The 57,671-nt window shown below is 64.7% G+C and carries 39 protein-coding genes (1 of these 39 running past the window's edge); 26 read left to right on the forward strand and 13 right to left on the reverse strand.

Going from position 1 to position 57,671, the window contains the following annotated elements:
* The 8 genes from GPL20_RS08380 to gspM all read left to right on the forward strand — a co-directional run.
* Window positions 1-793 (forward strand): type II secretion system F family protein (locus GPL20_RS08380; protein ID WP_157329143.1); only part of this gene is annotated, 793 nt, incomplete at its 5' end.
* A gap of 17 nt (window positions 794-810) precedes the next feature.
* Window positions 811-1,281, forward strand: a complete 471-nt coding sequence (gene gspG / locus GPL20_RS08385; protein WP_157329144.1) for a type II secretion system major pseudopilin GspG — start codon at window positions 811-813, stop codon at window positions 1,279-1,281.
* Window positions 1,226-1,732, forward strand: coding sequence for a prepilin-type N-terminal cleavage/methylation domain-containing protein (locus GPL20_RS08390; protein ID WP_157329145.1), 507 nt, complete (start codon window positions 1,226-1,228; stop codon window positions 1,730-1,732). Before gspG ends, GPL20_RS08390 begins: the two co-directional genes overlap by 56 nt.
* Window positions 1,710-2,114 carry a prepilin-type N-terminal cleavage/methylation domain-containing protein gene (locus GPL20_RS08395; protein ID WP_157329146.1) on the forward strand — a complete coding sequence of 135 codons (405 nt, stop codon included), beginning with the start codon at window positions 1,710-1,712 and terminating at the stop codon, window positions 2,112-2,114. The genes GPL20_RS08390 and GPL20_RS08395 overlap by 23 nt, the downstream gene beginning before the upstream one ends.
* On the forward strand, window positions 2,114-2,791 hold the full coding sequence (locus tag GPL20_RS08400; protein ID WP_157329147.1) for a PulJ/GspJ family protein: 678 nt from the start codon (window positions 2,114-2,116) through the stop codon (window positions 2,789-2,791). Before GPL20_RS08395 ends, GPL20_RS08400 begins: the two co-directional genes overlap by 1 nt.
* Complete coding sequence (locus GPL20_RS08405; protein WP_246250168.1) at window positions 2,788-3,738, forward strand: type II secretion system minor pseudopilin; 951 nt, start codon at window positions 2,788-2,790, stop codon at window positions 3,736-3,738. The genes GPL20_RS08400 and GPL20_RS08405 overlap by 4 nt, the downstream gene beginning before the upstream one ends.
* Window positions 3,735-4,805 (forward strand): PilN domain-containing protein, encoded by a 1,071-nt coding sequence (locus GPL20_RS08410; RefSeq protein ID WP_157329148.1) that lies wholly within the window; start codon window positions 3,735-3,737, stop codon window positions 4,803-4,805. The genes GPL20_RS08405 and GPL20_RS08410 overlap by 4 nt, the downstream gene beginning before the upstream one ends.
* Entirely contained in the window at window positions 4,802-5,353 is a 552-nt protein-coding gene (gene gspM / locus GPL20_RS08415) for a type II secretion system protein GspM (protein ID WP_246250170.1), read from the forward strand. Before GPL20_RS08410 ends, gspM begins: the two co-directional genes overlap by 4 nt.
* A gap of 4 nt (window positions 5,354-5,357) precedes the next feature.
* Here the strand turns inward: gspM and GPL20_RS08420 are convergent, their stop codons facing one another.
* Entirely contained in the window at window positions 5,358-6,602 is a 1,245-nt protein-coding gene (locus GPL20_RS08420; RefSeq protein WP_157329149.1) for an O-antigen ligase family protein, read from the reverse strand.
* A 4-nt stretch (window positions 6,603-6,606) separates the two neighbouring features.
* Entirely contained in the window at window positions 6,607-9,099 is a 2,493-nt protein-coding gene (locus tag GPL20_RS08425) for a tetratricopeptide repeat protein (RefSeq protein WP_157329150.1), read from the reverse strand.
* A gap of 235 nt (window positions 9,100-9,334) precedes the next feature.
* Here GPL20_RS08425 and GPL20_RS08430 point away from each other — a divergent pair, with 235 nt between their 5' ends.
* Together GPL20_RS08430 and GPL20_RS08435 are read left to right on the forward strand one after the other, a co-directional pair.
* The gene (locus tag GPL20_RS08430; RefSeq protein ID WP_246250204.1) at window positions 9,335-10,024 is read left to right on the forward strand and encodes an FkbM family methyltransferase; all 690 of its coding nucleotides are present in this window, start codon (window positions 9,335-9,337) and stop codon (window positions 10,022-10,024) included.
* Window positions 10,021-10,992: a class I SAM-dependent methyltransferase gene (locus GPL20_RS08435; RefSeq protein WP_157329152.1), complete on the forward strand. Its 972-nt coding sequence runs from the start codon at window positions 10,021-10,023 to the stop codon at window positions 10,990-10,992. Before GPL20_RS08430 ends, GPL20_RS08435 begins: the two co-directional genes overlap by 4 nt.
* Before the next feature lie 6 nt (window positions 10,993-10,998).
* Here GPL20_RS08435 and GPL20_RS08440 read toward each other — a convergent pair whose 3' ends face one another.
* Window positions 10,999-11,907, reverse strand: a complete 909-nt coding sequence (locus GPL20_RS08440) for a glycosyltransferase family 2 protein (protein ID WP_157329153.1) — start codon at window positions 11,905-11,907, stop codon at window positions 10,999-11,001.
* 276 nt (window positions 11,908-12,183) lie between these two features.
* Between GPL20_RS08440 and GPL20_RS08445 the strand changes: the two genes are divergently transcribed.
* The gene (locus GPL20_RS08445; protein WP_157329154.1) at window positions 12,184-13,515 is read left to right on the forward strand and encodes a hypothetical protein; all 1,332 of its coding nucleotides are present in this window, start codon (window positions 12,184-12,186) and stop codon (window positions 13,513-13,515) included.
* 8 nt (window positions 13,516-13,523) lie between these two features.
* Here the strand turns inward: GPL20_RS08445 and GPL20_RS08450 are convergent, their stop codons facing one another.
* From GPL20_RS08450 to GPL20_RS08470, 5 genes are all read right to left on the reverse strand, one after another.
* Window positions 13,524-14,912 (reverse strand): WcaI family glycosyltransferase, encoded by a 1,389-nt coding sequence (locus GPL20_RS08450; protein WP_157329155.1) that lies wholly within the window; start codon window positions 14,910-14,912, stop codon window positions 13,524-13,526.
* A 348-nt stretch (window positions 14,913-15,260) separates the two neighbouring features.
* The gene (locus GPL20_RS08455; RefSeq protein WP_157329156.1) at window positions 15,261-16,430 is read right to left on the reverse strand and encodes a glycosyltransferase; all 1,170 of its coding nucleotides are present in this window, start codon (window positions 16,428-16,430) and stop codon (window positions 15,261-15,263) included.
* A gap of 11 nt (window positions 16,431-16,441) precedes the next feature.
* Window positions 16,442-18,226: an asparagine synthase (glutamine-hydrolyzing) gene (asnB, locus tag GPL20_RS08460; protein WP_157329157.1), complete on the reverse strand. Its 1,785-nt coding sequence runs from the start codon at window positions 18,224-18,226 to the stop codon at window positions 16,442-16,444.
* A gap of 49 nt (window positions 18,227-18,275) precedes the next feature.
* Window positions 18,276-19,241: an aldo/keto reductase gene (locus GPL20_RS08465; RefSeq protein ID WP_246250207.1), complete on the reverse strand. Its 966-nt coding sequence runs from the start codon at window positions 19,239-19,241 to the stop codon at window positions 18,276-18,278.
* A gap of 2 nt (window positions 19,242-19,243) precedes the next feature.
* Window positions 19,244-20,899, reverse strand: coding sequence for a GMC oxidoreductase (locus GPL20_RS08470; protein ID WP_157329159.1), 1,656 nt, complete (start codon window positions 20,897-20,899; stop codon window positions 19,244-19,246).
* A 375-nt stretch (window positions 20,900-21,274) separates the two neighbouring features.
* Between GPL20_RS08470 and GPL20_RS08475 the strand changes: the two genes are divergently transcribed.
* The 4 genes from GPL20_RS08475 (at window position 21,275) to fcl (ending at window position 25,950) form a co-directional block, all read left to right on the forward strand.
* Window positions 21,275-22,363 (forward strand): hypothetical protein, encoded by a 1,089-nt coding sequence (locus GPL20_RS08475; RefSeq protein ID WP_157329160.1) that lies wholly within the window; start codon window positions 21,275-21,277, stop codon window positions 22,361-22,363.
* Entirely contained in the window at window positions 22,363-23,796 is a 1,434-nt protein-coding gene (locus GPL20_RS08480) for an MBOAT family O-acyltransferase (RefSeq protein ID WP_157329161.1), read from the forward strand. The genes GPL20_RS08475 and GPL20_RS08480 overlap by 1 nt, the downstream gene beginning before the upstream one ends.
* Window positions 23,797-23,945: 149 nt before the next feature.
* The gene (gene gmd, locus GPL20_RS08485) at window positions 23,946-25,016 is read left to right on the forward strand and encodes a GDP-mannose 4,6-dehydratase (protein WP_157329162.1); all 1,071 of its coding nucleotides are present in this window, start codon (window positions 23,946-23,948) and stop codon (window positions 25,014-25,016) included.
* Complete coding sequence (fcl, locus tag GPL20_RS08490; protein ID WP_309143207.1) at window positions 24,997-25,950, forward strand: GDP-L-fucose synthase; 954 nt, start codon at window positions 24,997-24,999, stop codon at window positions 25,948-25,950. The genes gmd and fcl overlap by 20 nt, the downstream gene beginning before the upstream one ends.
* Before the next feature lie 72 nt (window positions 25,951-26,022).
* Here fcl and GPL20_RS08495 read toward each other — a convergent pair whose 3' ends face one another.
* The 3 genes from GPL20_RS08495 to GPL20_RS08505 all read right to left on the reverse strand — a co-directional run bounded on the left by GPL20_RS08495 (window position 26,023) and on the right by GPL20_RS08505 (window position 31,169).
* Window positions 26,023-27,792, reverse strand: coding sequence for a carbamoyltransferase family protein (locus tag GPL20_RS08495; protein ID WP_157329163.1), 1,770 nt, complete (start codon window positions 27,790-27,792; stop codon window positions 26,023-26,025).
* Between the two features lie 137 nt (window positions 27,793-27,929).
* Window positions 27,930-30,125 (reverse strand): glycosyl hydrolase family 28-related protein, encoded by a 2,196-nt coding sequence (locus GPL20_RS08500; RefSeq protein ID WP_157329164.1) that lies wholly within the window; start codon window positions 30,123-30,125, stop codon window positions 27,930-27,932.
* Between the two features lie 114 nt (window positions 30,126-30,239).
* Window positions 30,240-31,169 (reverse strand): peptidylprolyl isomerase, encoded by a 930-nt coding sequence (locus GPL20_RS08505; protein ID WP_157329165.1) that lies wholly within the window; start codon window positions 31,167-31,169, stop codon window positions 30,240-30,242.
* Window positions 31,170-31,770: 601 nt separating this feature from the next.
* Between GPL20_RS08505 and GPL20_RS08510 the strand changes: the two genes are divergently transcribed.
* The 7 genes from GPL20_RS08510 (at window position 31,771) to GPL20_RS08540 (ending at window position 51,634) form a co-directional block, all read left to right on the forward strand.
* On the forward strand, window positions 31,771-33,279 hold the full coding sequence (locus GPL20_RS08510) for a substrate-binding domain-containing protein (protein WP_157329166.1): 1,509 nt from the start codon (window positions 31,771-31,773) through the stop codon (window positions 33,277-33,279).
* Window positions 33,280-33,499: 220 nt separating this feature from the next.
* Window positions 33,500-34,318 carry a hypothetical protein gene (locus tag GPL20_RS08515; protein WP_157329167.1) on the forward strand — a complete coding sequence of 273 codons (819 nt, stop codon included), beginning with the start codon at window positions 33,500-33,502 and terminating at the stop codon, window positions 34,316-34,318.
* 260 nt (window positions 34,319-34,578) lie between these two features.
* Window positions 34,579-48,048: a filamentous hemagglutinin family protein gene (locus GPL20_RS08520; protein ID WP_157329168.1), complete on the forward strand. Its 13,470-nt coding sequence runs from the start codon at window positions 34,579-34,581 to the stop codon at window positions 48,046-48,048.
* Window positions 48,049-48,417: 369 nt separating this feature from the next.
* Window positions 48,418-48,642 (forward strand): hypothetical protein, encoded by a 225-nt coding sequence (locus GPL20_RS08525; protein WP_157329169.1) that lies wholly within the window; start codon window positions 48,418-48,420, stop codon window positions 48,640-48,642.
* A gap of 339 nt (window positions 48,643-48,981) precedes the next feature.
* Window positions 48,982-50,190, forward strand: coding sequence for a polysaccharide biosynthesis/export family protein (locus tag GPL20_RS08530; protein WP_246250172.1), 1,209 nt, complete (start codon window positions 48,982-48,984; stop codon window positions 50,188-50,190).
* Between the two features lie 239 nt (window positions 50,191-50,429).
* Entirely contained in the window at window positions 50,430-50,780 is a 351-nt protein-coding gene (locus GPL20_RS08535; protein ID WP_246250174.1) for a hypothetical protein, read from the forward strand.
* Window positions 50,781-50,788: 8 nt separating this feature from the next.
* A complete protein-coding gene (locus GPL20_RS08540) occupies window positions 50,789-51,634 on the forward strand; it encodes a lytic transglycosylase domain-containing protein (protein ID WP_246250183.1) in 846 nt (281 codons plus the stop codon).
* 53 nt (window positions 51,635-51,687) lie between these two features.
* On the opposite strand, the gene GPL20_RS40225 is transcribed toward GPL20_RS08540, so the two are convergent.
* Together GPL20_RS40225 and GPL20_RS08550 are read right to left on the reverse strand one after the other, a co-directional pair.
* A complete protein-coding gene (locus GPL20_RS40225; protein ID WP_157329170.1) occupies window positions 51,688-51,951 on the reverse strand; it encodes a FecR/PupR family sigma factor regulator in 264 nt (87 codons plus the stop codon).
* Window positions 51,902-52,561, reverse strand: coding sequence for an RNA polymerase sigma factor (locus GPL20_RS08550; RefSeq protein WP_157329171.1), 660 nt, complete (start codon window positions 52,559-52,561; stop codon window positions 51,902-51,904). The genes GPL20_RS40225 and GPL20_RS08550 overlap by 50 nt, the downstream gene beginning before the upstream one ends.
* 112 nt (window positions 52,562-52,673) lie before the next feature.
* Between GPL20_RS08550 and GPL20_RS08555 the strand changes: the two genes are divergently transcribed.
* The 4 genes in view from GPL20_RS08555 to GPL20_RS08570 are tightly spaced (at most 9 nt apart) and all read left to right on the forward strand, a layout consistent with a single transcriptional unit that may run on beyond the window.
* A complete protein-coding gene (locus GPL20_RS08555; protein WP_157329172.1) occupies window positions 52,674-54,653 on the forward strand; it encodes a ShlB/FhaC/HecB family hemolysin secretion/activation protein in 1,980 nt (659 codons plus the stop codon).
* The gene (locus tag GPL20_RS08560; protein WP_157329173.1) at window positions 54,654-56,585 is read left to right on the forward strand and encodes a DUF2341 domain-containing protein; all 1,932 of its coding nucleotides are present in this window, start codon (window positions 54,654-54,656) and stop codon (window positions 56,583-56,585) included.
* Window positions 56,586-56,589: 4 nt separating this feature from the next.
* Window positions 56,590-56,994 carry an ExbD/TolR family protein gene (locus GPL20_RS08565; protein ID WP_129274617.1) on the forward strand — a complete coding sequence of 135 codons (405 nt, stop codon included), beginning with the start codon at window positions 56,590-56,592 and terminating at the stop codon, window positions 56,992-56,994.
* A 9-nt stretch (window positions 56,995-57,003) separates the two neighbouring features.
* Window positions 57,004-57,671, forward strand: the 5' portion of a protein-coding gene (locus GPL20_RS08570; RefSeq protein WP_157329174.1) for an energy transducer TonB family protein. It continues 52 nt past the right edge of the window; the window shows 668 of its 720 coding nt (coding positions 1-668); the start codon lies at window positions 57,004-57,006; the stop codon falls past the right edge of the window.

Here is a 57,671-nt window from a genome sequence, read left to right on the forward strand (position 1 = left end):
GGCGGGCGGGCTCGACCACATCCTGGAGACGATCGGGATCGAGCGTACGCGCGCCGAGGCATTGCGCCGCAAGGTCACCGGCGCGCTGCAGTATCCTGCTTTCGTGCTGCTCGCGGCCGGCGGCGTGCTGATCTTCTTCGTGACGTTCGTGCTGCCGCAGTTTTCCGCGGTGCTGCGTGACTTCAACGCGAAGACCGATCCGGTCATCGAGGTCTTCCTCACGCTGTCCGACATCCTGCGCGGCCATGGGTTCGAGGTCGTCGCCGTGGTCGCCATCGCCGTCATCGGCGGCTGGCTGGCCTGGCGCAGGCCGTCCGTTCGCGCCGGCATCGTGACGCAGATCGCGCGACTACCCGTCATCTCGACCGTGGTCGAATTCCATCGTGCGGCGCTGTTCTCGCGCAACCTCGGCATCCTGCTCGGCAGCGGCGTGACGCTGACGGCGACGCTGCGCATCCTGATCGACATCATGACCGCGACCGGCAACGTGTCGGCCTGGGCGGCGATGGCCGATCGCGTGCGGCACGGCGGCAGGCTCGCCGAGGCACTCGCGGCCTCAGCCGTGCTGCCGCCGGTCGCGGTGCGGATGCTGCGGCTCGGCGAGGAGACCGGGCAGTTGCCGACGCTGTCGGGCCGGGTCGCGGAGTTTTACGAGGAAAAGCTGCAGCGGCAGCTCGATCGCGTCGTCGCGATCATCGGACCTGCCGCGATCATCCTGATCAGCGTCGTGGTCGGCGGGCTGATCGTGTCGGTCATGACGGCGCTATTGTCAGTGACGCAAGTTGTCGGTTGAAGAGGGGGAGAGGTGAGATGATCGGCTTTTCGAGGAAGGGCCCGTTCGCTCCGCCGAGGCGTCGCCGGCGGCGTCGGGGCGAAGAAGGTTTTACGCTGGTGGAGATGCTGGTCGTGATCACCATCATCGGCATGATCATGGCGCTGGTCGGTCCGCGGGTGCTCAACTATCTCAGCGAGTCCCGCGTGAAGGCGGCCAAGATCCAGATCCAGAGCTTCAGCAGCGCGCTCGATCTCTTCTATCTCGATGCCGGCCGCTTCCCGACGAGCTCGGAGGGGCTGGGCGCGCTCGCGCATCCCGTGAGCGGTGTGGCGTCCTGGAACGGCCCGTATCTGAAGGGCGGCAACGTTCCCAACGATCCATGGGGCAACCCTTATGTCTACAAGCAGCCCGCAGAACGCGCACCTTACGAAATCCGCTCGCTCGGCTCCGATGGACAGGAAGGCGGAACGGGAACGTCGGCCGATCTCGTCTCCGGTCAGAACTGACACGGGCGAGGCTGGCTTCACGCTGCTGGAAATGGTCTGCGTGCTAGCCATCGTCGCGATGCTCGCGGCCGTGCTGTTGCCGCGCTTTCCGTCGGAGACGTCGCGGCCGCGGCTGGAGGCCTATGCGATCGAGGTCGCGGCGTTGCTCAAGGCTGATCGCAACGCAGCGCTGTCGCACTATGGTGCGGTCAGTGCCGTGGTCGACGCACAGGCACGTATCGTGAGGTCAGGATCCAGCCCGTGGGTCGTCCGGGTACCGCAGGACGTGGTGTTCGATGCGCTGCTGCCGCAACGCTGCAATGGCCGGCCGGCGCTGTCGACCATCAGTTTCTTCGCCAGCGGCATGTCATGCGGCGGCACGATCCGCCTGACGCGGCTCGGCAACGCGATCGAGGTGCGCGTGAACTGGTTGACGGGAGGGGTCGAGATTGTCGCGCAACAGGTTCTCTAGACGTCACGGCGAGGCCGGCTTCACCATGATCGAGGCCGTGGTCGCGCTGGCGCTGGTGACGATCGTGCTGGCCGCGATCGGCACCCTGGTCGCGACCAATTCGCGCGGCGCCTGGAAGCTCGAGCAGCATGCCGCGCTCGTCAATGCCGCGCGCGTCGTCGTCTCGACGCTGCCGCGCGCCGGCGCGCCGATGCCAGACGATCTACGCGGACGGGTCGCCGGCCATCGCTGGCAGATGCGCATGACGCCGTATCTCGATGATGTGCCGGTGGTTCCGGAGTCGCGGTTCATCCCGCAGCGCGTCGAGTTGCGCGTGCAGGCCCCGGGCGGCGCCATGGTATCGTTCGAAACGATCCGTTTGCAGAGCAGGGGCGGGAGCTGATGGCCCACGTCCGGCAATGGCGCGCCGAAGACGGCTTCACGCTGTTCGAGGCCTTGATCGCCCTGGCGCTGATGGGGCTGATCATGGGCGCGCTGGCCTCGGTGACCGGCCAATGGCTGCCGAGCTGGAATCGCGGCATCATTCGCGCCCAGCGCAACGAGCAGGTCGCGGTCGCACTGGACCGGCTCGCGACCGACCTGTCGGCGGCCGATTATGTGACGCGGTCGGACAATCTGCCGCTGTTTCGTGGTGCGGAGCAGAGCGTGATGTTCGTCCGATCCGTGCTTGGCCCGAACGGGCGGCCGGGACTGGAGTTCGTGCGCATCTCCGAGATCAACGACAGAAACGGCCCGGCGCTGGTGCGCATGCGCGCGCCCTTCGTGCTGCTGCCCGCCGGCGATCCCCGGGCAGACCAGGTCCACTTCGCCGATCCCGTCGTGCTGCTGCGCATGCCCTATCGCCTGAGCTTCGCCTATGCCGGCCTCGACGGCAAATGGGGCGGCCGCTGGCTCAATTCGGGCGAACTGCCGGCATCGGTTCGCTTCGACATCAGGGATGTCGAACGCGGCACCGTGATCTCGAGCGCGGCACGAATCCATGTCGAGAAGGGCGCGCCGCGGCCGGATCAGTCGACGCCGGAGACGACGCAACCGAAACCCAACAACGGGCCGACATGATGGACAGTCCGGCCTCTCGACTGAAACGCAAGCTGGCGGCGCAGGACGGCTTCATCGTCGTCGCGACCCTGTGGCTGCTCGCGGGACTGGCGGCGCTTGCGACCGTCGCGTCGGTCTATATCGCGCAATCGGCCAATGCGCTCTCGGCGCTCGACGCGGCGACGCAATGGGAGATGCTGAGCTCGGCCGGGGTCGAGCTTGCCGCCTATCAATTGTCGGCGCCGGCGACGGTGCGGCGTCCGACCCATGGCGGTTTCGGCTTCCGCCTGGCGGGTGCCTCCGTGCGCGTCGAGTACATGTCGGAGTCGGCGCGGATCAATCTCAACATGGCGCCGAGCGCGATGATATCAGGCCTGTTCGCGGCGCTCGGCGCGCCGACTGAAGCGGCGGATGAATATGCCCGGCGCGTCGTCGCCTGGCGGCGTACAGGGAAATCGGACGGACAGGATACGGAGCTGGCGGCTTACAACGCGGCGGGCCTCGCCTACGTGCCGCGACAGGCACCGTTCAGCAGCGCCGATGAGCTGTGGCTGGTGCTCGGCCTCCCGGCCGCGCTGGTCGAGCGTGCCATGCCCTTTGTCACGGTCTTTAGCGGAATGGCGGAGATCAATGTGCTGGATGCTGCCCCGGAGGCGATCGCTGCGCTGCCCGGCATGACGCCGGCCAAGCTCGACGCGTTCCTCAATCAGCGCGCGGACCTGCCGCCCGACAATCCGGAGTTCGTCATCGGTGCGCTCGGCGGACGGCAGCCTGGTGCGACGATATCGGCGAGCGATGCCTATCGCGTGCGCATGCAGATCACGCTGCCGGACGGCCGGCAACGGATGCCGGAGGCGGTGATCCAGATTCCGGGGCCCGGCGAGAAGGAGGCCTTCCGCGTGCTGGCGTGGACGGATGAGGTCGATCCGGAACGGGGAGGGCGGCCCAAGCCGCGGGAGAGCAAATGAGTATTCCCAGTCAGATCGCAGCCGCGTTGTCGCTGTGGATCGACAGCGTTGCGCGCACGGTGAGCACGCGGCTCGAACGCGCGCGCGGGACGCGGCAGATTGCGATCAGCGAGGACGAAGAGGGGGCCCTCACGCTGCGCCTTGCTGCGAAGGCAAGCAAGGATGCCGATCTACCGCCCTGCCGCATCACGCTCGTCGATGGCACGATCAGCGAGCCGCTGCCCGGCGAATGGTCCGCGGCGATGAAAGGGGCGATACTCGATCTGACGCTCCAGCCGTCGCGCTTCGTGTTTCGTCCGCTGGAACTGCCCGGCCGCGCGGTCGAATTCCTCGACGGCATCATTCGCGCCCAGATCGATCGGTTGACGCCGTGGAGCGCAGCGGAAGCCGTGTTTCACTGGACGCCGCCGCAATCGATCGCCGACGACCATGTCGGGCTGACGGTGGTGGCGACGGCGCGCGCCGCGGTGACGTCATTGTCGCAAACCCTCCTCGACTTGGGGGCAGCAGTGGTGGAGATTTCGACTGCCGCCCCCGGGGGGGAGCGGATCGCCGTTCATAGCCAGCGCGTCGGCGGACAGCTCGGCTCGAGGCGCCTTCGCTTCGCGCTGATCGCGGTGCTCGCGACCACTGGCGTGCTGGCGATGCTGTCGGTTGGGCTCGGCGGGATCGTCACCGATTCATACGATGCCGAGCAGCAGCAGATCCAGCGTCGGATCGCCGAGCGGCGTGCGATCGCGCGCGGCGGCCAGGGCGGGGCGGGCAGCTCCGCCCTCGAGCTTCTGGCGCGCCGCAAGCAGACGATGCCGTCGGCCGTGATGGTGCTGGAGGAACTGTCCGGCATCCTGCCTGACCACACCTATGCGACGGAGTTGCGGATCGAAGGCGGCAAGCTTCAGATCACCGGTCTGACCCACGACGCCCCATCGCTGATCCAGCTCCTGGAGCAGTCGCCGCACTTTGCCAGTGCCGGCTTCTTCGCGCCGACGACGCGTGCCGCCAACGAGCCCGGCGAGCGTTTCCACATCGAGACCAGGATCAAGCCGCAGTTCGGGTCAGGCACATGATCAGCATGCAGAAGTTCGAGGGATATCTCACCCGTTTTCCGATCGCCGCGGTCGTCGCCTATGTGGCGCTTGTAGTGTTGTTTGCGTTCACCACGGTGCAGACCGTGATCGAGATCCTGGGCAGCCGCGATGCGGCGGCCGCAAGCGCGGAAATCCTCCAGACGCTGGAAACCCGGCACCCCGCGCAGCGTTCCGCGGCGAGGAGCGACGTCAGCGTTCCCACGGGGTCCCCATTTCTCGAAGGGCAGACGGCCTCGGTCGCGAGCGCCATGCTGCTCCAGCGCGTGCTTGCGGCAACCAGGCGGGTGAACGGCAACACGTTGTCGTCGCAGGTCGACGTCCAGGGACCGCTGGCCAAGTCCGGCTTCGTCTCGGCGACCTTCAACATCGAACTCGCCTCCGCCTCGCTTCAGCCGCTGCTCTATGATCTGGAGGCCGGCATGCCCTTCCTGTTCATCGACGAACTGGTGGTCCAGCCTGCCACGGGCAGCACCGACAAGATGCGTCTTGTCCTCGGCATCTCGGCGCAACGGCAGGCGACGAAGTGAGCGATCAGCCCGGGATTGCAGGAGCGTGCAGGGTCGCTGCCGGCACGCGGCGTGCGACCGGGCTCGTACGAGGTCGGAACAGCAGGAACAGGAGCGACACGCCGAAAGCGTCGCCAAGGCTCAGGAGCTGCGGCTGAAAGAAGGCGCCGAACGCGAGCGCGACCAATCCGGCAAGCCGTGCGCACGCGAAGCGGTGCTCCTGCAGGATCTTGTCCGCCGACCTCAAGGCCTCGGCGGCGGCGCTGGCGAGGGCGGTGGCGAACAGGAAGACGATCATCCCGCCTCCAACAACTCCGAATTCCACGACGGTCTTCAGATAGCCGTTGTGGCCGCCTTCGGCAGGGGTCGCGCGCTTGAATCCAAGGCCGAACGGATGGTCGGTGATCGCCGCGAGCGCGGTGTACCAATATTCGTCGCGTCCTGAAAAACCTGAAGACACGTCCCGGTTCGGATCGTCGAGCGCGAGAATGCTCGCGATGTTCGGCCACAGCAGAATGACCGTGAACAACCCGAGCACCAGCGCCGCGGCCTTCCAGGGCGTAAGCGGTCTGAACGTGAGTTCGTGGACGACCAGGGCAGTGGTGCAGCCGATCACGGCGAAGCGCGAGCTGACCAGCGCCACCATCGCGAAACACAGGATCCTGATGGCGAGGCTGACGAGGCCGGGGCGAAACTGGGAGAAGATGAAGGCAATCATCAGAGGTGCCGCGAACAGGTTCGGCTGAATGCCGCCGACGTTGCGGTTCTCCGGCAGGCCCAGGATCGTAAGAGCCACGACACCGAACAGGCAGAAGACGACGGACGCGATGGTGAGGCCGTGCGCCAGATCGTCCGGCTCCAGCGTCCACAGCACAGACAGCGCCAGGGCCGCGACGAGCAGGAGAGTGGTATAGCAAATACCGACGAACGCTGTGCCCTCGTCTCCCTGCAATTGCAGGCAGAGCGAGACGAAGATGATGACGATAATCGCGGCCTGCGCGAGGCTCAGCCGCCCGAGGCTGTAGACCAGGCCGAACGGGCGTGTCAGGGCCACGCTCGTCAGGAACAGCGCCAGGCCCGCGATTTGGCCGAGTAGCACGTTGCCGCCCGATCCGAACGCGGTCGGCGCGTCCACATAATCCTCGTTCAGCCCAATCATGGGGAAGCACAGCAGGCCGCACCACGCCCAAAGCGATAGCAGGACGACGACTGTCCGAGCGCGGTCGGCGCGCAGGCCAGGGCGAGGGCCTGTAAAGGCATCGGCGGTCATCGGGTTACGCTCCCGAGACACGGATGTGGTCTGGCGGCAAGCCAGCCCGATGCCGTTCCATCATCGAGACGTAGGCCGCCTCGAGATCGCGCGCGTGCTGGGCGGTATCGAAGAGCGGTGTCCGCAACCGGTTGAGGGCGAGCTTGGCCCTGAGCGCTGCGAGCTTCTGCGGATCGCGTGCCAGCGCGATCGCGAGGTCCTCGTAATCCGCCGAAGACGTCGTGACGAGCTCCGGCAGTCGGATGGCATTCAGCAGGCTCGCGCCGACGCGGCCTGCGAAGGCCTCGCCTAGCAAGGTCAGCACCGGCAGGCAGGTCCAGAGCGCATCGCTTGCCGTGGTGTGGGCGCCGTAAGGAAGTGTATCGAGAAAGAGATCGGCGCAGCGATGCCGGGCCAGATGCTCCGGCGTCGGGAGCCGGCCGGCAAAGACAAGACGCTGCGGTGCGACGCCGCGTGCTGCGGCCTCGCGGCGCAGATTTTCCGCCGCCTTCGAATTGTCCTCGAACAGCCACAGCACGCTGTTCTCCACGGCGGTCAGGATCCGCATCCAGCAGGAGAAGACGTCAGGCGTGATCTTGTAATTGTCGTTGAAGCAGCAAAAGACGAATGCGTCCTCGGGAAGCCCATGCGCCGCGCGATCGGCCGGGACATCGGCGATGGCGCGGGTGCGGTCGTTCGCCTGGTAGCTCTCGGGAAGCCAGACGAGTTTCTCGGCGTAGGCCTTGGCATCGTGCTCGGGGACGACATGCCGGTCGGCGATGATGTAGTCGATGAAGTCGGTGCCGATGGTGCCGGGGAAGCCGAGATAGTTGACCTGGATCGGAGCGGGGCGCATCGCAAGGATGCCAGTGCGCGCATCCTGAGTAAATCCCTTCAGGTCGACCAGAATATCGATCTCCAAACTCTTAGCGAGTTCGGCAATTTCGGCGTCACCGATCGGTCTTGCGTCGATGAACCGATCGAAGCCGGCCTCGATCCGCCGCCGCATGTCCGAGCCGTCGTCGGGGCCAATCGAGATCGCGGTAACTTCGAAACGCCCCCTATCGTGATGCTCGAACACGCCCGCCATGAGTTGCGCGGTCGCGTGCTGGTGAAAATCGGCGGAAAGATAGGCCAGCCGAATGCGGTCGTGATCGTAGCGTTCGCCACGCCAGACTGGGACGCTCGGGCGACGGAAGTTGTGTGCGATCCATGACCGAGCGCATGCGAGCTGTTCGGCCGGCGTGGACGGCACGGCGACGAGCATGAAGGGCGAGATGATCTTGCCGTCTCGGACCGACGCGCGCAGCGAGGTGCAGGCTGCGTCAAAGCCGCTCCAGTCGCACAGGTGCATCTTCACCCGCAGGCATGCGGCCGCCACCGACGGCTGATCCGGATTGAGTGCGAGAGTCCTGGTCCAGGCGGCAAGCGCCTCGTCGTAACGCTTTTCGAGATAAGCGACCTGGCCCTTGGCCAGCCACGCTCCCGCAAGGTTCGGGGTGAGCGCGATGGCGCGGTCGATCGCTGCCAGTGCATCGTTGTGTCGACCCAGCGAAAGCGCCAAGGTTCCGCGGCCGAGCCAGGCCTCGGCGAAATCTGCATCGGTGGCGATGGCGCGGTCGAATGCGGCTTCCGCGTCCTGCTGGCGTCCAGAGCGAAGGAGAACATTGCCCTGGCCGCACCAGGTCGATGCGAGCTGCGGCCGGGCTGCGAGCGCACGGCCGTAGGCGGCTTCGGCGTCCTCGAGGCGGTGGAGTTCGAGCAGCGCATTGCCGCGACCGACCCAGGCCTCCGCGAGGTCAGGGCGGAGCTTCAGGGCTTGATCCGCCGCGACCAGCGCCTCTTCCCGACGGCCGAGCTGGATCAGGGTATAGCAGCGGCCGAGCGAAGCCTCGGCGTAATCGGGCCGGTGCGTGAGCGCGTTGTCGTAGGAGAGCAGCGCATCGCTATGGCGGCCGTTTGTGAAGTGGATCGTGCCGATGTCGAGATGGGCCTCCGCGAGTTGCGGCTGCAGCCGCAGCGCGCGGTCATAGGCGGCAAGCGCCGGCTCGTATTGCCGCGTCTTTGCCAGCGCCGAGCCGAGCATGAAGTGTGCCGGTAAATGATGAGGATGGTGCGCTGCCAGCCGGGTCAACTGCTCAATCGCCTCGGCATGGCGGCCAAGCGCCAGGTAGGCGGCCGCACTTGCATGCAGGAGCCCCAGGCTATTGGGCGAGAATTGCAGACCGTGTTGGCATAACCGGACAAGCTCGTCATGCTCGCCTGCCCGATGCAGGACGGCCGCATAGTTCTCGATGAACTGCACTTCGACCGGCTTGGCCTCCAGCGACCGCTTCATCAAGAGCTTGGCGCGCTCAATGTTTCCGGAAGCAGCCTCTGCCACGCCGAGGAAATGGACGGCATGAAGATTGTTCGGGTTGGTCTTGATGATACGCTGATACAGCTTGGCGGCGCCGGCGATATCCCCCTTGTTATGCAAGGAGAGCGCCCGATCCAGTATCTGTGCCTCGTCACGCATCGGTCAAACAACGCCCGTCGGATGTGCGGCCACCCGGCCGACCCCGTCCTCTACTTCGGCAATTGCACAGGACTGTGACATGCGATGGTTCCGCGCGATGCAAGCGACAGAATGATGACGCCGATGCGCAGGGAAGCGGCAATAACACAACAGATGCAAACGTTACGTTGCATCTACCGCACGTTCTGTTAAGAGCCTGCGCGGCGCATGTGGTTGGGAGGCGGCCGTGTCGTTGATGTCGAATAGATATGTCCTTCAGCTCCGGCGCGTGGCGCGTGCCGCCGGCGTGCCGCGGATGATCGGCCGCTTCACGAAGGATTACGAGAGCCCATTCTCGAAGCAGCTCATGCTGGCATGCCGCCAGGGTGACGTGGTGTGGGACGTCGGCGCCAATGTCGGGCTCTACACGACCAGCTTTTCAGACTGGGTCGGCCCCTCCGGCAAGGTCTTTGCGTTCGAGCCCGACGCCATGAACCTGCCCAAGCTGCGGTCTGCCTGCGGCGAACGGCAGAATGTCGAGATCTGTGCGTTCGGCCTGTCGGAGAAGACCGAGCGAAGGAGCTTTCTCGGCGACGGCGGCGACGGCACCACCTCGCGCGTGCTCCAGCCAGGCGAGCCAGTTCCTCAAGGGGCTGTCGAGGTGGAATTGCAAACCGGCGACGACGCGGTTCGAGCCGGCAAGGCGCAATTTCCGAACGTCATCAAGATTGATGTCGAGGGGCACGAATTGTCGGTGCTGAAGGGATTGCAGGGGTCGCTTCCGGACAAGCGCCTGCGCAGCGTCTTCGTCGAGGTGCATTTCGGCATTCTCGACCGCAGCGGCCGCGCCGACGACCCGAAGCGGATCGAGGAGATTCTGAAGCGCAGTGGATTCAAATTGAGCTGGACCGACGCCTCGCACATCTTCGCCGCCAGACCGGCGTGATTGGCGGTTCGCAGCTGGGGATTCAACGCATGCTTCCAAAGCAATCACGGCACAGCGAGACGGAGCGCTCGGACCTCCCTGGCGCGTGCCTGTTCTGCGAGCATCCGCAACCGACCTACTGGTTCTCGAAACGATCCAAGCACAACGGTCGGCCATATCCGCTTTTCAGATGCTCGAATTGCGGCGGCGCTTTCGTATTTCCTGTTCCAAGCGAACAGGAGCTGCACGACTTCTACACGAGCCCGCAGAGTGCATTGGAGGTCAGTCTCCGCGCCGACGACCCGCTGGATCAGTACAACCAGGCAATCCAGGAAGAGGTCGAATTTCCGAACTCCACCCTCGACGCCAAGCGGATCGCCGATAACCTGAAGCGCTTGGCTCCCGGGACGCGAGCGCTCGATGTCGGCAGCGGCTACGGTTTCTTCTCCCGGGCGCTGGCGGAGGCGGGCTTCTCTGTCGATGCGATCGAGCTGGGAGAGGCATCGCGAAAGATTCATGCGCGAATGAACGGCTTCGAGCCGAAGGCTGAACCCTTCAATTCGGATTTCGCCGGGAGAAATGCAGCGAGCTACGATGCGATCCTCCTGTCGCAGGTTCTCGAGCACCTGCCGATGGACGCCGACCCGATCAAGAGCTTGCATGTCCTGCTCAGGACGAACGGGGTCTGCGCGATCGCGATCCCGCATTTCCGCTCCTATCTGTCGATCCTTCAGGGCAAGGGCGACATGTTCATTTCGCCGCCGGAGCACCTGAACTATTTCACCGTGAAGGGGTTGAGCGATGCGTTCGCGAGCCGCGGCTTTCAGACGATCAAATGCGAAACGGTGAGCAGGTTTGACTATCGGAAGTTCAAGAAGAGGTTCGGATCGCTCTCGCCGATGCCTTCGCTGGCCCTGAAAGGCTTCTTGGGGTTTTCAGCGCTCATGGACAAGGGCATGTTCATCAACGGCTACTTCAGAAAGCTGTAGGCGCACTCAGACGTCGAAGCCGGTGAGGCGGCGGACCTCTGCGCGCATCTCCGCCCGGTCCTTGATATGCGCGACCGCAGCCTCCAGCTCTGCGACCTTGGCGCCGACCAGGAAGCGGTACCAGAGACCCTGTAGTCCGTGATAGATGAGGCCTTCCTTGCCATCGAGAAATCCGAGCTGGAAGATCAGGCGATACAGGAAATAGGACGGCGCGCTGATCTGATAGGGGAGCCGGTTGTACAGCCGCTCCTTGATCCAGCGCTTGATGGCGGCCTGGCGTGAACCTTCCTTCGCCGTCAGCTCCACATCGCTTTTGAACAATTTGTGACGCCCGTTGAGGACCTCGATCGCCTCGCGCGTGGCGTATTTGTTGTGCTTGTCGGTGAAGGACGTCAGGTCGCTGAGGTTGTGGTCGGCGAAGCCGCCGTCGAACGTTACGGTGCGGCCGCCCCACACGATCACGTGCTCGTCCATCCAGCGGTCTTCGACACGGCCGTGGCCGCGGCGCCAGATCCGCAGCAGCACCAGCGGATAGCGGCCGCCGTGACGGATCCAGCGGCCGAGAAAGATGTGCTTGCGCTTGAGGCTGATCCCGACGACGTCGTCGCCAAGGCGCGGCAGCTCGCCGCGGATCCTGGCCGCGAGATCAGCCTCGATCACCTCGTCGGCGTCGAGCCGCATGATCCACGCGGCGGTGATTGGGGCATTGTCGAGCGCCCACTGGAATTGCCTGGCCTGGTTGACAAACCTGTTCTGCAAGACGGTCGCGCCATGCGCCCGTGCCAGCTCGATCGTTCGATCGGTCGAGAAGCTGTCGACAACGATGGTCTCGGTTGCGATGCCGGCAACGGAGGCGAGGGCTCGTGCGATGTGGCGCTCTTCGTTGTACGTCAGGATGACGACGGCAAGGCTCATGGACCCACTCGCTTTCATCGCGCTCGCCGATGATCTTCAATCTGTCATACAGGATCGTGCCCGATCCAGACATGTTTCGCATCGTCTACGGGCCTAACTGCACAAGACTGTGACAAACGCCTTGCCGCGACCGCCGGCTTCGCCAAGAGCGGTGCTGTTCGAGTGATATCTATCACACGAGCCGTTATGCCTGCTGTGAGGGGTATCAATCCACAGGACGTTGGGCTACATCAGCGCTGCCAACGGGCGAATGGGACGCGGTCCTCTGAAGATGCCATGGTCGAAACGAGTGCAGCGAGCTCCAGCCCCGCCGAAAGAGGCGATCCATCTCCGCCCGCAACGGGCCGGTTTGGCGCTCGGCTGAGACCTGTCGCGGGCCGGTGGTCGCAGATCGTCAATATCTGCCTGCTGGTCGCCGGGCTCGCACTTGGCCAGGGGACGATCTTCATCGTCCAGACCGTGCTCCTGGCAGCAGGTGAATACGAACTGCTTGCCGCATTCGCCACGCATTATTCCTTTGCCATCCTGGGCATCATCGTCGTGGATGCCGGTGCGAACATCACGCTTGCGCGGGCGGTCGTTCGACTGTCGGCCGAGGACAGGCCGCACGCCGAGGCGTGGCAGATGTTTTGCGATACCAGCGTCATCAGGCTCCTCACAGCTCTGGTGATCGGTGCGGCTGCCACGCTCTACGTCCTGGTATTCTCATCTGACGGGTTTTCGCGATGGTATGTGATGTCGGCATTGCCGGGATTGCTGCTGTGGTCCGTCAACGGCGTCGGTTTGCTTGACGGACAGAAGTTGAGCGGCATCAGCGGGATGACGGGGGCGATCGCCTACGTCACCAGCGCGGTCGGCTTGATGCTGGCAATGCGCGGGTCACACGAGGCTGCCGGCGCGATCCTGGGTGGTGCCTTCTCGATCGGATATCTCGTGACGCTGATCGCGCAATGGGCGGTGCTGGCCGGCAGAGGCTGGCACCCGCAGCTGCACAAGCCGACGTGGGCGGGATTGACGCAAGCGCTCAAGGACGGCTGCGCTCTTTCATTCCAGATCGTGCCGGGCCAGATCAACATGCGCGTCCAGCTCGTCCTGAGCGCCGCCTATCTTGGTGCGGAGACGACCGCGCTGTTCGTCTACGCCAAGCAGATCGTGACGGCGGCGACCCAGGTCCTGCAGTTTGTCCTGCGGGTCGAATTTCCGGGCCTGGTCGAAAAATTGTCGGGTGCCGGCAGGCAGGGCCTCGCCGGCATCATTGGGGCGCAGAAGCTAACGCTCTTTTGCGCGGTGATGTTTTCGGTCGGCGCGACCGCGGTTGCCGGCATCGTGGCGGTGGTGTCGGAAGGCGGCCTGCATCGGGCGGCGGTCGTCATTGCGGGCTTCGCGCCGACGATCCTGACGGTGGCCCTGTTGCAGATGACCTGGCAAGGCCTGGCTGCGCTGGGAGCCTACGCCGCATCGGCCTGGGCCCTCGCCATCGGCGCGGCGGCAGGTATCGCGGCGAGCTACCTGCTGGTCTCGCAGCTTCACGTCTTTGCTTTCGCGGCGGCGGAGGTGGTGTTGAACCTGACGACGCTCTATGTCGGGTTTCGATATCTGCGCCGTTAGCGCCGATCTCATTCTTTTCCCGAGCCGACGCCCCGCGCCTGGGGACGCATCGACGGCCTCGAAAACAGCCGGCCCGGGGTATCCGACCGCCGACGGCTGCCGGTCGCGACATGCTCGATCGTTCGAACCGGTATCGCCGGCTGCGGGACGCGGTGACCGGCCGCGGCGGCACGCTGCGGAAGCGCCATGAATTCGCGTTCGAGCGAACGGATGATCGAGATGCGATCCCATTTCTGCTCGGCGCGCGCGCGGGCGACCGCGCCGAGGCTTGCGCGCAAGGGAGCGTCCTTGGCGAGCGCAACGACGGCGGCGGCAAGCGCGCCGGCATCGCCCGGCGCAACGACGAGGCCAGCGCCATCGACCTCGGTCGCGACACCCGTACCCGGTTCGGCCATCGCGATCAGCGGACGGCCCGAGGCCAGCATGCCCGCCAGCTTCGACGGCAGCACCAGATCGGTGATCTCGACCTTCTGCGGCAGGAGCTGAATGTCGGCGGTGTTGAGCAGCTCGGAGACGCGGTCGAGCGGCTGAAGGTCGAGGAATTTGACGTTGGGCAAGTCCCCGGCCATCTGCACCAGGGTCGGCTTGACCGGGCCGTTACCGCAGAGAACGAATTTCACCGCGGGATGACTGTCTTTCAGCGCCGTTGCGGCTTCGACGATCAGCTCCAGTCCCTGCTTGTTCGACATGGCCCCCGAATAAAGTGCAACGATGTCGCTCGGCGCGAGCCCAAGCTCTGTGCGGAACCGAGTTTGATTGTCGCCGGGCACGACGAGGCTGGTATCGATCCAGTTGCGGAATTCGCGCAGCCGGGCCGGCGCGATGCCCTTGTGCTCGAGGCGCCCCATCATTTGTGGTGAGATGGTCGAAACCCGGTGGAAAGCCCGCAGAATCCAGCGTTCCACCACAGCCATCAGCCTGCGTGTCGCGCCGCTGCGGAGCAGGCCGACTTCGAAAGCGGCGTCGACCTCGAGATCCTGGACGTGAACCCAGGACGATGCGCCGGATATTCTGGCGGCGAGGGCCGCCATTGGGGCGGACAGCAGCGACGGTGCCACCACGAACACGATATCCGGCCGCCACCGCAGCGCGCTCGACAGCATCGGAAACGCGGCCGAAATCAGGAACGAGGCATGGTGGAGCATGCGCTTCGCGCCCGACGGCACCCGGGGCACGTAGATCGGCGCCCTGATAACATCGACATCGTTGACTCGTTCGCGATGATACCATGCCGAACGATACGCAGCGGGAACGCTCCAGTCGGGATAATAGGGCGGGGCGGTGACCACACGCACCTCATGCCCCCAATCGGCGAGGCTCTCGCAGAACTCGGTGGTGTATTTCGCAACGCCGATCAGATCAGGGGCATAGTTGATGCCCACCACCAGGACCCGCATGACCGCCCTCATTTCCGCGATCGAAGCGCGAAGCTTCGACCGGCCCGATAAATCCCGGCCCGCCGAGCCGGATAGGGGTTCGGTCATGGCGCCTGCAGGCGGAAACGGGACTGGAGGTGAAACCGGGTCCGGGAGGACCCAGGGTCGACCTCAGCGTGTTCCCTTCTGCATGTTGGCGTGCCTGATATCATTTAGCATGTGACAGTATCACTATAACGATACGACAAGTAACAATTGGCGGGACGGTATCATTACGAGGCGAATGTGCGTGCAGGAGAGAAGCCAGATTGCGCGGCCGGGGGCCCCAGAATCCTCGGGAGTGACGGGTAACGTGATGGAGAGCAGGGGTCAGCTGCGCGGCACGACTTGCAATGTGCTGACGACGTCGATCAGCGCAGTCGCCATCCGGTCGACGCTGAAGCGATCCGTGAACAGCTGGCGGGTCCGTGCGCTCATGGCGGCGCGATCCTCCGCGGAGAGCGCCAGCCATGCCGTCAGGTTCTTGAGCGTGCCGGCTTCCGAGTCGTCGGCGACGAGGCCCGCCTGTGCATCCAGAACCTCGCGCCAGATGTTGACCTTGTCGGAGATCAGCACCGGCACGCCGCAGCCCAGGGCCTCGGCGACCGAGATGCCGAAATTTTCCTGATGTGACGGCAGCATGAAGGCCTCACTGGCGTAGAACGCCCCCCATTTTGCATCGCCCTCCAGCATCCCCGGCCAGGTGATCCGGTCAGCCAGTCCCAGGGTTCTAGTCCGCGCCTTGAGGTCGCCGACCCAGCCGGTCTGGTCGGGGCCGGCCATGAGCAGATGCAGGCGCGGCTCGTCGGCAGCGACGCGGGCAAAGGCCTCGACCATCAGATCGCAGCCCTTCTTGGCATGCAGCCGCCCGAGAAAGAGCAGCACGCGCTTGCCGCGCAATTCGGGGTGGGCGGCGAGAAACGCCTCCCGCAGCGCGGCTGTATCCTGCGGGGGCAGGCGCGTGCCGTAGGAGACGACGCGCTCGCGCGCCCGGTAGGGCCAGAACGATTGGCGGGCCAGCAGCCGCTCGTCCTCGCTGGTGAACAGCACGGCGGCGGCGTCGCGCAGCACGCGGTATTCGGCCCAGGGCCAGTAGAGCAGCTTCTTGAGACGTTTGAGCGGATAGGCCCGGTTGAACCAGGGGTCGAGCATGCCGTGCGTGAATATCACGTAGGGCCGCTTGAGCTCGCGCATCACCTGCCAGGTGGCGAGGCTGTGATGCTGCCAGAGGCCGTTGACGATGACGGCATCGTAACCGCCGGCATGGGCGCGCAGCCACGGCCTGAGCGACGCCGCATAATAGTAGCCGCCGCGCTGCGGCGGGCCGAGCGCGTGCACCGGAAGCGGAAAGGCGTCCACGTGCGGCGCGCCGGGATCGTCGGAGGAGGCAACCTCGATCTGATGACCCATCTCCTGCAGCCGCAGTCCGCGCTGAAGCACGCCTTCGATGGGACCGCCAAAGCGGCGATCGACGGAGGAGACGACATGCAGCAGTTTCATGGACCGTCGCCTCATGCCGCGGCGAAATGCCGATAGAGCTGCTTCGCCCAGTCGCGGTGTCGCATCACGCCGCCACGCGCGCCCGGATTGAGCCATTGATGGATCGGCACGGAAAACCCGGTCTTCGGCCGGTTCAGCACGGTCTCGGGCAGGTCCGGTGCCACGCGCCTGACGATGGTGCGCTTCTCGCTGGCGGCGTCGAAATCGGGCAGCTCCACGAAGTCCTGGAGCAGTTGCAGATCGACCAGCGGCACGCGGATCTCGAGCGAATGCGCCATCCCGGCCCAATCGGCATCGCGCAGCAACTGGTTGCGCATGTACCATTGCATTTCGAGTGCGGAGACCGCGAGCCGGTCGCTGTCCAGCCCGTCGATGCTGGCATCGAGCCGGTTCATGGTCGCAAGCTCCTCGAGGCCGTCTCTTGCCATCCCGGGTTCCATGAGCTCGGCGAGTTCCCACGGCATGTGCAGCGCCCGTCGCAGGAGATAGGCGCCCGACAGGCTGTGGCCGTATTCGGCGATGCCGGCATATTTCGGCGACGGCAGGTGCGAGGCGAAGGGCGCTGCGAGATGACGCAGCAGCATGCCGGCGCGCTCGCCGACCGGCGCGCGGCGCATCAGCTTCACCAGCCGTGGCACCTGGTGGAAGCTCGGATAGGAGCCGAACAACTCGTCGCCACCGAGCCCAGAGATTGCGACCTTCAGCCCCTGCGCAGCGGCAGCCTTGGAGACGAACCAGACGTTGATGCCGTCGATCGAGGGCTGATCCATCGCATCGATCAGATGCTGCCGGTCGCTTTCGAAATCGTGCGCTGAAATCCGGTGCAGCGCGTGCTTGGCATGCAGCAGGCCTGCGACCTCGTCGGCAAGTCCCGCCTCGTCATGGGGGCTGCCGGCATATTCGTTGAAGCCGAGCGTGAGCGTGCGCAATTCGCCGGCGTTTGCCGCGCAGGCCGCGAGCATGGTGGAGTCCAGCCCGGCCGAGAGGAAGACGCCGACGGGCACGTCGGCGACCATGTGCGCGGCGACGCTGTCCCTGACCGCCGCGGCGATCTGGTCGAGCGCGTCATCGGCCTTGCTGCCCGCGGCCGAGGGCAGGCGGCCAAGCGCATCGACGATATTGGCAAAGCGGACCGGTCGCCCTGCGCGATCGGTGCCAAAACGCTGCCAATGTCCGGGCGGCAGCGCGCGGATGCCGCGATAGAGCGTGTAAGGCTCGGGCACCGATCCCCACAGCAGGAACCCGGCATGGCCGGCCGGTTCAGGGCGGCGATCGACAGGTGTCGCGAGCAACGGCTTGACCTGCGAGGCAAAGCGCACGGTGGCTCCGTCATCGGCGACATAGAGCGGCTTGATGCCGAAGGGGTCGCGGGCCAGCAACAGTTCACGCCGTTGCGCATCCCAGAGCGCGAAGGCGTACATGCCGCGCAGATCCGCGAACATGCCTTCGCCGCGCTGGGCATAGAGCTTGAGCAGGACCTCGGTGTCGGACTGGGTGCGCGTTGCGACGCCGTCGCGGTTCAGCCGGTCGCGAAGCTGCTGGTGGTTGTAGATCTCGCCGTTGAAGCAGATCCAGTTGCCGGTGTCGGGATCGTGCATCGGCTGTGCACCACCCTCGCTGAGATCGATGATGGCGAGACGCCGATGCCCGAAGCCGACGCGGCTATCCCCGGAGAGCCACAGGCCGGCCGCATCCGGTCCGCGCGCGGCCATGGCGTCACGCACGCGCAGGAGTTCGGCCCGGTCGAGGGGGTGAGCATCCGCACGGTAAGCGAAGGCACCGTTGATTCCGCACATGGTTCAGCCGTCCACGGTCAAGAGAGGCTTGGATGTGTGTAAGGGGGCATCACGGCACCGCGGCGTGAGCCGGCGTCGAGGCCAGGGCCCTGCGCACGGCGAGGGCAAAGCCCGGCGTCGGTTCGGCGGTGGAAGCCGCGATGTTGCGTTCCATGTGGCTGATGTCGAACATCGAGATGATCACCACGCCGTCCGGGTTGTTGGAGAATGCGAAGCGGAGCGGCAGATCCTGCGCCGCGTTCGAAGCGTCGATCCCGTATTGTTCGGCAATCGCAGCGATCCGAAGCTGACGGCTTCCATCGATGCGAGCGATGGCCCCGGCCGCGCCGAACACGCTGTGGGTCACGAACATCGGCTGCGGTGCCGGAAGCCGCGACCGCAACAGCGGCGCCGCATTGGTGAGCGGCATATCGGGAAACTGCGCGATGTCGATCGGCTGGGCGCTGCGAGCGGCCGCGATGATGCTGTCGGGAGCGCCGGCGACGGACACGGCCCGGATGTATCCCTTGTCGACGAGCCGGCGCAGGACGTCGAAGATGGCGTCGTTCGCCGCATCGTCCTGCGACGGGTCGTGGAGCGCCAGTACGTCGATGTAGTCGGTACCGAGCGATTGCAGGCTCCGGGCAACGGACGTTTCGATCGTTGCGGGATCGATCGCAGCGCGCGCGCCCGTCGCGCGCGCTCTGGATGCGACGCGGCGCAGGGCCGGGATCGTGGCAACCACCTGCCGTGCCGCAGGACGGATCAGCCGCGCCGCGAACGACACTTGCGGTGCGGCGATGCCGAACTTGGTGCAGACCACGACCTTGTCGCGCCGGCCCCGCAGCCCCTGGCCGAGCAGGGCTTCCGCATGCCCGTCGCCATATGGCGGTGCGACGTCGAACCAGCTCACGCCGAGGTCGATCGCGCGAGCGATCGCGCGCTGTCCGTCGGCTGCGGAGATCCGCGAGCCGAGCGAAGCGCAGCCGAAGCCGATCGCAGAGACGTTGCGGTCGAGCCGCGGAACACGGACCATTCTCACGCCGCCACTCCTATTTCTCCGGCCCTGACGTGTTGCGCGAGATGCGCGGCCAGTCGCAGCGCAAGCGCGACCGCCGCGAAGGTCGGATTGGCCTGGCTTGAGGACGCGAACACCGAACTCGAGGACACGTAAAGGTTCTCGATGCCATGCACGCGACAATTGCCGTCGACGACGCTGTCGTCCGGCGTCAGCCCCATGCGGGTGGTCCCGATCTGGTGAAAACCGTCCTTGGCCTGCTGCAGGATGCTCGCAAGCCGCGCCTCCGGCGGCACCCGGTATTCGAGGCGTCCGTATCCGGCACTGCGGAGCGCCTGGTCCAGTATTTCGTGCGCTCGCATCACCGAGCGGGCATCGGCCTCCGAGTAGCGCAGGTCGATATCGAGGAAGGGAACGCCGAGCGCATCCTTCCGATCGGAGAGTGTGACGCGGGATTCGCGGAGAGGCGTCTGCTCTGCAAGAAAATGCAGGGCATAGCGGCCTTCAAAACTGCGGATCAGGAAGCCCGGCCGACGTGGTTTCGTCAGGAGGCGCGCCTGCACGATGGACGCGATGGTCCGGAGCGTCGCGAGGGGCGACATCATCACGTTGCGCAGATGACTGAGCCAACGATATGGCCTGGGCCCGAGGTGGATGATCCGGATTGCTTCGGCCACCAGTCGTCGGCCGATCGGCGGGACCGCCAGCGCCATCCAGACCAGGGACAGCACGCCATTGCGATGGGCGGCCTGATGAAACGGTGGATTGTCGAGCCAGAATGCGACGTTGAAAAGTCTTTCGCGCAGCTGCGCCTCGGGCGCGAGCGTGAAGCGGCGCCGTGCATAGGCGCCGTCATCCATGAAGAAGTCATAGGCAGACACGGAGGTCGGATCGGCGAGCACGATATCCGCGATCTTGCCGGAGGCATGACCCATATAGAAGCGGCCCAGCGGGCCGCTGCCGCCGCCGAACAGGCCCGGTCGCTTCTGTTGCGCCCACAGCAACAGCCTCGTCGTTTCGAGGCCGCCGCAGGCCAAGACGGTCCGGCGCGGCGCGATCCGGCAGGTCCTGTTGGCGTCGCCCACGACGAGGGCGACGACGCGGCGGCCATCCTCCGAGAGCAGGAGCTCCGTCACGGTCGCGCCCATCACGACCGTGATCAGCCGGGAATTGGCGAGGTGCGTGCGGTGCCGGCGTCCGGCGTCGATATCCGGCGTCCAGCGTTCGAGCTGATCGGTTCTGATGTCGCCGAGAGCCTGCGCTGCCGGCGCAGTCGTGAAGCGGGCAGGGCCGATCCCGAAGAAATGGGCGGCAGCGTCATACCAGCAGGAAATCTCGTGGTGCGGGATCGGCCAGATCGTGCTCGCGGCATGCGGCCGCCTTGCGAAATCGACATCGTCGAGCGGCACGCAACGTCCGCCCCACCAGCGCGACGTGCCGCCGAGCCCTCGGCAAATCGCGATATCGGTGGCCGCGTGGCGCAGTTCGTCGGTGCGGTGCCCCGCGGTCAGAGACGCCGCAAACGCGTCCTGTTCCTCGCGTCCGGACTCGAGCAGCAGCACCGACAGGCCGCGCTGCTCGCATGCGAGCGCAAGCGCGATGCCGACGGGGCCGGCGCCGACGACGCAAACGTCGCAAGCTCCGAGCTCGCCTGCATTCGCGAAGGTCGTCAGCATGGGCGTGCCGTCGCCGGTTGCCGGTGATGATGTGACCGTTGCCGCAATGCCGTGCCCCGAAATCTCATCGTCTGGCCCCGTCCGTCGGAGCCCGCTGCCGCGTTTCGCGGATGCGGGCCTATCTATCCAATGTTAACAGCTATCGCAATGCGCTGGTGCAATATCGGCGGTGGTTCATCGATATCGTCAAACTGTAATCTTTATTTGATACTCGCATCCGCGAACGTAACAGAATGGTAACAGGGCTGGGCTGCTTCCGCTCCGATCTTTCGGGGCGGGTTGCGCGCGGCTTTGCAGGTCGGGAAAAGCGGTTCGTTCGTCACATCCGCCGGCATCTGATTTTCCCAATGCCTCGTCCCGTGAGTTGCACCGGAAATGTCCAAGCCGCGCCGGCATCAATCCTCCGATCGGATATCGCTTGTCTCGAGCGCACCGAAACATGCGACGATCGCCGTCGATTCAGTGCGTTCGCCGTCGGCGCTGCGGGAGGAGGGAGGCGGTACGACAGCGGCGATTTCGTCGTGGCGGAAGCCGGTCGCCGCATTCATCCTGCTGTTCGGGGTGGTCTGGCTGTCGCTCCACGCGGCCTATGTGCTGCTACCCTTCCTGCGTCCGGGCTCGGTCGTCATTGCGGATGCGAAATTCGACACGCTCGTGAAGCATCCGATGTTCGATCCGCAGGACCGGTATCGGGTGATGATGTTCGGTTACAGCAAGGTCCTGTCGGCACTGCGCCCTCGCGATCTCGATGCCGCGCTCGGACCCGGATTCCGCTCCTATAATCTGGGCTTGCCCGGCGAGGTCCGGTTTCTTCCCATCCTGGAAGCAGCGTTGGCAGCCGGCAACATTCCGACCCACGTGCTGTTGACGATCCCGTGGGACGGCAAGCACGAAGCCGATGGCCTTACGGCCATCCTGCACGACGACAATAAGCTGGCCAGCACGCTGTTTCCTTTTCGTGCCCTGCCTCGCGACGCGGCGTTGTTTCTCGTTCAGAATAGAACCCGGCTGTCGGAAGCGGTCCGTGACGTGGAGGCTCAGCGCTCAGCCATGCTGGACGATCGCGGCTGGTATTTCATCAAATCGCAGAGCCACTATCCGGGCGATCGGCTGCCGGACGACTATGCGATTCCGACCGATCATCCCTCACGCACCGAGCCGCGTGTGATCCCCGAGAGGTCTCTGGTTCGCGACCGCCTCGAGCAGCTTGCGCGCCAGCACGGCTTTCAAGTGATCTTCGTCCCGGCCTATGTTCGGGTGGGTGAGGCGGCTGCGTGGCCGGCGGCGGACAATACGAGATTGACTACCATCTCGGAGCATCCGCTCATCCGCGTGCTGGGGCCGGACTATTTCACCTATCCGCCGGCATTGTTGGCCGATCCGCAGCACATGAACCCGACCGGCGCACAGGTCTACACCTCCGATCTCGCCAAACTCCTGAAGGTCAGCGGAGCATTCGACTGATGCTCTTCAATTCCTTCGAGTTCCTGGCTTTCTTCGTGACGTTCCTGGTGGTGTTCTTCGCGCTGCCGGCGCGAACGCAGCCGCTCGTGTTGTTGGTCGCCAGTTACGTCTTCTACATGAGCTGGCGGCCTTCCTTCGGTTTGCTGCTCGGCTTGACGACGATGGTGGACTACACGACCGCGTTGATGATGGCGCGTTCGCGCACCGAGGCGGGTCGCAAGGCCGCAATGATCGTCGCGCTCACGATCAATCTGGGTGTGCTGGGCACAGTCAAATATCTGGACTTCCTGATTGCCAATGTGATCGGCGCGGCCGGCCTGTTCGGTTATGTGATTCCAGATTACGCGCTGGGCCTGATACTGCCCCTCGGTATCTCCTTCTACACCTTCCAGTCGGTCGGCTATACGCTTGACGTCTATAACCGCAAGGTCGAGGCGGAGCGCGACTTTCTCACCTATGCGCAGTATGTGAGCTTCTTTCCGCAGCTGATCGCCGGCCCGATCGAGCGGGCCGGGCATATGCTGCCGCAGTTTCGCATCACGCATCGGCTTGCCTATCAGAACGTGACATCCGGCCTGTTCCTGGTCGGCTACGGGCTCTTCAAGAAGATGTGCATCGCCGACGTCGTTGCGCCGGTCGTGAACGGGATCTATGCCAACCCGGCGCAATATTCCGGTGGCTATCAGCTGCTTGCGGCCGTGCTGTTCGCAATCCAGATCTATTGCGACTTCTCCGGCTATTCGGACATCGCGCGCGGAACGGCGCGGATCATGGGCTTCGATCTCATGATCAACTTCCGGCAACCCTATCTCGCCACCAGCCTGAATGAATTCTGGCGCTGCTGGCATATCTCGCTGTCGACCTGGTTTCGCGACTATCTGTTCATCCCGCTCGGTGGCAGCCGGGGCAGCGAGCGCACCACGGCGCGCAATCTGATGATCGTGTTCGCGGTGAGCGGCATCTGGCACGGCGCTGCGTGGACCTTCGTCGCCTGGGGCGTGCTGCATGGCTTCGGTCTGGTGCTCGAGCGCATCTTTGCGATCGTCGTGCGGCCGGACGCCTGGCTCGGGGGGCGGTCGCGCCGGTTGCTCGGCTGGGTCTGGATGATCTCCGTCGTGCTGGTGGGATGGGTATTCTTCCGCTCGACCAGCATGGCCAACGCGTTTCTCACGCTCCGAAGCCTGGTCGACCTCGGTCCGATCTCCTACTTTACGTTGAAGATGCTCGGCCTGGCGAGTGTGGAACTGGCGATGCTTGCCGTTTCGCTCGTGATTTTGCTCGTCATCGATTTCCATCTGGCGTTCCGGCCGCAGCGGCTTCAAGCTCTGGGCGAGCTGCGCTGGCTGTCGACGGGTGTCGGCGTGGCGCTCGCCTATTACATCGTGCTGTTCGGCATTTTCGGGCATGCCGAGTTCATCTACTTTCAATTCTGATGCGTGAGGCCGCCGGTCGTCACGCCCGGATTTCGGAAAAAATCCCGCTCGCGTCGCGTATTGGGTTGACCCTTTCGGCCGATATGTCAAAGAAGGGCGGGTTGAGGCAGGGTCCGTCGTAGAGTTGCCGCGGAGCAAGAGTTTGAGACATGAATGAGCGCGTAGCCCTTATCACCGGAGTGACCGGCCAGGACGGCGCCTATCTCGCCGAGCATCTGCTGTCGCTCGGCTACATCGTGCACGGCATCAAGCGGCGTTCGTCCTCCTTCAACACAGCGCGTGTCGATCATCTCTACCAAGACCCGCATGTCGGCAATGTGCCGTTCCAGATGCACTACGGCGACATGACGGATTCGACCAATCTGATCCGTCTCGTGCAGCAGATCCGGCCGACCGAGATCTACAATCTCGCCGCCCAGAGCCACGTCGCGGTCAGCTTCGAGAGCCCCGAATACACCGCCAATGCCGACGCGGTCGGCGTGCTGCGCCTCTTGGAAGCGATCCGCATCCTCGGCATTGAAAAGGAGACGCGGTTCTACCAGGCCTCGACGTCCGAGCTCTACGGCCTCGTCCAGGAGATTCCGCAGAAGGAGACCACGCCGTTCTATCCGCGCTCGCCCTATGGCGTCGCAAAGCTCTACGGCTACTGGATCACCGTGAACTACCGCGAGGCCTACGGCATGTTCGCCTCCAACGGCATCCTGTTCAACCATGAGAGCCCGATCCGCGGCGAGACCTTCGTGACCCGCAAGATCACCCGCGGCGTGTCCCGCATCGAGGTCGGGCTGGAGCAGATGCTCTATCTCGGCAATCTCGAGGCCAGGCGCGACTGGGGCCATGCCAGGGACTATGTCGAGGGCATGCACATGATCCTCCAGGCGGAGAAGCCAGACGATTTCGTGCTCGCCACTGGCGAGATGCATTCGGTGCGGGAGATGGTCGAGCTGTCGTTTTCGCATGTCGGCCGGCGCATCGAGTGGCGCGGCAAGGGTGTCGACGAGACCGGCGTTGATGCAAAGAGCGGCAAGACGGTCGTGAAGATCGATCCGACCTACTTCCGTCCGACCGAGGTCGACCTTCTGATCGGCGATGCCAGCAAGGCGCGTCAGGTGCTCGGCTGGAAGCCGAAGCGGACCTTCGTTCAACTCGTCGAGGAGATGATGGCGAGCGATCTGGCGGAAGCAAAACGGGACGCAGGCAGTGGCAAGCTTACCGTTTGAGCTGAAGGGCAAGAGCGTCTACGTCGCCGGCCATCGCGGCATGGTCGGCAGCGCGCTGGTGCGCCGCCTCGAACGGGAGGGTGTGAAGCTCGTCACGGTGGACCGTCGCGAGGTCGACCTCTGCAACCAGGCCGCCGTGTTCGACTGGTTTGCGAAGATGCGGCCGCAAGTGGTGTTCCTCGCCGCCGCAAAGGTCGGCGGCATCGTCGCCAACAACACGCTGCGGGCCGAGTTCATCTACGACAACATCGCGATCGCGGCGAACGTGATCCAGGCGGCGCATCGGAGCGGTGCCGAGAAGCTGATGTTCTTCGGCTCGTCCTGCATCTATCCGAAGCTGGCGCCGCAGCCGCTGCGCGAGGATTCCGTGCTCACCGGCCCGCTCGAGCCGACCAACGAGCCCTATGCGATCGCCAAGATCGCCGGTGTCAAGATGGCGGAGGCCTATCGCAGCCAGTACGGATGCGACTTCATCAGCGTGATGCCGACCAATCTCTACGGTCCCGGCGACAATTATCATCCAGAACTGAGCCATGTGGTCGCCGCCCTGATCAGGCGCTTCCACGAGGCGAAGGTGGCTGGCGCGGAGAGCGTCGTGGTCTGGGGCACCGGCACGCCTCGGCGCGAGTTCCTCTATGTCGATGACATGGCGGATGCCTGCGTGCACCTGATGAAGACGTATTCGGGTGCGGAGCTGGTCAATATCGGCACCGGCGAGGACATCACGATCGCCGAGTTCGCGCGGGTCGTGGCCGAGGTCGTCGGCTATCGCGGCGCGTTCAGTTTCGACACCTCACGGCCCGACGGAACGCCGCGCAAGCTGCTCGACGTCAGCCGCCTCGAGCGGCTCGGCTGGCGCGCGACGACCTCGCTCGAGGAGGGTTTGAAGCGCGCATATGAGGCCTATCAAGCCGGCACGCTGGCTCCTGCATGACCGGTTTACGGTGACCAGCACCGCAGGCCGCCGGTTTCAACGAAGATCAAGGCGATCGCATGCAAGGCCGGATCATGCATCCGGCAACAGCCCCGCATGTTCGCCCTTCACCACGAGGTAGCGTCCAAGGCAGATGGCGTCGAGGCCAGTGCGCAGGAAGCAGCTCATCGCCTGCTCCGGCGTGTCGACGATCGGCTCGTTCTCGTTGAAGCTGGTGTTCAGAACGATCGGAATACCGGACAGCCGGCCAAAGCTCTCGATCAGCTCGTAGTAGAGCGGGTTGGTATCGCGCGCGATGCTTTGCAGGCGGCCGGTGCCGTCGACGTGGGTGATGGCGGGAAGCTTCTCGCGCCACTCGGGACGGAGCTTGACGACGTGCATCATGAAGGGACTGAACACGTCCTGCTCGAAATAGGTCGATACGGCCGGCTGGAGAACGCTGGGGGCAAACGGACGGAAGCTCTCGCGCCGCTTGATCTTGGCGTTGATCACATCCTTCATGTCGGGCCGCGTGGGATCGGCAAGGATGGAGCGATTGCCGAGCGCGCGCGGGCCCCATTCGGAGCGTCCTTGATACCATCCGACCACCAGGCCGGCATGGAGGAGGGCGGCGACAGCCTTGGGAACACCGCCGTCCGGCAGCTCCCGCATCGGGCATTGCGCCGCTTCCGCGGCGCGCCGCATGGCCTCATCCGAATGAGAGGGGCCCCAATAGGCGTGCGTCATGTGGAAACGTTCGCGCCCGCCTGCGACGTTGTGCCAGGCCCACAGACCCGCACCGACGCACAGGCCGTCATCCGACGAGGCCGGCTGCATGTAGGTCTGCTGGAACGGCGTTTCGCGCAGCAGGCGCGCATTCATGACGCCGTTGAGCGCGCAGCCGCCGGCATAGGCGACCTGATTGGTCGGCACCAGCTCATGCAGCCGCCTGAAGCAATGCAGCGAGACCTCCTCGAAGCGGATCTGGCAGGAACGTGCGATGTCCTTCTCCCGCTGCGTCATCTCTTCGCCGCGCTGGCGCGGCGCGCCGAACTTGTCGGTCCATTTGTCGGTGAACAGGCGCAGCATGTCGATGCGGTGGTTCTCGTCGACCTTTCCGCCTTCGCCGCCGCGATGCATGCCGAAATAGCCGTCGGCGAGCTTGAACCATCCGTCGGGTCTGGTCTGGACGAGGTCGCGCATCTCGCCGAGATAGGCGTCGGTGCCGTAGGGCGCGAGGCCCATGACCTTGTATTCCTCGCCAAAACCATCGAAGCCGATGAACTGGCAGCATGCCGTGTAGAAGAAGCCAAGGCTGCTCGGCAGGTGGACGCGGTCGACGACCTCGATGCTCGTGCCTTCGCAGCGCGCCGCCATCATGCTGGTGAAGTCGCCGCTGCCGTCATAGGAGAAGCCCGCCGTCAGGGTCTCGAACGGCGAGCAGTAGTACGAGCTCGCGATATGCGACAGATGATGTTCGACGTTGACGATCTTGGCCTTGACCGTTTCCCGTGCCTGTCCGGAGGCGTCGGCGACCATGTCGCTGATGCCGAGATCGACCCTGGCGCGCCGGATATGCTCCATCGCCGCCATGCCACCGGAGATGGGATTGCGCAGGACATAGGAGACCTGGGCCGCGCGATTTTGCGACGGATCGCGCGCGACCGCGATGAAGTCGAGCTCCTTCGCCGAGATTCCGCCCATGGCGAGAACGGCCTGGATCGCGTGCTGCGGGAACGAGGGATCGTGCTTGATGCGCTGACCGAAACGCTCCTCTGCGGCCGCGGCGACGACCTTGCCATCGAGGATAAGCGCCGCGGAGGCATCAGGATGGTTGAGGTTGAGGCCGAGAATTGCGGTCATACGAGCAGTCTTTCGGGTTGTGATGCAGTATCGGAGGTTGGCTATGTGAAACGGATATCGGAGCGGAAACGTAACTAACAACGTAACTTATCATTTCGGTGACTGGCCCGCGGCCGCCTGGGGCGAGGGCGATCGCGCTATTTCTGGATGCGCCGCTCCTCGACGTTCTTCCGGGCGAGCCACCACGCAACCCCGCGATCGATCGTCAACCCCTCGCGAGAGGCCCCCGTTGCATTCTCCTCGACCACGACGTCACGCACGCCCGGCGAGGCGGCAGCAAAGCCCTTGATCTCGATGTGGGCGTCCTGATCAAGGCGATTGCCCCTGATGATCACGGCCTGGACCATCGGGGGGCGGCCGGCACCCGTCGCGGTCTGGTTTCCCCGCACGAGGATCGAAGCTTCATTGGAGAAGACGGTTCGTTCGGGGCCGGCGCGATAGACGTTTCCCTCGAGGATATGGTTGTCGAGAAACTGCGTCCGCCACACCGGCTGGAATTGTTCATAGGACAGGCCGAATGCGGCGAAGCCGCTGGTCCTGTTGGACCGGTTGGCCGCAATGACGTGGTCCAGCGCCGTTCCATAGGCCTGCGCGGCCACGCCCGTGTCCTCGAAGAAATTGTCGATGACGAGATAGTTCTGTTGCGCCTGGGTGACCGTGATCTCCGAGGTCCGGTCCAATGTCACTGCGAGCGGCCGGTCGAGCGTGATCGTCAGACTGGGCGGCTTGTTCTCGAGCGCTTTGAGCCTCGCGTATTGCCCCGCGCCGCGGCCGTTCACCACCATGACGGCCGCACCGGTCCAGTCGAGGCTCGACGGATACGGATTGGGAGCATCGCGCAGCGACAGGCGGTCCGGGGCGGTGGTCTCGGCGTGGCCGAAATAATAGCCGCCCGGTCCGTCCGTCGTCATCGCTTCGCGGTCCAGCCCGTAGATCGCCTTGAACGTGTTGCCGCCGATGAAGATGTTCTCGGACGCGCTGACGGATTTCGACAACGTCGTGATGCCGCCGCCCGAGGCCTGGAGATCGGCTGCCGTCACGGTGTTGTTCTCGAAGATGATCTGGCGCGACCCGACCAGGGAATAGGCGCCATAGCGGCCGTTGTTGAGCGTGTTGCCGGAGACGAGCGCGTTGGTCGCCTTGAACAGGCGCAGCGAATGTCCGGATCCGACGACGTCGCAGTCGGTCACTTCGATACGGTCTCCGCTCAATCGGATGCTGTCGGGGGCGGCGGCGGTATAGGCCCGGCGGAAGCCGTTCATGCGCCGGAGGGCGGCGTCCGGCTCGATCAGCCCGCGAAAGGCGGAGGCACGGATGCGGACATGCCTGATGGCAATGTCGCCCGCACCGGGTGCCTGGCTGTCGCCGAATTGGAAGCCGCCCGATATGACATGCGGATGGTTCGATGCGTAGATGGTCAGATCCTCGATCGAGAATCGTGACGTCCCCTGGATCAGCGCGACGGGCAGGTTCTCCAGTTCCGGCCAGACCAGATTGACGAGGTCGATGCGTTCACCCTGGAGGCTGACGCCGCTCGGAAGGGTGATCGTGTCCGAGATCAGATAGCGGCCCCGGGGGAAGTAGACGATGCCGCCGCCGCCATCCTTCGCCGCGTCGATCGCGGCCCTGACGGCCCGGGTGGAGTCGAATTTTCCGTCGCCGTTCGCGCCATAGGCGCGGACGTCGAAGGATTGCGAAGACGCCGGCGGCGGCGCGCGCACGCTGATGCTGCCCGCATCGACCCATTCGTGATCGCCGCCGTCGCCATTGGACAGGCGCAACCTGTAACGGCCGGGCGAGATCTGCTCCGGGACACGAAAAATCCCCCGCCATAGATCGCCTCTGGTCAGGACTGCCTTGCTCTGTGCATTGTCGGTCTCGGCGATCAGCAGCAGCTGCGCGCGGCTTGCTTCACGAACGATGTTGCGGCCGAACACCTGAAGCCAGCCTCCGGGAGAGGCCGCGTCGCCGAGATTTCCCTGCCTCCAGTAGATCGTCGGCAGGTTGACCCGGCCGCTGAGTGCGCCTTGCGCATGCGACAGCGTGAAATGGTAGATGCCGGGCCTGAAGCTCTCCGGAATCACGAATTTGAGGGAGAGCGGGTTGGCCTGGAGGATCGGAACGGATATCTGCTGTCCGGCCTCGCGCGCCGGTCCGTCGGCGATCCTTGTGACCGTCGCGGACGTGATCTGGTCGAGATCGGCCCCGGTGACGAGCACCGTCTCGTCGGGGCCGACGGGATCGTTGAACCAGAACATCGCGGGCTGCGCATTTGCCGCCGCGATCCAGAAGCATTGGAGCACGGCGACAATGGCTGCACGAGCACGCATCATATCGAATATCCATCGCTGTCGTTTGGTCCGCGGGCGCACGCCGGCCCGGGCGTCGATGACGCTATTCCGGAACGTTGTCGCGCGCTGCACGCGGCAGACCGGAAGGGAAGGACGTCACTTGATGCTGGCGGTTCCCTTCTCAGCCGCGTTCGCCTGATCCGGGCGCTCGATCTTGGCCTCGGCGCGCACCTTGTCGACCAGCTCCATTTGTGCGGCGCTCGCGACGAGTGCGGCGAGCCGGTCGCGGATCTTGTCGTAGTCCGCGGGCTTGCGCGTGCGCGTGTCGTCGAGCTTGAGGATGTGCCAGCCGACCGCGGTCTTGAACGGCGCCGAGACTTCGCCCTTCGTCAGTTTGAACGCGACATCCGCATATTCCTTGCCCATTTCGCCGCGCGCGCGCCAGTCATAGTCGCCGCCTCTGGCCTTGGTGACGGGATCCTCGGACATTTCGCCGACGACGACCGTAAAGTCCTCGCCCTTGTTGATCCGCTCCATCGCGGCCCTGGCCTTTTGCTCGGCCGCCTTGACGGCGGCCTCGTCGCCGGGAGGCGCGATCATGAAGACGAGATGGCGCAGATGCAGTTCGGGTTCGGTCGCAACCCCTTTCACCACGACCTCTTCATAGGCCTTGCGCATCGCGTCTTCCGTGACGGCCCGCTCGCCGATGACGGTGAGGAGATGATTGCTGAGTCCCTGGTTGCGCGCGAATGTCGCGCGGCGCTGGAGATCGGCCTCGTCCGCGATGTGACGGTCTTTCGCCACCTGCGACAGCAGCATGCCGTCGATCACCAGCTTCAGCAAAGTCTCGCGCCGTTCGACCGGCTCGCGCACCAGCAGGTTCCGGCCGATGACCTCGTCGGCAACTTGCAGGTCGCTTTCGAGGATCTTGTTGCCGTTGACGACGGCGACGACAGCGTCCGTCGGCGCGGATTGAGCGAGAGCCGGCGCTCCGGCGCCGAGCATGAACGCCAGCCAGACGGTCGCCGCGCCGGCGCGTGCTCTTGTGACCGGACGATGCGTGCGAAAAACAGGCAAGACGTTCATGGCGAATATCCTCTTCGACGGACAGGTTCTAGATCCGCGTCATGCTCATCAGCACTCGAATGTTATGATAACATTCGAGTGCCGGGCGCAACGCGGCCGGCTTGAGGGGCGCTTTTTAGCGACGCGACATTGACGGTGATGTGATGCCGGCAAGACAGGTCTGTGAAGACCCGTCGACGAATGCATCGAGCACGAACGATTCAAGTCACTTGAGCGAATCAGTGGTGCGAAATGCGTTGTTTCGCCGCGCGACGGATTAAGTCGCACAAGGTTCGCGGTGAAGCCCAGGTGCGCGGCTCGCTGCTTCGAGGCAATGCATGCATGCGCAACGTCGATCGTCGGTTGTCGCGAACGCAATCACCTGACGCAGATGTCTGTGAATAACATTTTTGCGCGGTCACGAATCCAGCATTTTCTCGCGGGATTTCCGATCGTTCGTCGCATCGCGCTTGTTCGCTCTAACGTTGTAATGAGATGCCGATAACATAATTCACAAAACAACAATGAAATTCTCACATATCGCCGATAGCGTCCGCAGCGCTCCGGGACCCGGCTGCTGATCGTGGCAGTCCAGGGTGATCCAAACAGGGAGAGTGAGACTATGAGAAACGTGAAGGCTCTACTCATGGGATCGGTTGCGTTCGCCGCGATGGGCGTCGCTTCCGAATCCGCGCAGGCGCAGTCGTATGCGTTCGGTGCCGGCGCGACGTTCCCGCAGATCGTCTATCGTCAGCTGATGGACTGCATGTACGATCAGGCTCAGGGCAGCTCCGGCAAGCCGGGCCCGCTCGCCAAGGCCGCGAACTGCACGGGCTTCAACACCAGCGGCTTCGGCGGCATGATCCTCTACGCTCCCACGGGATCGGGCAATGGCAAGCTGGTGCTGCGCACCAACGACAAGACCCAGATCGGCACGCCCTCGAGCTCCGCTCCTCCCTACACCAGCGCCAACATCAACGTGTTCGCCACGACCGACTATGACGGCGTGCAGTTCATCGGCAGCGACGACGTCGTCAACGCCGCCGACATGACCGCCTGGACCACCGGCGGCACCACCAGCCCGCAGTCGAAGTTCGGCAACCTGATCCAGCTCCCGGCTGTGATCGGCGCGGTCGGCCTCGGCTTCAACGGCAAGGATGGCGCCGGCGCCAACCTGAACATCCTGCCGGCGACCCCGACCGGCGGCAGCTCCGGCCTCAACCTGTCGCGCAACGCGCTCTGCGGTATCGCTTCGGGTCACATCACGAAGTGGAACAACCCGATCCTGACCGCGCTCAACGGCGGCGCGCTCGGCACCGGCAACATCACCTTCGTGCACCGCACCGACGGCAGCGGCACCACCTTCCTGTTCACCAATGCCCTGGTCGAGCAGTGCCGCTACGAGTTCGGCCCGAACAACGAGACCGACTCGACCGTCGTTTCCTACGCGTTCCCCTGGACCGATCGCGCCCAGGCCTGCACCACCCCGCTCGTTCCGCGCGGTGCGAACCAGGTCAACTGGCCGGATCAGTTCGCCACCAACCAGTGCGGCGCGGCGAACCCCAATCCGGGCGGCGGCACCTTCGCCAATGCTTCGGGCAGCGGCGCGCTCGTCTCGCTCGTCACCTCGACGAACGGTGCGATCGGCTACGCGTCCACCGACTTCTGGCTCCCCGTCCGCGCTGGTGGCCTGAAGACCGCCAACATCCAGTCGCAGTGGGACATCACCGGCGCGACCGGCAAGTTCCAGCCGCCGACCGTTGCTGGCGCCCAGAAGGCGATGGCCACCGCCATTCCGCAGTTCGACGCCGCGACCCGCGCCAATCCGCTGACGTGGAGCCTGCAGGGCGTTGCGCCGAACCCGGTGGTTGCCGGTGCGTATCCGATCGCCGGCTTCTCCTGGATCGAAATGTACCAGTGCTACCAGACCCACAGCAACGGCAACAACTCCTACCTCTGGTTCAAGACCTGGCTCGACTTCGTGTACGGCACGGGTTCGACCGGCATCTTCACCGAGAACGGCTTCGCCCAGATCCCGGCCGTGTGGCAGAACGAGATCTACGCGCTGCTCAACGACGCGGCCAACGGTCCGCAGGGCAGCGGCTGCTCCGGCAAGGTCGGCGCTTACTGATCACCGCTCGGGCCTCGGCTCGATCGACGATCGACAAGACTTTGCACCCGGCTCACGCCGGGTGCTTTTTTTTCAAGGCTTGGCTTTGCCCGTGGCGAGGGCAGGGCGAATGCAAATCCAGTCGCGATCGAGACGGCGCGGCAGCGCCCAATTTGCAACTGTCACATCATTGATAAGGTGCCCCGCTATCGCTCGGGGACGACCAAGGACGGCCCGTGCCATGTCGATGCGCCTTCTCGCACTTTTGCTCGCTGGCGCCGTTGCGACGGGACCGGTGCTTGGCGTCAGCGCGCCGGGTTCGATGGATTCGGTATCCACTGAGCCGCGCGACGATCTGTTCGCAACGAAGCCGGCCAATCCCGCTCCGGTCCTCGCGCCTGCGCCGGTTCCGGCTGCGTCCGCGCCGGCCGCTGTCGAAAAGATGCCGTCTCCTCCGCTGCCACAACGCGCGCTGAGCGACAATCCGCTGTGGGCGATCCCGCTGAGCCGACTGACGAACAGCCGCGAACGGCCACTGTTCGCGCCGACGCGGCGTCCGCCGGCGCCGGTGCCGGTCGCGATGCCCGCGCCGGTGCAGGCCGGTCCGCCGCCAAAACCGCCCGAGCCGGAGAAGCCGCAGCTCTCGCTGCTCGGCACCATCATCGGCAGCGAAAAGATCGGCCTGTTCATGGATTCGGCCAGCAAGTCGGTGGTCCGGCTCAAGGCCGGCGACAATCACAATGGCTGGACGCTCCGGGCCGTGGAACGGCGGCAGGTGGAACTGGCCAAGGGTCTCGACCGCGCCGTGCTGGATATTCCCTCGCCCGACACGAAGGGGAGCGGGGCGCCGGGCGGGCAGATGCTCGCCGGGCCGCCGCCGCTTCCCGTCCCCCCGGTCGCGATGCCGGCTGCGCCGCCGCCGAGCGCGAGCGCGGCGAACGGCGGTGCGCATGTTCATCCCGGCGCCAACATGAACCTGCCCATCGGCCGCGCGATCCCGGCCAACCTCAAGCTGCCGCCGGGACTTGCGAACCCGCTGGCGACGCAGGGCCAGCGCTAGTCCAGCGCAGTCATCCCGCCGGGATATCGCTTTCATAACAACAACTAACATTGCGCGCCCGGGCGGCAGCTTCGCCCGGAATGCGCAGTTCGGCCGCGGATTCACGATATTGTTCATATCATCGTGGAACTGCGTCAAATGCGGGCAATGCTACAAATCTGACATATCAATGTTAGTAAACGATAAGTAAATGCGCCGCGCGGGCGTGTCTGCACGGCAGGCGTGCCCGATTGGAAATTGCAATTGGAAAGTGCCGCGGCGTGCCCCATCCCGACATCGTTGTGAACCCCGAAGGTGTGAAATCCCTGGGGATGCGGCGCGCCTTCGAGCGATCGCTGCTCTGTGGCGTCAGCCTGGTGGCGTTGTCGCTGGCAAGCGGCTTCGGCCATGCACGCAGCCTCACCCCCGGCGCCAATGCGGTGGCGCCGACGGCGGCGGCACAGCAGGCGGCGATCCAGGCCGCGCAGCAGGCCGCCGGCGCGGCCGGGCAGGCCGAAGCTTCGCTCGCGCGGGCGGCTGCGGCGCTCGCTGCTGCGCGCAAGCTCCAGTCGGACGCGGCGGCGGCCGCGCGGGCCGCGGGCTCGCCCGTCCCGAACGGGCTGACGACGGGCGGCCTGATGCCGTTGGGTGGCAACAACAGCGATCCGATGGCGGGCATCAAGGCCGATGCGTCAAAGTGGACCGGCGCCAACGCGCCGGTGCAGACGACGAGCGCGAACGGCTCGAAGGTCTCGGTCGACATCCAGCAGACCCAGCAGAAGAGCATCCTCTACTGGGATACGTTCAACGTCGGCGCAAACACCACCGTCAATTTCAAGCAGTCGGCGTCGGACTGGATCGCGCTCAACCGGGTGATGGATTCGGGCGCCGCGCCGAGCCGCATCCTCGGCCAGATCAACGCGATGGGCGGCGTCTACCTCATCAACCGGAACGGCATCGTGTTCGGCGCCGGCTCGCAGGTGAACGTCCACACCCTGATCGCATCCAGCCTCGATGTCGGCAAGCTCGGCGCCTCCTTGAGCGAGCGCGACGCGTTCTTCCGCGACCAGGGCATTGCCAATCTCAACTCCTTCTCGATCTACGATCCAGTCGGCGGCGCTGCGACCAATCTGATCGCCGGCGACATCAAGGTCGAGCGCGGCGCGTCGATCACGGGCAATATCCTGTCCGACCAGGTGTCGCTTGGCTCGCCCGGTTCGGTCTTCCTGTTCGGCGCCAACGTTTACAATTCCGGCTCGATCAAGGTGGACGGCGGCGAGGTGGCGATGGTCGCGGCGCGCACCATCGATGTCGTGCCGAACGGATATTCGGCACTTCCGAACAGCGTCCTGGGCAAGGACGACAAGGGAACGATTAAGTTTCGCGGCACCGAGTTCAGGCTGTCGCAGTTTGCCGCGTCGTACAACCCGGACGACCCGCAAGCGCCCTTCGGCTATCCGAAAACCAGTACTTATCTGGCAGGAACCGGCGCGGTTACCCACGACGGCCTCATCGAGTCGTCGCGCGGCATCGTCGTGATGAACGGCGACACCGTCTCGATTAACAATCCCACGGATGCGAGCGGTCACACTTTGACCGACAGCGCCGGCAAGCTCCTCCAGGGCGTGATCTCCGTCGATACCAGCATCGACCGCAACAGCTTCGTGCTGTTGCGTGCGGCCACCAGCGTCAAGATGAATGGCGTGATCTCCAGCCTGCCGGTCGACGACGGTGCGGCGGGACTGCCGAGTACGCAGAGCTTCACGCCGGCCTATATCGAGGCGACGGCCCAGACTAACGTCACGGTCGGACCGAACGGCCTCATCTCCGCCCCGTCAGCGCAAGTGGCGCTCGGAGCGAAGATGTTTCGGCTGGGCTCAACTGGTGGCTCGGACAGCAAACTGATACCGAATCTGTTCAACCAGGGCACCACCTCTTCAGGCGGAGGCAATCAGAACGGCGTCAATCCCAACTCGAATGACCCTCAGTCCGTCCTGCTCGCGCCGGGCGCGACGATCGACGTCGCGGGTCTGCGAAACGTCGAGCTGCCGGCGAGCTACAACGTCATCGGGGTCAAGCTGCTCGCGGAATTCGCCGACATGCCGCTGCAGCGGCCGCCTTATGCCACCGTGGGCGCCGACGGTACGGGCGTGGTGTACGGGCAGACGCTGTGGATCGACATCCGCAACTCCGGCACCTACAGCGACGGCACCAAATGGGTGGGAACGCCGATCGCGGACGCCAGCGGCTATGTCGCCAAGGTGCCGCGCAGCATCTACCAGTTGATGACGGTCGGCGGCAGCATCAGCCTCAACACCGATCTGGGCACCAATAATGGCGCCGCCAGCGTCCAGACCGCGGGCTCGGTGATGAACGTCGCTGGCGGCAGCGTCAAGTTCCTGCCCGGCATGGTCAACACCACGCGCCTGATCGGCAGCGACGGTCGCATCTACAACATCGCCAAGGCCGACCCGAACATGACCTATGTCGGGATCGCCGGCCAGTTCATCGTCAAGCATGCGCGCTGGGGCGTCACCGAATACTGGTCGACGCCGAGCCAAGTCTATTCGGCAGGCTACACCGAGGGCCATGACGCCGGCAGCATCAGCGTCGTCACCGTCAATCCCTCATTGCTCGGCACGATGTATTTCGGCTCGACGGCGGGCGAGCGGCAGATCAGTGACGGGCAATTGCCGTTGCAGGGCTCGCTCGCGCTGACGACCCCATCGAGCGTCCAGATCGGCGCGTCGGCATCGGCCAATTACACGACGCAAAGCGCCTATACGACGCATCTGTCGGACGAGATCCTGTCGCGCTACGGCCTGAGCTCACTGTCGGTGACGACGAATGATTTCGTGCTGTCGAGTGGCAGCACGCTTAATCTCGCCGCCGGCGGCAGCCTTTCCATCACTGCGGGTGGCGCGATCGACATTGCCGGGACGGTGTCGGCGGCAGGAGGCAGCGTCAATCTCGTTACCGACCGAGTTTCAGTCAGTGAAGATTTTACCACGTCTCTGTTCAAGGCGCCGAAGGACGCGTCGGGCAATACGATTGCCGCGAATGTATTCGTTGGAGGCACGATCGACGTCAGCGGTCGCTTTGTCAACGACATTGGGCGAGTAGCCGGTGTCGACGCAATCGGTCCAGCCTTCACCAACGGCGGTTCGATAGCGATCACGACGACAAAGGACAGCCTTGACGTAACTGGCGGCGTAATCGATACGACGGGAAGCATATTGCTCGGGCAGGGTAGTCTGCTCGATGTGTCAAGCGGCGGATATATTACCGCGTCCGGCAAGGCGCAGACCGTTGCGACCGGGGTGATGAAGGGGCGAGCAGGAAGCATCTCGCTCGGCATCTACAACGGCAAACCGTATACCGTTGATCCTGGTCCCCATCCCCCAACTGCGAATGTCGCGAGGCAAGCGTTTATTGAACTCGACGGAACCCTTCGCGGCTACGGCTTCGAGAACAACGGAAGCTTGAGGATTGCCGCAGCGGACACGATCCGGATCGGTGGCACGCTACAGCCGGGCGAGCAGTCGTCGATCCGTATCGGCGGGATCGCGACCACACTGCCCACTTCGCTGCTGACAAGTGGTGGATTCGGCTCCTATACGATTGAATCGGTGAGGGACCAGTGGTCGGGGGCGGGCGCCAGCATCATCGTCTCGGCCGGAACCAATCTGAGCCTCCAGCAACACAACTTCGCTAGCCTTGTCGATTATACGGGAATACCGACCGGCACCAAGCTCGGTCAGCAGGCCGCGGCCGAGTTGGTCCTGCTTCCGGACAATCAGCGCAAGGCCGTTGATCTCACGCTGAAGGCTGACACCATCCTGCTCGACACGGGTTCGAAGATCGTCACCGATCCCAAGGCGAGCATTACCATGGCCGCAGTCAATGATACGCGGGTAGGAATCAAGCCAACTGATCCGACCTGGACTGTTCCGGCGAAGTCGGTCGAACTTCGCGGCACGATCATCAACCATGGCGGCTCCGTCTTCATCAATTCGGCAGCGACGCATCTTTCGTCCGATGCGAAGGTCGATCTGTCGGGAACGTTTGTCGCCAACTCGCTGTTCGGGACGGTGAACGGTCCTGCGACCAGCGGCACCTACATCGCCGGTGGCACGTTTGCGGTAGAGGCCGGTCAGCTCAATTCTGTCTCGGGCCAGAATTATTACGCTTACTCCGCGCCCTCGGGTTATCTCGTCGCCGATACTGGCGCGCTAGTCGACGTATCTGGTGCAGCCGGCAACATCCAGATTGCCAATGCGCGCGCCTCCATATCGTCCCAGTGGTCGTGGAGCGACGCCGGCACAGTGAGCGCTGACGTCAACGGCTTTGCATGGGGCGGCAACTTTGCCGCGGCGGGTGGCCGGTATGTTACCGCGGACGGCAGCGTGAATTCGGACTCGCGTGCCAACGGCGGCACGGTCCTGCTCGGCGGCGGTGGGATGCTGCTCCGGCAGGACAAGTCGGACGTTGTCGCGACGCTGGCTGCTTTCCGCTCGGGGGCAACGCTGGGAGCGTTGGTCGTCTCTGCCGATCAGCTCGCGCCATTTGATAGCGTTTACCTTTATGCCGCAGCCGCGCAGGGTGGCGCGGCGCGTATCTTCTCGGATTTGCCCGGCACCATTTATGGCGAGCTAGCTCCCTCCTTAGCGCCGCTCTCGATTTCGGGTCCGCTGAACTGGAGGGTGACGAACCGACTGGAGATCGCAGCGAGCGTCATCCAAGCGCCGACGTCCGGCTCGGTCGATGCACGCATCTCGGCGCCCTATGTTTTGCTAGCCGGCAGCGGCAACACGCCGGCCGCCGGTATCAGCACACTGACTGTCAATGCACAGACCATCGATCTTCAGGGCTTGCCGGTTGTGAATCCCAAGCCCACCGATGCTCCCAAGGGGCTCGATTTTTCGGGCTTCAGCCAGGTCAACCTGATCGCAAGCGGCGACATTCGTCTCGGTACACTCAAGGTGGCGAACGGTCTCAAGAAAGATCCTTCCAAAGATCAGGTGCCGACCGCAGAGCAGTCGAGCTTCACCGGTCATCTGTTTACGGCGGGCGATCTCTTGTTCTCCGCCCAGCGCATCTATCCGGTGACCGCCGTGACCTTCACGATCGAGGCTGGCACGACCGACGCGTCCGGCGATGTCAAGCCCGGCAACGTCAAGTTCACGTCGCCCGCGGGCAGCAAGACGACGATTCCGCTGTCGGCTGGCGGCGGCGTTGTCGTGCACGCCGGGACCATCGAGCAGGCGGGCAATCTGTTCGCGCCGCTCGGCACCATCGCGCTCGGCAGCACTGACAGTGCGGTCTCCAAGATCATCACCCAGTCGGTGGTGCTGGCGCCGGGGAGCCTCACCTCGGTGTCGCTGGCCGACACCACCGTTCCCTATGGCGCCACCTCCGACGGCACCAACTGGTACTACAACGCGAATCAGAACCCGCTGTCGGCGCCGCCGTCGAAAGGCCTGATCCTGTCCGGATCGACCGTGACGCGCTCGGACGGCTCCACGATCGACCTGCGCGGCGGCGGCGATCTCCAGGCCATGGAATGGATCCAGGGCAAGGGCGGCTCGCGCGATGTGTTGGCGGGTCAGAACGTTTACGCGCTGGTGCCGACCGTGAACGATCCGATCGCGGCCTATGACATCCATCTTGCCACCGCGCGCAGCACCGATAATGGCGCCACCATCACAGCGGGCGACAGCGTTCCTCTCCCGGGACAGCAGATCACGCTCGATGGTGGCAGCGGCATTCCGGCTGGAACCTATACGCTCTATCCCGCGCACTACGCGACGCTGCCCGGCGCGATGCGCGTCACAGTCTATGCCAAGGACAACACCGGCAAGAATCTTCCTACCGGGACCAAGCTGCCTGACGGCACTGTGCTGGTGACCGGCAATTACACGCAGTCGACGGTGCCCGGAAAGCAGTCGTCGGGTCAGACCGTGTTCGCGGTGCAGACCAGCCCGGTCTGGCAGCAATACAGCGAGTACAGTTTCACCGGGGCCAACTCCTATTACGCCCAGCTCGCGGCGAAGCAGAACATTACCGCGCCGCGGCTGCCGATGGACGCCGGCCGGCTGTCGATTTCCGCGCTCCAGTCGATCGCGATGCATGGCGTCGCGCTGACGCTGCCGGGCCGGGATGGCAGCGGCAACATCGGGCGAGGCAGCGAGCTCGACATCAGCGCGCCCAAGCTCGCGGTGATCGGGCACGCCGGATACGTCAACAACGACGTTCCGGCCGGCTATGTCGGCGTCGACGTCAGCCAGATCAACGGCTTCGAGAGCGTTCTGATCGGCGGCAGCCGCAGCGACATCGCGACGGGCACGCTGATCACGCCGACGGCGAGCAATGTCGTCGTCGATACGCGCGGCGAGACGTTGAGCGCGCCGGAAATCCTGATGGTGGCCCAGCAGACCGGCCAGTGGCAGGAAGTCAAGCAGTTGGTGACGATCGGATCGACCTCCGTCCTGCTCGACGTTCCCGTCTATGTCCCCGTCGACGGCACCGGCACCATCACCGTCAAGTCCGGCAGCGTCATCGAAACCAAGGGCACGGTTCATGCCGGGCTCGGGCGTCACTACGTCGTCGTGTCGGACGGGCAGGCGCCCGTCACCGCCGAGAGCATCGCCGCGGCTTTGGGCGGCACGCTCTCGGGATCGCAGATCGTGGGCGCCGACCTGACCAAGCTTCCGGCCTTCAACAAGGCTACCCAGCAGATTCTCTCTTACTACGCCAATGGCGGCCCGCAACAGCCGGGCCGTGGCGCGTTGTTCGCGGCCAGCAATGATCCGACCTTGCGACTGACGGGGCCGAGCAAGACCGGCGTTTCGGTGCCGGACCTTACGATCAGCTTCAAAGAAGTCACGGCCAGTGACGTCACGAATATTCCCGGGCTGCCGACAGGTCAGGTCAGCGGAAGCCTGACGCTGCCGGGCGGCAATACCGCCGACAGCGGCAAGGTCGTCATCGCCGATGGCACCAGGATATCGACAGGCACTCTGACGCTGCAAGGCACCGCGTCCAACAATGCGATCGCGGTCAACACGACGAACCTCCACGCCAATCTGGTCAATCTGGTTGCGCCGAGCATCGGCATCGGCTCCGCCAACGCAGTTGCCGGCAAGAGCCTGGTCCTGCCCTCGAACAGCGCCCAGTTTGCCCATGTGCAGACGCTGGCCTTGCGTGCGCTGTCGGGCCCGATCACGGTCTACGGCGATTTCAACTCTGGTGCGCGGAGCCTCACGCTCGATGCCAACGGCATCGCGCTCGGCCTCGACGGCGGCCTGGCGCGTGACGCCAGGATCAGCGCGAGCGACACCATCACGCTGACGAATACGGCCGGCCCGGCCTTCAGCGGCGGCATGGCCGCGAACGGCAACAGCCTGCAATTTGCCGCCCGGGAAATCGATCTCGGCAGCGGCGTCGTGAACGGCAGCGCGCCGGCGACCTACATGACCATTGCCGGCTACTCCAGTGTCGGCCTCACCGCCAGCGATCGCGTGCTCGTCAAGGGGCCGGGCATGTTGACGCTCGGCGTCAGCAACACCGACAAGGTCGATCTCACCGTCACCACGCCGAGCATGCTGGTTGCGGGCGCGACCGCGACCAAATCGCAGAGCTTCGCCATCACCGGCTATGCCGGCAACGTCACAATTGAAGACATCGTGCCGCGCACCGGCGTTGCCGAGCGGCCCGCCGACAGCTCCGAGGTCGGCGGCAGCCTCCAGATCACCGCGTCGAACATCACGGTTGCGAGCACGATCCAGGCCCAGGGCGGCACCATCACGCTGAACGCCATTGCGGGCAATCTCGAGCTCAAGGCCGGCGCCTATCTTTCGGCCGCGGGCTACAAGAAGACGCTGGTCGACGTCGACACGTACGCGCCAGGCGGCAAGGTCGTGCTCAATGCCGATATCGGCACCTCGTTCCTGCCGGTGGTTCCGGGCGCTGGCCAGGTCAAGATCGACGCCAGCAGCGTCATCGACGTGGCGCAGCCCGCGGGCGGGCTGGGTTACGGCGGCGAAATCGACGTGAACGCAGTTCGCGGCGGCGCCACGGTCGCCGGCATCCTGCGCGGTCATGGCGGAGCGGGCCTCGGCGGCCGGTTCAAGCTCGACACCAAGGACGCCGCCGATCTGACCGCGCTGTCGGATACCCTGCTTGCCGGCGGCCTCACCGGCGCAGTCGACATCCACACCCGCACCGGCAATCTCGAGCTTCTCGCAGGCCACACGCTCAAGGCCAACGCCATCACGCTGACCGCCGATGACACGGCCTGGGACAGCGGCGATGCGAGCAAGCAGTTCGGCCAGATCAAGATTCGCGGCCGCATCGACGCCACCGGCTATGGTGGCAAGACCATCGATGGCAGCGGCCAGGCAGGCGGAAAGGTCGGACTCTACGGCGCCAATTCGGTGTTCCTGGCCAGCAGCGGCGTGATCGACGCATCGACCACGCACGCCGACGAGCGCGGCGGCGATGTCACCATCGGAATCGGCTGGGACGCCAAGTCGAAGATCTGGCTGCAACAGGGCACGCAGATCAACGTCTCCGGCGGCACCAGGGGCGGCCTGAGCGGCGGCACCGTGACGTTCCGCGCGCCGCTGGACGGCAACAACGACGTCAAGATAGCCGCGATCAGCAACGTCGCCAATCCATCAGGCACGCACGGCACGAGCTTCTACGCCGATGGCGACAAGACCTTTGACGCACTTCCCGTGATCGATGCGACCAACAACATCAACGATCGCTCCAAAGTTAGCATTGTCGGTGCGCGCTCGGTCGCCGTGAACGGTTTCATTGCGTTCGACACTGCTGCCGGCAGCCATGGTATCGACGGGTCAAGCCTCGGCTGGTTTGGAACGATCGATACCGCCGGCTGGTACAAGGGTGTGGATACGAACGGGAATCTCATCCCTGCGACGGAGGGAACGTGGACCAACGTGACGGGATGGAAGTTTCTGCGGGTGGATAACGGGACGGGGCTCACTGCCTCTACTGTTCCAAGAGGGCCTGTCTCCATCAAAAACAGTGCAGGTGCCACTGTTGCGACGGTCACCGCCATCATGGGCGTGGACTCGTTCACGCCGAGTCAGACGTTCCCCCAATACGCGAATATGACCGTTCCCGTCGTTTTCCCGCCGCCCGGTGGTGGAGGTGAGGCTGCTCAAGGACACGCGGAAGTGGCTGCCGATGGGACGGCGACCATTAAGATCGACAAAGCAGGTAGCGGCTACACGACGCCCGTCGCGACCATACAAGTCGGTGACGTAAGAGATGTTACTCCCAAGTTCCAGTTTGGCTTACAATCGAAGCTCAGGATCAACGACGTGCAGGTGTCGCTCACACCGGGCGCCACTGGTTTTGATGGCTCTTCCCTTACGTCTATTCCCCTTGGCATCGCCACAGTGTGGTTTACACAAGTGTCGAACCTTTCGGGCACGACTAAGCAGGTCACTGTCAATGGCAGCACGAGCCTGCAGTTCGTGCCAGACACGAAAGACTATATTCCGCTGACTTCGAGCGGCGTGTTTGCCTTCGACCCAACACAGCAGGGCAAGCCGGGCGTCGCGTCCTTCACGGGCGGCGCCGGGACGGGGCACGCTTTCTTCGGCGATACGATCTCGCAGATCACCAAGGGTAACTGGGCCTACAATGGCCAGCGCTACGGCTTCACCAATCTGTTCTCGCGTCTCTCTCCGCTGGTCGCCAGCCTTGGCGCGGATGTCGTCCACGTCCAGCCGGGCGTCGATCTGGTCAATTCCAAGGGCGACATCACCGTCAGCAGTAACTGGAACTTGGCGGCCGGCGCGGCCGGCAACCTTGCGAAGACCAGCGACGGCGTGAGCTATTTCGACTATGGATCGAGCTACGTGAATTTCGCCTACCGTCTCGCAACGCCCTGGGGTGGGCTCGACGCTGGCGTGCTTACGCTGCGCGCTGCCGGAAACATCAACGTCAACGCCTCGATTTCCGACGGCTTCTTCCAGTTCGCGGATTATCTCGACCCGACCTACGCGAGCAAGGTCGCCAGCTATTTCGCGCTGACCGGGAATCTCCGCTCGATCGATTTCGATCAGATCTATCTGAACGACTACGCCAGCAACACGCTTCTGATCGCGCCTTACAAGGCGGGAGACGTCGGTAATGGCGTCAGCCCGAGTTCGAAGGACCTCGCGAGCGCCGACCTGTTCCCGCACACGCTGCTTGTCTGCACGATCGATTGCACTCAGGCGAATATCAAGGCGGTGACAGCGCCGTCGTCCTGGTCCTACATTCTGACCGCCGGCGCCGACGTCTCGAGCGCCAACCCGACCGCCAGAGTTCCGCTCGCGAACGGCAAGGGCGACGTGATCGTCGACAAGCACGGAAGCTACGACCAGACGCTGGTGGGAGGTGCTACTGTTTCGGGGGTCAATATTCCGACCATGATCCGGACCGGCACCGGTAACATCACGGTCTCTGCCGCTCGGGACGTGTTCATGAAGGACACCGCCGCGCCCGGCGTGATCTATGCGGCTGGCGTCAACACGGAAACTAACGCCAATCCGTACGGCTCGAACCTCGCCGTCAACGATCCAAACGGCTTCTTCGAGCCGCGTGTCATGACGTACGGCACTGCGGCTGCCACCGCCGCGTCCGAGCTCTATTACGGGCCGCCGACCGCGGCGGCTTTCCCCGAAAAGGGCGGCGACGTCGTCATCGATGCGCAACGCGATATCATCGGCAACACCAAGGTGATCGAAAAGGACAACATTTCCAAGAGAGTGCCCCAGTACTATCAGCCTTGGCTGTTGTCCAATTCCGGTGTGACGCCGAATGCGAACATCTCGGCATTCGGTGCCGGTGTCTTCGCGCCCTCGACGCAGATCGCCTCGCAATCCGCGTGGTGGATCCAGTATGGAAGCTTCCAGCAGGGCTTCCTCAGCGCGGGCGGCAATGTGAGCGTTCTTGCCGGTCGCAATATGCTCGGCGTGTCGGTGTCGGCTCCGACGACCGGGCGCGTCACCGGCGGCCTGTCGGCAAACAGCACGCCGGTCACGCATGTTTACGGTAGCGGCAACATGGTCGTGCGCGCCGGTGGCGACATCAAGGGCGGCTCGTTCTATGAGGGATCCGGCCACGCCAGCATTGTCGCCGGCGGCGACATCGGCCAGAACGGGTACGTCTACAAGGATTCGAGCAGCGCGCTCCAACTACCGGACGTTCCCCTGCTTGCCGTCGATACCGGACAGATCACGATGACGGCGAATGGCTCGATCACGATGGCCGGAGTCGTCAACCCGGCTGCGCTGCATGCACAGCAGCCGAGCAGGTCGAATCCACTCGAGATAGCGACAGATCCGGCCAATCCGCTCTACATGGATACTTACGGTCCGGACAGCAAGGTACGCCTGGTAGCTCGGTCAGGTGACCTGACCATCACCATTGCGCCCCCCACGATCTCGACGAACAGCAACAGCAGCTATGGCCGCGGGGCGGCAGGAACGTATCCCGCGAGCTTCGAGGCCGTCGCCCTTCAGGGCAATTTGACAACGACCGGCATCAGTGACCTCTTGAAGGTTGCCAGCGCCGGAGTCCTGGTGCCGGGGATTGTGCTCAGCCCGTCCGAGCACGGCACCTTCAATCTGCTGGCGCAAGGCAGCATCGATCTCACTTTTGGCTATCCGGCGGATACCACGACGCCGCAAAAGATCGCCCGTCCGATTATTTCGGCCGGGCCTTCCTTGATCGATGCTGCCTTCGATCCGTATCGCCCCAACAGCGGCAACGGTGCGTCCTCCAGCCGCGCCATCCTCGCACATGAGCGCGATGATGCGGACGGGCTCGATACGACCGCTCGGATCTACGCCGTGACTGGCGACATCAAGGCAACGGGGACCTATGGCGCGAGAAACTCCTCCCGCCCCGAACGGCTCTACCAGCGCGTCGAAATCAACCGTCCGGCCAGCATCTATGCCGGTCGCGACATCGTCGATCTCAACATCATCGTACAGAACATTCACACCGCCGACGTAAGTTCGATCGTGGCTGGCCGCAACATCACCTATACCGGCTACAACAATGGCGGCGGAATTCAGGTGGCAGGACCGGGCTTCCTCGTAGTGCAGGCCGGCGGCGACATCGGTCCATTCCTTCCGGCTGCGCACAATAACGCAAGCGAAGCCCCCGTTCAGGAAGGTATCGTGTCGGTCGGCAATTCCAGCGAGACACCGGTTGGAAACCTCTACACTTCGAGCGAAACGGCAACGACGGCCGGCTCGGTCGGCATCTACAACCAGGCGCTGCTCGGTCCGGCCAACAATCCGCGGCGTAACGCCGCGCTGGTCGCGGCTGCGGGCACCAAGCAGGGCGCCGATATCATCACGATGTTCGGGACAAAGTTCGGTATCGACTACGCGTCCGTGACCGACGCTTACGTGATGAGCGGCAAGGCCGAGAGTTCGACGAACGCTTTGCGCGACATCATCTACGCGAACCTGCCGAACTATCTCAAGCAGGATGCGGTCGCGTCGTTCCTGGGGACGCCGGACGCTCGGAAATCGTTGACGGGATTCCTGGCCACCCCCACGGGCAAGGCAGCGCTTGATCAGCTCCACTTCCAGGACCTCTGGAAAGATGGCAGCACCAGCGTAATTGACCGGCAGAAGCTCGACAGCTTCATCGGTGTTCTCGCAAACACCGGACTGGACGCCGTCTGGTCGTTCTACAGGACCACACTGTCCCCGCAGGTTCAGGCTGGTTTCTTTGATGTGGCGACGTCGCCCCAGCCGATCATGTCGGTGCGCCTCGACCAGCTCTTCTTCGCCGAGCTCAAGGCGGTCGGCGTCATCCAGGCGACCGGCACGTCCTCGGACACGCAGCGCGGCTATCGCATGATCGAAACGATGTTCCCGGCGAGCCTGGGCTACACGGCCAACACGATCGGTGCCGGCGGCAACGGCGCCAGCCAGCTCGTCAAGACCGGCGACATGAACCTGTTGCACGCAACGGTTCAGACCAAGCTCGGCGGCGATATCTCGATCTTCGGCCCGGGCGGCAGCCTCATCGTCGGCTCGCTCGCAGCCGAACCCAACGCGGCCCTGAAGCTGCGCGATATCGGCATCCTCACGCTCGGCGGAGGCGCGATCAATAGTTTCACCGACCAGAACGTGCTGGTGAATTCGAGCCGCGTGCTGACGACCCAGGGCGGTGACGTGCTGATGTGGAGCTCGAACGGCGATCTCGACGCCGGCCGCGGTTCCAAGACGACGCTGTCGGCGCCGGCGCTCCAGGTGCTGTACGACCAGGACGATTACCAGTCGGTCGATCTCGGCGGCTTCGTGACCGGCGCGGGCATCGGCACGCTCAAGGCTTCGCGCGCGGCAAGGGCGTCCAACCTCTATCTTCTTGCTCCGCGCGGGAAGATCGACTTCGGCACGGCAGGCGTGCAGTCCTCGGGCAACGCGGTCTTTGTCGCGCCCGTCGTCGCCAATTACGGCAACTCATCGGTTCAAGGCAGCACGACCGGCGTTCCCACCGTTTCCGTTCCCAATGTCGGCGCGCTGACCGCGGGTTCGAACACCGCGGGCGCTGCAGCCAAGACGGCGGAAACACCGACCGCGTCCGGCGCCAGCAAGCCGGCCTCGATCTTCATCGTCGAGGTGATCGGCTACGGCGGCGGCGACGGCCAGAATGGCGAGGCAGGCGGCAGCAAGGAGTCCGACACGACGGGCGACGGCAAGCAGTGACCCGCACACGTTGCGACCGGGCGTGATCGTCTCGCAACCGCTGCGTCAATTTGCGCATGTCATGTTGGCCCGGCCCGTCGGTGATCGAGAAGGTCGCGCGCAGATGATGCGTGGGGCCTCGCCGAACGTGACAGTTCGATGATACGGCGAGCTGCAAATCAATGCAGATTTTGGCACGCCGCGCGGGTTCGCCACCGAACGACCACTTTCCGTCCGAAAATCTGACTCTTTGTTTAAGATCGGTCACAGCAACGATAAGAAACATACCTACAAGGATGGCAACAGGCTTCGTAGTTGAGGGCAGTGGGCTGCTGTCCGTACGGGTTTGGCAAGCCTGCCTGTTTTTGAAATTGTGTTTTGGGGGGTGATATGCGCGCGACAAATCCGATTGAACCGGTCTGCCCGGAGTCCGCGCTTCCGACCTCCAACACGAACATCAAGGCCAACGTCTACGATCTTGGGCTGAAGCAGGACGAAAGCGGCCGGCTTCGCCGCATCAGGGACCTCGAGCACGAGAATGCGTTGCTGATGCGTATGGTCCTGGAGACCCAGATCGAGATCGCGCGGCTGCGCGAGCTGTTGACCTCAAATTGACATGACCTGAACCGGCTGCCGTTTCTCTCGGCCGGCCGGCCGCATCTCGTCGTTCGACCCGAACCGTCGGGGCACCCTTGGTGGAAGCTGCAGGTGTCGCCGCGCTTTTCGCTGCGCCCATCAGGCCGTCGGTCTTGCACGACCGCGGGATGGGCTTCTCGGCAAGCTGCCGGAAATTCTCGCGCGCGAACGCGCTGTTTTCGCAATTGCGGTGCGCGCGGCGTCTACTCAGCAGGAACCTCACATTGCCTGCGCCAGTCGCGCGGGAGGCATGCCGGCGCCGTAAGGCGTGCTGCAGGCCTGTCCGAGTGTGGGGCAGCTCGGTGTGAAGCGAACGTCATGCGGTTTGGAAAGTTTCTGTCGATCGCATGCGCCCTGATCTGGTCCGCCGTTCTGGGTGGCTGCGGCTTTGTGCCGATGGCAGGTCCGGCGAGCCTCGATGTCAGGAACGAGAACACGACCACGCTGCCGTTCGCGGTCGTCAAGCTCAATCCGGACGTGGTCCAGATGCTCGAGAAGTTCGAGCCCAACGGTTTGCCTGGATTCCTGACGGACTCGCGTCCGCCCTCGAGCATCAAGTACGGCATCGGCGACATCATCAGCGTCACGATCTTCGAAGCGTCGGCGGGCGGTCTCTACGTGCCGCTGGAGGCGGGCGTGCGTCCCGGCAATTTCGTGAACCTGCCGGACCAGGCGGTCGACAATGACGGCAACATCACCGTACCCTATGCTGGCAGGATCCGCGCCGCGGGCCGCACCAATGTGCAGGTCCAGGAGGACATCCTCGCGCAGATCAAGAAGCGCGCGATCGATCCGCAGGTCGTGGTCACGTCCAACCAGCAGCGCTCTTCGCTTGTCAGCGTGTTCGGGGAGGTGAGGACGCCCGTACGTTTCCCGATGCCTTCGGCCGGGGCGCAGGACCGGATCACCGACGCGATCACGCGGGCAGGTGGCATCAGCGGAGCCGGCTGGGAGACCTGGGTCGTGCTGGAGCGCAACGGCAAGCGCGCCACGGTGCCGTTCGGCAATCTCGTCTACTTCCCCGCCAGCAACGTCTTCGTGCAGCCCGGCGACCGCATCTATCTCTACCGCGAGCCGATGAAATTCATCGCGTTCGGTGCCACCGGTCAGCAGGGGGAGTTCAACTTCGACGCCTGGCGTATCAACCTGACACAGGCGGTCGCGAAGGCGCGCGGTCTGCTCGATCTCCAGGCCGATCCCGCCTCCGTATTCCTCTATCGCCGCGAGCCGCGCGAGGTGGCGCAGCGGCTCGGGGTCGACTGCTCCAAATTCGACGGCGATTCCGTGCCGATTGTCTTCAACGTCAACTTTCAGGATCCGGCCGGATATTTCATCGCCACCAAGATGTCGATGCGTCCGTTCGACGTGGTCTATGCCGCCAACGCACCTCAGGTCGATGTCACCAAGGTCCTGAACTTCATCAACACGACCCTCGTCACCGCCGAGAGCGGCGTGACCCTCACCAATAACATCCGCTTCCCCGGGCCGACGTCGTCGACGACTACAATCACCACCATAAGCCCCTGATCGCGATGAAATCGTGCGTGGCACCTCGATCGGTGGCAACGACCGCATCTTGGCTTGACGGCGCAACCGCAAATGTTACTCATCGTGCGGGATCGAGTCCGGCCGTATCGAATTACGTTAATGTTCGCGCTCGATCCTTGAGCGGGGCAAGCCGGCGAGCAGAGGAACGGGCCATGGGCCGAACTTTGCAGAGGTTCGTAGTTTCCGGCGGGTGGCTCATCGCCATTGGGCTCCTTGCAATGGCCGCACCTGCCGCGGCCCAGTCGCCCGGTCCGGGTCCGATCAATCCGCCGCCGGCGGAGCGGCCGGGCACGATCATCGGCGGCCAGCCCGCGGGCCATCTGGAACGCTGCGTCGACGTGCAGATCGGAAACGAGAGTGCTTTCGGCTGTCTCAATCAGAAGCTCAGGCGCGAGGTGGACAAGGTCAATCCTTCCCTCAACCTGCCGCCGGTCGATGCGCGTTCGCCCGATGTGCGCGTCGGCAATGTGAACGAGGCGGCCGTTCGCCAGCAATATGGCTCCAACTATGGCCGGTCGGCATTTCCATTCCGGCCGCCATCGGTCACCAACATTGTGCCACGCCGCTGATGTTCGCATTGTCCTCACAGACGACGGCCAAGCGTGGCATGCACCGGTCGTGGCCGCTTGCAGCACTCGCCATGCTGCTCGTGGTGAGCGGCGAGGGGCGGGCAGAGGATGAGGCCAGCGGCAAGACCGAGACCGGAAGCATCGCCGCTGCCGCTGATGATGCGGATGACAGTGGGGTGGAACCCCTGGTGCTGGAGCGATTTGCGCCGCGGCCTCTGACCGCGGCCGATCTTCCTCCCGCGAACCCGCTGCTCGCCAACTATGCCTACCGGACGAGCGCCATGTTCGGCCGCGACTGGCGCGCCGGCCGCGCCGAGTACCGCCAACTCGTCGAGCGTGAATCGCTCGCTTTCGGCCTGCCGCCGGCACTTGTCGATGCGGTGATGGCCGTCGAGAGCCGGTACAATCCCGGCGTCGTCGGCATGGACGGCGAGGTCGGATTGATGCAGGTGATGCTGCCGACCGCGCGAATGATGGGCTTTGCCGGCACGCCGGCGGAACTCGCTTCGCCGGAGGTCAACGTGCACTACGGCGTCCGCTATCTCGCCGGCGCCTGGCGGCGTGCCAACGGCGATCTCTGCACAGCGGCGATGAAATACCGCGCCGGCCACGGCGAGACGCGATTTTCCTACCTGTCGGTCGAGTACTGCACGCGCGTCCGTGCGCATCTGACCGCCAACGGCGTCGCGGTCACGGGCTCCGTGCCGCAGCCGACTTTCGGTAGGCCCTCCGGCGGGGGCGGAGCGTCCCGCGGCAGCCGCGTCCTCACGTCGGGCAGCACGATCAATTTCGCCGCCCTCAACACGCGCCTGCGCGGCGTGGTCGAGCGCCGGGCGCCGTCCGATCTGCGCTGACAGAAGCTGATCGAGAGAGTGCGCCTCGCGCTCCGCCGTTCAGGCGTTGCACGTCATGCGCGCGCTTTGCTCTTGGGGGGGCGCCGCCGCCGGCTTGCCGGCGGGGGGCGTCCGGTCGCAAGTGCCTGGCCGATGGCGCGCCAGCATTTCACGGCATCACGGAAGGCATGTTCATGCGCGGTGCTTCGTCCGCGCCAGTCCATCAGTTGCTCTGCATCGGCGAGCGTCGCCTCGCCCGACTTGAGGCGCGTGATCCATGACAGGGCTTCACGGATTAACGGATCTAAGTGATCGACCTGATGGCTTCGCTTCGTCACGATCCAGCGCTTTCCCGCTCACGCCGGCCGTGAGCGGGTGCTCGCGATCGACATATCTCTGTACGTAAGACGAAGCGGGACGTTGAAAACCGAATTTGGCGCGGGTGGGGCGTTTGAGGCGCTCGGCGCAATGTTCGACCGCCTGCTTGAGGTCGGTCTCGACCGTGCGAACGGTGACGCCGAGAAGGGCCGCGATCTCGCGGTTTGGCATGCCGTCGATGCGCGAGAGCGTCAGCACGCGCCGGCGGCGCTCGGGCAGCTCGGCGATCGCGTGCCGGAGCAGATTGACCTCGGAGCGGTCCTCGATCACGCGGGCGGCATCGGGCCGGTCATCGGGAATCTCGAGCAGCGTATCGACCTCGTCGGCGGTGAGGCGGCGTCTCTCGGCGCGGCGGCGATCGGCGGCGATGTTGAGCGCAATGCGGAAGAGATAGGCTTTGGGGCTGCGCACCGGCCCGAGCTCGCGCATGCCTTCGAGACGAAGATAGGTTTCGTTCAGCGCTTCGGACGCGAGGTCGGGAGAGCCCAGGCGGCGCGTCAACCGCCGATCGAAGTCGACATACTCCGCGAGCAAAAGGCTCCGCAAGCTGCTGATGCTGTCGATGGTCATAGTACGCCCCACTTCACTCAGTCCCCAATTTACGGCGGGACGGTAGTAAGGCCGCACAACGGTAATGTGACGAACTGTTAGTGAGTAACAGGCATCTCACGATAGTCGCGTTATGTTGCGCGGAATCATCACATCGACGATCGGCGAGCGTCGAAAAAAATTTCGCTGCGGCTGCGCGTGCAGCGTCTACGGGATAAGGCCCCCGCAGACCGGCACGTTCGGTCTGTTCGGGCTGTCCGAAGTACACTGCGGGCTGCGCGCGAGCCGGCCGCAATGCGAGAATGATATCGAGGCCGAGGTGAATTCGCGTGGTCTGTATCATAAGGGCGCGCGTCGCCGCGCGCCGCTGCTGCTGCGCGCCGTGCGCAGAGGCCGGGCCGATGCAGGATGCGCTTCGCGCGTCATCGCCTGCGGCCTGATTGTCTGCGCGAGCTGCACGACGCCGGCCGCGGCGAAATCCGAGGCCGAGGCGAACAGGCCGGCTGCGGCGAAGCCTGCTGCCGCCGCGCCGGCAAACACCAAGCCGGCCAAGGGCGCCGCGGAGGCTGCCAAGCCGGCGGCGCCGGAGCCTCGTTTCGATATCGACGAGTATCGGGTCGAAGGCGCGGACAACCTGCCGCAGATCGAGGTCGAGGCCGCGGTCTATCCCTTCCTCGGTCCGAACAAGAGCGCGCTGGATGTCGACAAGGCGCGCGCCGCGGTGGAGAAGGCCTATCACGACAAGGGCCTTCAGACCGTCAGCGTGGCCGTGCCGCAGCAGGACGCGCAGCGCGGCTTCGTCGTGCTCAAGGTGACCGAGAACAAGGTCGGGCGCCTGCGCGTCAAGGGCTCGCGCTATTTCGACCTCGACAACATCAAGAGCAGTGCGCCGTCGCTGAAGGAAGGAACGCTTCCGAATTTTCAGGACGTGACGAAGGACATCGTCGCGCTGAACCGCTGGCCGGACCGGCGCGTCACGCCGGCGCTGCGGGCCGGCGTCGCGCCTGGAACGGTCGACGTCGATCTCAACGTCGAGGACACCCTTCCGCTCCACGGCAGCATCGAGCTGAACAACAAGCAGAGCCCGAGCACCACGCCGCTGCGCACCAGCATCTCGATGCGCTACGACGATCTCTGGCAGCTCGGTCATTCCATGACCTGGACGTACCAGTTCGCGCCGATGAACCCGAAGGACGCGATGGTCGTGTCCGGCTCGTATCTGGCGCGGACCGAGATCGACTGGCTCAGTGTCCTCGTCTACGGCCTGACGTCGGACAGCAATGTCGCGACCGTAGGCGGATCGAATGTCGTCGGTCCCGGCCAGGTCGTCGGCGGCCGCGCGGTGCTGACGCTGCCGTCCAAGGGCGAGCTGTTCCACACGCTGTCGCTGGGCGTCGACTACAAGGACTTCAAACAAACGCTCAGGCTCGGCTCCGACGCCTTCGACTCGCCGGTGACTTATGTGCCGCTGGTCGGCACCTATGGCGCGAGCTGGCAGGGCGAGGGGCGGCTGACCCAGCTCAATGCCACCATCACGGCGGGCCTGCGCGGCATCGGCTCCAACCGCGACGAGTTCGACGCCAAACGTTTCAAGGCGACCGCGAGCTTCATCTCGCTGCATGCCGACATCTCGCACACCCAGGACTTCGCCGGCGGCTTCCAGCTCTACGCCAAGCTCCAGGGGCAGGCGGCGGATCAGCCGCTGGTCTCCAGCGAGCAGTTCAGCCTCGGCGGACAGGACACGGTGCGCGGCTATCTCGAATCCGAGGTGCTCGGCGACTACGGCGTCGCCGGCACGCTGGAGCTGCGCACGCCGAATCTCGCGCAATATCTCGAGCAGAAGCTGCCCAATCCGATCGGCGAGGCCATCAAATACAACGCCTTCGATGACATGCGCTTCTTCGCCTTCGTCGACGGCGGCAACGCCAGGATCCATGAGCCGCTCACCGACCAGCAGTCGCATTTCGATCTCGCGAGCTACGGCGTCGGCATGCGCATGAAGAGCCTGCGTTATCTCAACAGCCTTGTCTTCGTCGGCATGCCGCTGACCAGTCAGCAGGTCACCGTCGCCAATCATCCACGGTTCAGCTTTCGGGTCTGGGGAGAATTCTAGATGTCGCTCCTTCGCTTTGGATCACGTCCCGGACTTCGCCTGAGCGCGCCGGTGATGCTTGCTCTGGTCTTCCTCGCGGCGCTGTGGTCAAGCCCGGCGTCGGCGTGGTGGAACGATCAGTGGACGCTGCGCAAGAAGATCACCATCGACACCGGCCCGTCGGGCGCCGGCATCAGCGATGCGATCGGTGCGATGCCCGTCCTGATCCGCCTCCATGTCGGCAATTTCCGCTTCGGCGCGGCGAAGGAAGATGGCGGCGACCTTCGTTTCGTCGCCGGCGACGACAAGACGCCGCTCAAGCACCATGTCGAGAAATACGACTCGCTGCTCGGCGAGGCGCTGGTCTGGGTCGGCGTTCCCGATCTGAAGCCGGGCGCGAAGAACGACATCTGGCTCTACTACGGAAACCAGAAGGCGCCGGCTGCGGTCGATGCCAAGGGAACCTACGATCCCGACACGCTGCTGGTCTATCACTTCAACGATCGCTCGACGCCTGCGCAGGACGTCACGGCCTGGGCGAATACCGCGCAGAACGCGGTGCCGGGCGCGGATGGTGCCATCATCGGCCAGGGCGCGCGCCTCGATGGCCAGACCGCGCTGATGCTTCCCGGTTCGCCCTCGCTGGTGGTGGCCGAGAACGGCGAGCTCACCTGGTCGCTGTGGACCAAGATGACCGCGCCGCAGCCCGGCGCCGTGCTGTTCTCGCGTACCGAAGGGGCGAACGGGCTCACGGTCGGATTGGACAACGGCGTGGCCTTCGTGGAAGTCACGAGCGGCGGCAGCACGCAGCGCAGCGTCGGCGGCGCGGCGATCGCGGCCGGCACCTGGCACCAGATCGCCTTCACCGCCAAGGGTGCCCAGATCACGCTTTACGTCGACGGCAACCAGTCCGCGACGCTTGCCGCTGGCCTGCCCACCATGACGGGCGTGGCGCAGCTCGGCCGTGCCGCCTCTGCGGCGACGCCGGCCGCGGATGCCGCCGCGCCCGCCGCCGATGCGGCTCCGGCCGCCGCCGCGCCGACTGGCGCTGCCGCCGGCTTTGCCGGCGATATCGACGAGCTCGAGATCGCCAAGGTCGCGCGTCCGCCCGGCTTCATCAAGCTCGGCGCGATCGGGCAGGGCCCCGAGCAGGCCAAGCTGATCGCCTTCAGCGTCGACGAGGAGAATGCGGGCTGGTTCAGCGGCGGCTATTTCGGCGTGATCCTGCGCTCGGTGACGCTGGACGGCTGGGTCGTCATCGGCCTGCTCGCCATCATGGCGTTCATCAGCTGGTACGTCATGGTCGACCGCGTCTCGTACCTGAACCGGGTCTCGGCCGGCAACACCATCTTCCTCAAGCATTTCCGCGAGACGTCGACCGACATCGGCGGCCTGCTCCAGCTCGACAGCCAGGAGAACGATCCGAGCTTCGGCGGCGAACTCGGCAAGAAGCAGCGCAAGGCGGTGCATGGCGCGCCGCTCTACCATCTCTTCGCGGCCGGCGCGCAGGAAATCCGGCGCCGCTTCGCTGCGGGTGGTTATCGCCGGCTGTCGCCGCAGGCGATCCAGTCGATCCGCGCCGTGCTCGACAGCGGCTTCGTGCGGGAGAACCAGCGCCTCAACCGACTGATGGTGATGCTGACCATCGCCATCTCCGGCGGCCCGTTCCTCGGCCTGCTCGGCACCGTCGTCGGCGTCATGATCACCTTTGCGGCGATCGCGGCGAGCGGCGACGTCAACGTCAACGCGATCGCGCCCGGCATCGCCGCCGCGCTGGTCGCGACCGTCGCCGGTCTCGGCGTCGCGATCCCGTCGCTGTTTGCCTACAACTACCTGACGATCCGCATCAAGGACGTCTCAAGCGAGATGCAGGTCTTCGTCGACGAGTTCATCACGCGGATCGCGGAATCCTACGAGCTTCCGGACGAGCCGGTGAAGCAGGCGGCGGAGTGAACCGATGCAAGTCCAGTCCGAAAGCAAACCGTACGACGACATCAACATCACGCCGATGCTCGATCTCGCCTACGTGCTGCTGGTGATCTTCATCATCATGACCACGGCGACCGTGCAGGGCATGAAGGTGAACCTGCCGAAGGCGAGCGCAGCGCCGAGCCTTGCGCAGCAGACCACCAAGGCGATCACGGTCGCCAATGACGGCAAGCTGTTCCTCGACACCATCCCGGTGACGCTGCCCGAGCTCGAGCAGCGCCTGGTGCAGCAGCGTGCGCTCACGCCAGAGTTTCCGATCGTGGTGCGCGGCGACAGCCAGACCCCGTACCAGAACGTCGTCGACGTGCTCGATCTGCTCGGCCGCCTGAACTTCACCCAGGTCGGCATGGCGACCAAGCCGTCGGCGCGATGAGACGGGACGATGGCGTGGGACGACGACAGCAACGAGGAGGACGGCACGCCGGCGTGGCGGCGCTATGTGCTGCTCGGCGGCTCGGCGCTCGTCGTGATCGCGCTGACGGTCGGCGTCGTCGTCATGGTGATGAGCGGGGACAAGGATCCGCCGCGCAAGGTGAACGAGCTTCAGGTGACGGTGGTGCTTCCGCCGCCGCCGCCTCCGCCACCACCGCCGCCTCCGCCCGAGCAGCAGCCGGAACAGCAGCCCGAGCAGAAGGTGATGGAGCAGACGCCGGTCAAGGATGTCGTCGAGGAGAAGCCGGTCGACATTCCCAAGGACGCGCCGCCCGACGCCGGACCCGATCCGACGCCGGGGCCACCGGATCTCGGCCTCGGCAACGGACCGGGCAGTGGTGGTCTGGCGCAGGGCAAGGGTGGCGGCGGCGGAGGCGGCGGCAACAGCCGCTTCGGCTGGTACGCGAGCATCGTGCAGTCGCAGATGGAAGCCGCGCTCCAGGCCAACGAGAAGACCCGCTACGCCTCGATGCAGGCGGTGATCCGGGTCTGGCTCGACAGTTCGGGCAAGGTCAGCCGCGTGCAGCTGTCGCCGTCGACCGGCGACGGCGCGCTGGACGCAACCATCCGCGACCAGGTGATTGGCGGCATGCGCATGCGCGAGCCGCCGCCCAAGGA

It is taken from the genome of Bradyrhizobium cajani (genome assembly GCF_009759665.1).
Taxonomy (GTDB): Bacteria; Pseudomonadota; Alphaproteobacteria; order Rhizobiales; family Xanthobacteraceae; genus Bradyrhizobium; species Bradyrhizobium cajani.

Excerpts from the sequence above, each read along its gene's own strand:
- gspG (WP_157329144.1), top strand. The coding sequence starts at position 811 with ATGATCGGCTTTTCGAGGAAGGGCCCGTTCGCTCCGCCGAGGCGTCGC.
- GPL20_RS08390 (WP_157329145.1), top strand. The coding sequence starts at position 1,226 with ATGGACAGGAAGGCGGAACGGGAACGTCGGCCGATCTCGTCTCCGGTC.
- GPL20_RS08400 (WP_157329147.1), top strand. The coding sequence starts at position 2,114 with ATGGCCCACGTCCGGCAATGGCGCGCCGAAGACGGCTTCACGCTGTTC.
- GPL20_RS08405 (WP_246250168.1), top strand. The coding sequence starts at position 2,788 with ATGATGGACAGTCCGGCCTCTCGACTGAAACGCAAGCTGGCGGCGCAG.
- GPL20_RS08410 (WP_157329148.1), top strand. The coding sequence starts at position 3,735 with ATGAGTATTCCCAGTCAGATCGCAGCCGCGTTGTCGCTGTGGATCGAC.
- gspM (WP_246250170.1), top strand. The coding sequence starts at position 4,802 with ATGATCAGCATGCAGAAGTTCGAGGGATATCTCACCCGTTTTCCGATC.
- GPL20_RS08420 (WP_157329149.1), bottom strand. The coding sequence starts at position 6,602 with ATGACCGCCGATGCCTTTACAGGCCCTCGCCCTGGCCTGCGCGCCGAC.
- GPL20_RS08425 (WP_157329150.1), bottom strand. The coding sequence starts at position 9,099 with ATGCGTGACGAGGCACAGATACTGGATCGGGCGCTCTCCTTGCATAAC.
- GPL20_RS08430 (WP_246250204.1), top strand. The coding sequence starts at position 9,335 with ATGTCGAATAGATATGTCCTTCAGCTCCGGCGCGTGGCGCGTGCCGCC.
- GPL20_RS08440 (WP_157329153.1), bottom strand. The coding sequence starts at position 11,907 with ATGAGCCTTGCCGTCGTCATCCTGACGTACAACGAAGAGCGCCACATC.
- GPL20_RS08445 (WP_157329154.1), top strand. The coding sequence starts at position 12,184 with ATGGTCGAAACGAGTGCAGCGAGCTCCAGCCCCGCCGAAAGAGGCGAT.
- GPL20_RS08450 (WP_157329155.1), bottom strand. The coding sequence starts at position 14,912 with ATGCGGGTCCTGGTGGTGGGCATCAACTATGCCCCTGATCTGATCGGC.
- GPL20_RS08455 (WP_157329156.1), bottom strand. The coding sequence starts at position 16,430 with ATGAAACTGCTGCATGTCGTCTCCTCCGTCGATCGCCGCTTTGGCGGT.
- asnB (WP_157329157.1), bottom strand. The coding sequence starts at position 18,226 with ATGTGCGGAATCAACGGTGCCTTCGCTTACCGTGCGGATGCTCACCCC.
- GPL20_RS08465 (WP_246250207.1), bottom strand. The coding sequence starts at position 19,241 with ATGGTCCGTGTTCCGCGGCTCGACCGCAACGTCTCTGCGATCGGCTTC.
- GPL20_RS08470 (WP_157329159.1), bottom strand. The coding sequence starts at position 20,899 with ATGCTGACGACCTTCGCGAATGCAGGCGAGCTCGGAGCTTGCGACGTT.
- GPL20_RS08475 (WP_157329160.1), top strand. The coding sequence starts at position 21,275 with ATGTCCAAGCCGCGCCGGCATCAATCCTCCGATCGGATATCGCTTGTC.
- GPL20_RS08480 (WP_157329161.1), top strand. The coding sequence starts at position 22,363 with ATGCTCTTCAATTCCTTCGAGTTCCTGGCTTTCTTCGTGACGTTCCTG.
- gmd (WP_157329162.1), top strand. The coding sequence starts at position 23,946 with ATGAATGAGCGCGTAGCCCTTATCACCGGAGTGACCGGCCAGGACGGC.
- GPL20_RS08495 (WP_157329163.1), bottom strand. The coding sequence starts at position 27,792 with ATGACCGCAATTCTCGGCCTCAACCTCAACCATCCTGATGCCTCCGCG.
- GPL20_RS08500 (WP_157329164.1), bottom strand. The coding sequence starts at position 30,125 with ATGATGCGTGCTCGTGCAGCCATTGTCGCCGTGCTCCAATGCTTCTGG.
- GPL20_RS08505 (WP_157329165.1), bottom strand. The coding sequence starts at position 31,169 with ATGAACGTCTTGCCTGTTTTTCGCACGCATCGTCCGGTCACAAGAGCA.
- GPL20_RS08510 (WP_157329166.1), top strand. The coding sequence starts at position 31,771 with ATGAGAAACGTGAAGGCTCTACTCATGGGATCGGTTGCGTTCGCCGCG.
- GPL20_RS08515 (WP_157329167.1), top strand. The coding sequence starts at position 33,500 with ATGTCGATGCGCCTTCTCGCACTTTTGCTCGCTGGCGCCGTTGCGACG.
- GPL20_RS08525 (WP_157329169.1), top strand. The coding sequence starts at position 48,418 with ATGCGCGCGACAAATCCGATTGAACCGGTCTGCCCGGAGTCCGCGCTT.
- GPL20_RS08530 (WP_246250172.1), top strand. The coding sequence starts at position 48,982 with ATGCGGTTTGGAAAGTTTCTGTCGATCGCATGCGCCCTGATCTGGTCC.
- GPL20_RS08535 (WP_246250174.1), top strand. The coding sequence starts at position 50,430 with ATGGCCGCACCTGCCGCGGCCCAGTCGCCCGGTCCGGGTCCGATCAAT.
- GPL20_RS08550 (WP_157329171.1), bottom strand. The coding sequence starts at position 52,561 with ATGACCATCGACAGCATCAGCAGCTTGCGGAGCCTTTTGCTCGCGGAG.
- GPL20_RS08555 (WP_157329172.1), top strand. The coding sequence starts at position 52,674 with ATGTTGCGCGGAATCATCACATCGACGATCGGCGAGCGTCGAAAAAAA.
- GPL20_RS08560 (WP_157329173.1), top strand. The coding sequence starts at position 54,654 with ATGTCGCTCCTTCGCTTTGGATCACGTCCCGGACTTCGCCTGAGCGCG.
- GPL20_RS08565 (WP_129274617.1), top strand. The coding sequence starts at position 56,590 with ATGCAAGTCCAGTCCGAAAGCAAACCGTACGACGACATCAACATCACG.